At 69.2% G+C, this 57,195-nt stretch carries 45 protein-coding genes (1 of these 45 only partly in view); 18 read left to right on the forward strand and 27 right to left on the reverse strand.

Going from position 1 to position 57,195, the window contains the following annotated elements; all coding sequences use genetic code 11:
* On the reverse strand, window positions 1-303 hold the 5' portion of the coding sequence (locus tag AC3WRI_RS01275; protein WP_010814563.1) for a hypothetical protein. The gene continues 228 nt to the left of window position 1, outside the view; the window shows 303 of its 531 coding nt (coding positions 1-303); it begins with the start codon at window positions 301-303; its stop codon lies beyond the left edge, outside the window.
* Window positions 304-571: 268 nt separating this feature from the next.
* Between AC3WRI_RS01275 and ribA the strand changes: the two genes are divergently transcribed.
* The 3 genes from ribA (at window position 572) to AC3WRI_RS01290 (ending at window position 3,243) form a co-directional block, all read left to right on the forward strand.
* Window positions 572-1,168, forward strand: coding sequence for a GTP cyclohydrolase II (ribA, locus tag AC3WRI_RS01280; protein ID WP_010814562.1), 597 nt, complete (start codon window positions 572-574; stop codon window positions 1,166-1,168).
* Between the two features lie 178 nt (window positions 1,169-1,346).
* Window positions 1,347-1,826 (forward strand): MarR family winged helix-turn-helix transcriptional regulator, encoded by a 480-nt coding sequence (locus AC3WRI_RS01285; RefSeq protein WP_010814561.1) that lies wholly within the window; start codon window positions 1,347-1,349, stop codon window positions 1,824-1,826.
* Window positions 1,827-1,872: 46 nt separating this feature from the next.
* Window positions 1,873-3,243: a serine hydrolase domain-containing protein gene (locus AC3WRI_RS01290; RefSeq protein ID WP_011617316.1), complete on the forward strand. Its 1,371-nt coding sequence runs from the start codon at window positions 1,873-1,875 to the stop codon at window positions 3,241-3,243.
* A 51-nt stretch (window positions 3,244-3,294) separates the two neighbouring features.
* On the opposite strand, the gene AC3WRI_RS01295 is transcribed toward AC3WRI_RS01290, so the two are convergent.
* Together AC3WRI_RS01295 and AC3WRI_RS01300 are read right to left on the reverse strand one after the other, a co-directional pair.
* Entirely contained in the window at window positions 3,295-3,630 is a 336-nt protein-coding gene (locus AC3WRI_RS01295) for a HigA family addiction module antitoxin (protein WP_010814559.1), read from the reverse strand.
* 11 nt (window positions 3,631-3,641) lie between these two features.
* A complete protein-coding gene (locus AC3WRI_RS01300; protein ID WP_010814558.1) occupies window positions 3,642-3,920 on the reverse strand; it encodes a type II toxin-antitoxin system RelE/ParE family toxin in 279 nt (92 codons plus the stop codon).
* A gap of 225 nt (window positions 3,921-4,145) precedes the next feature.
* Between AC3WRI_RS01300 and uvrA the strand changes: the two genes are divergently transcribed.
* The 3 genes from uvrA to AC3WRI_RS01315 all read left to right on the forward strand — a co-directional run bounded on the left by uvrA (window position 4,146) and on the right by AC3WRI_RS01315 (window position 11,330).
* Window positions 4,146-10,007 (forward strand): excinuclease ABC subunit UvrA, encoded by a 5,862-nt coding sequence (gene uvrA / locus AC3WRI_RS01305; protein ID WP_011617314.1) that lies wholly within the window; start codon window positions 4,146-4,148, stop codon window positions 10,005-10,007.
* Window positions 10,008-10,094: 87 nt separating this feature from the next.
* Window positions 10,095-10,445, forward strand: a complete 351-nt coding sequence (locus tag AC3WRI_RS01310; RefSeq protein ID WP_010814556.1) for a hypothetical protein — start codon at window positions 10,095-10,097, stop codon at window positions 10,443-10,445.
* Between the two features lie 24 nt (window positions 10,446-10,469).
* Window positions 10,470-11,330, forward strand: a complete 861-nt coding sequence (locus AC3WRI_RS01315) for an endonuclease/exonuclease/phosphatase family protein (RefSeq protein ID WP_041688123.1) — start codon at window positions 10,470-10,472, stop codon at window positions 11,328-11,330.
* A 103-nt stretch (window positions 11,331-11,433) separates the two neighbouring features.
* Here AC3WRI_RS01315 and AC3WRI_RS01320 read toward each other — a convergent pair whose 3' ends face one another.
* From AC3WRI_RS01320 to AC3WRI_RS01330, 3 genes are read right to left on the reverse strand one after another with little or no spacing between them, the layout of a single operon-like run.
* Window positions 11,434-11,817, reverse strand: coding sequence for a hypothetical protein (locus AC3WRI_RS01320; RefSeq protein ID WP_010814554.1), 384 nt, complete (start codon window positions 11,815-11,817; stop codon window positions 11,434-11,436).
* 30 nt (window positions 11,818-11,847) lie between these two features.
* Window positions 11,848-12,078 (reverse strand): hypothetical protein, encoded by a 231-nt coding sequence (locus AC3WRI_RS01325; protein WP_010814553.1) that lies wholly within the window; start codon window positions 12,076-12,078, stop codon window positions 11,848-11,850.
* A 34-nt stretch (window positions 12,079-12,112) separates the two neighbouring features.
* Window positions 12,113-12,478 (reverse strand): BON domain-containing protein, encoded by a 366-nt coding sequence (locus tag AC3WRI_RS01330; RefSeq protein ID WP_010814552.1) that lies wholly within the window; start codon window positions 12,476-12,478, stop codon window positions 12,113-12,115.
* A gap of 418 nt (window positions 12,479-12,896) precedes the next feature.
* Between AC3WRI_RS01330 and AC3WRI_RS01335 the strand changes: the two genes are divergently transcribed.
* A complete protein-coding gene (locus tag AC3WRI_RS01335) occupies window positions 12,897-13,532 on the forward strand; it encodes a hypothetical protein (protein ID WP_010814551.1) in 636 nt (211 codons plus the stop codon).
* A gap of 32 nt (window positions 13,533-13,564) precedes the next feature.
* On the opposite strand, the gene treY is transcribed toward AC3WRI_RS01335, so the two are convergent.
* From treY to AC3WRI_RS01375, 8 genes are all read right to left on the reverse strand, one after another.
* Window positions 13,565-16,258, reverse strand: coding sequence for a malto-oligosyltrehalose synthase (gene treY / locus AC3WRI_RS01340; RefSeq protein ID WP_492292386.1), 2,694 nt, complete (start codon window positions 16,256-16,258; stop codon window positions 13,565-13,567).
* The gene (gene treZ / locus AC3WRI_RS01345) at window positions 16,258-18,264 is read right to left on the reverse strand and encodes a malto-oligosyltrehalose trehalohydrolase (protein WP_492292388.1); all 2,007 of its coding nucleotides are present in this window, start codon (window positions 18,262-18,264) and stop codon (window positions 16,258-16,260) included. The genes treY and treZ overlap by 1 nt, the downstream gene beginning before the upstream one ends.
* A 218-nt stretch (window positions 18,265-18,482) precedes the next feature.
* Window positions 18,483-21,026 (reverse strand): glycogen/starch/alpha-glucan phosphorylase, encoded by a 2,544-nt coding sequence (locus AC3WRI_RS01350; RefSeq protein ID WP_011617310.1) that lies wholly within the window; start codon window positions 21,024-21,026, stop codon window positions 18,483-18,485.
* Window positions 21,027-21,136: 110 nt separating this feature from the next.
* On the reverse strand, window positions 21,137-23,386 hold the full coding sequence (gene malQ / locus AC3WRI_RS01355) for a 4-alpha-glucanotransferase (RefSeq protein WP_492292390.1): 2,250 nt from the start codon (window positions 23,384-23,386) through the stop codon (window positions 21,137-21,139).
* Complete coding sequence (gene glgX / locus AC3WRI_RS01360; RefSeq protein ID WP_492292392.1) at window positions 23,383-25,617, reverse strand: glycogen debranching protein GlgX; 2,235 nt, start codon at window positions 25,615-25,617, stop codon at window positions 23,383-23,385. Before glgX ends, malQ begins: the two co-directional genes overlap by 4 nt.
* Window positions 25,614-27,884: a 1,4-alpha-glucan branching protein GlgB gene (glgB, locus tag AC3WRI_RS01365; RefSeq protein ID WP_492292394.1), complete on the reverse strand. Its 2,271-nt coding sequence runs from the start codon at window positions 27,882-27,884 to the stop codon at window positions 25,614-25,616. The genes glgX and glgB overlap by 4 nt, the downstream gene beginning before the upstream one ends.
* Entirely contained in the window at window positions 27,881-31,240 is a 3,360-nt protein-coding gene (gene treS / locus AC3WRI_RS01370) for a maltose alpha-D-glucosyltransferase (RefSeq protein ID WP_010814544.1), read from the reverse strand. Before treS ends, glgB begins: the two co-directional genes overlap by 4 nt.
* A 21-nt stretch (window positions 31,241-31,261) precedes the next feature.
* Window positions 31,262-34,678, reverse strand: a complete 3,417-nt coding sequence (locus AC3WRI_RS01375) for a maltotransferase domain-containing protein (RefSeq protein ID WP_492292395.1) — start codon at window positions 34,676-34,678, stop codon at window positions 31,262-31,264.
* Window positions 34,679-35,020: 342 nt separating this feature from the next.
* On the opposite strand from AC3WRI_RS01375, the gene AC3WRI_RS01380 reads away from it, so the two are divergent.
* From AC3WRI_RS01380 to AC3WRI_RS01400, 5 genes are all read left to right on the forward strand, one after another.
* The gene (locus tag AC3WRI_RS01380) at window positions 35,021-35,392 is read left to right on the forward strand and encodes a hypothetical protein (RefSeq protein WP_492292397.1); all 372 of its coding nucleotides are present in this window, start codon (window positions 35,021-35,023) and stop codon (window positions 35,390-35,392) included.
* A 37-nt stretch (window positions 35,393-35,429) separates the two neighbouring features.
* Window positions 35,430-35,873, forward strand: coding sequence for a PA2169 family four-helix-bundle protein (locus tag AC3WRI_RS01385; protein ID WP_492292399.1), 444 nt, complete (start codon window positions 35,430-35,432; stop codon window positions 35,871-35,873).
* A gap of 150 nt (window positions 35,874-36,023) precedes the next feature.
* Window positions 36,024-37,166, forward strand: a complete 1,143-nt coding sequence (locus tag AC3WRI_RS01390) for a flavodoxin family protein (RefSeq protein WP_439671886.1) — start codon at window positions 36,024-36,026, stop codon at window positions 37,164-37,166.
* Between the two features lie 44 nt (window positions 37,167-37,210).
* Complete coding sequence (locus AC3WRI_RS01395; protein WP_492292400.1) at window positions 37,211-37,777, forward strand: BON domain-containing protein; 567 nt, start codon at window positions 37,211-37,213, stop codon at window positions 37,775-37,777.
* Window positions 37,778-37,809: 32 nt separating this feature from the next.
* Window positions 37,810-38,082 (forward strand): BON domain-containing protein, encoded by a 273-nt coding sequence (locus tag AC3WRI_RS01400; protein ID WP_010814538.1) that lies wholly within the window; start codon window positions 37,810-37,812, stop codon window positions 38,080-38,082.
* Window positions 38,083-38,111: 29 nt separating this feature from the next.
* On the opposite strand, the gene AC3WRI_RS01405 is transcribed toward AC3WRI_RS01400, so the two are convergent.
* Window positions 38,112-39,431, reverse strand: a complete 1,320-nt coding sequence (locus AC3WRI_RS01405) for an erythromycin esterase family protein (RefSeq protein ID WP_305728164.1) — start codon at window positions 39,429-39,431, stop codon at window positions 38,112-38,114.
* Window positions 39,432-39,556: 125 nt separating this feature from the next.
* Window positions 39,557-39,778 (reverse strand): DUF2188 domain-containing protein, encoded by a 222-nt coding sequence (locus AC3WRI_RS01410; protein WP_010814536.1) that lies wholly within the window; start codon window positions 39,776-39,778, stop codon window positions 39,557-39,559.
* 173 nt (window positions 39,779-39,951) lie between these two features.
* Between AC3WRI_RS01410 and AC3WRI_RS01415 the strand changes: the two genes are divergently transcribed.
* The gene (locus AC3WRI_RS01415) at window positions 39,952-40,260 is read left to right on the forward strand and encodes a hypothetical protein (protein ID WP_010814535.1); all 309 of its coding nucleotides are present in this window, start codon (window positions 39,952-39,954) and stop codon (window positions 40,258-40,260) included.
* 55 nt (window positions 40,261-40,315) lie between these two features.
* Here the strand turns inward: AC3WRI_RS01415 and AC3WRI_RS01420 are convergent, their stop codons facing one another.
* From AC3WRI_RS01420 to AC3WRI_RS01435, 4 genes are all read right to left on the reverse strand, one after another.
* Window positions 40,316-41,674, reverse strand: coding sequence for an MFS transporter (locus AC3WRI_RS01420; RefSeq protein ID WP_010814534.1), 1,359 nt, complete (start codon window positions 41,672-41,674; stop codon window positions 40,316-40,318).
* Window positions 41,675-41,815: 141 nt separating this feature from the next.
* Window positions 41,816-42,040 carry a DUF2783 domain-containing protein gene (locus tag AC3WRI_RS01425; protein WP_010814533.1) on the reverse strand — a complete coding sequence of 75 codons (225 nt, stop codon included), beginning with the start codon at window positions 42,038-42,040 and terminating at the stop codon, window positions 41,816-41,818.
* Between the two features lie 31 nt (window positions 42,041-42,071).
* Entirely contained in the window at window positions 42,072-43,796 is a 1,725-nt protein-coding gene (locus AC3WRI_RS01430) for an FAD-dependent oxidoreductase (RefSeq protein WP_058696808.1), read from the reverse strand.
* A gap of 49 nt (window positions 43,797-43,845) precedes the next feature.
* Window positions 43,846-44,805, reverse strand: coding sequence for an MBL fold metallo-hydrolase (locus AC3WRI_RS01435; RefSeq protein ID WP_010814531.1), 960 nt, complete (start codon window positions 44,803-44,805; stop codon window positions 43,846-43,848).
* A 310-nt stretch (window positions 44,806-45,115) separates the two neighbouring features.
* Here AC3WRI_RS01435 and AC3WRI_RS01440 point away from each other — a divergent pair, with 310 nt between their 5' ends.
* Window positions 45,116-45,943, forward strand: a complete 828-nt coding sequence (locus tag AC3WRI_RS01440) for an IclR family transcriptional regulator (protein WP_010814530.1) — start codon at window positions 45,116-45,118, stop codon at window positions 45,941-45,943.
* Window positions 45,940-46,797, forward strand: a complete 858-nt coding sequence (locus tag AC3WRI_RS01445; RefSeq protein WP_492292402.1) for an IclR family transcriptional regulator — start codon at window positions 45,940-45,942, stop codon at window positions 46,795-46,797. Before AC3WRI_RS01440 ends, AC3WRI_RS01445 begins: the two co-directional genes overlap by 4 nt.
* On the opposite strand, the gene AC3WRI_RS01450 is transcribed toward AC3WRI_RS01445, so the two are convergent.
* Together AC3WRI_RS01450 and AC3WRI_RS01455 are read right to left on the reverse strand one after the other, a co-directional pair.
* Window positions 46,781-47,761, reverse strand: coding sequence for a Bug family tripartite tricarboxylate transporter substrate binding protein (locus tag AC3WRI_RS01450; RefSeq protein ID WP_010814528.1), 981 nt, complete (start codon window positions 47,759-47,761; stop codon window positions 46,781-46,783). The genes AC3WRI_RS01445 and AC3WRI_RS01450 overlap by 17 nt on opposite strands.
* A gap of 109 nt (window positions 47,762-47,870) precedes the next feature.
* Window positions 47,871-49,865 (reverse strand): PAS domain-containing hybrid sensor histidine kinase/response regulator, encoded by a 1,995-nt coding sequence (locus tag AC3WRI_RS01455; RefSeq protein ID WP_011617299.1) that lies wholly within the window; start codon window positions 49,863-49,865, stop codon window positions 47,871-47,873.
* A 242-nt stretch (window positions 49,866-50,107) separates the two neighbouring features.
* On the opposite strand from AC3WRI_RS01455, the gene AC3WRI_RS01460 reads away from it, so the two are divergent.
* The 3 genes from AC3WRI_RS01460 to AC3WRI_RS01470 are packed head-to-tail and all read left to right on the forward strand — an operon-like array spanning window position 50,108 to window position 52,174.
* Window positions 50,108-50,941, forward strand: a complete 834-nt coding sequence (locus AC3WRI_RS01460; RefSeq protein ID WP_136227868.1) for a helix-turn-helix domain-containing protein — start codon at window positions 50,108-50,110, stop codon at window positions 50,939-50,941.
* Window positions 50,938-51,309 (forward strand): flagellar transcriptional regulator FlhD, encoded by a 372-nt coding sequence (flhD, locus tag AC3WRI_RS01465; protein ID WP_492292404.1) that lies wholly within the window; start codon window positions 50,938-50,940, stop codon window positions 51,307-51,309. Before AC3WRI_RS01460 ends, flhD begins: the two co-directional genes overlap by 4 nt.
* Before the next feature lie 22 nt (window positions 51,310-51,331).
* Entirely contained in the window at window positions 51,332-52,174 is an 843-nt protein-coding gene (locus AC3WRI_RS01470; RefSeq protein ID WP_492292406.1) for a hypothetical protein, read from the forward strand.
* A 10-nt stretch (window positions 52,175-52,184) separates the two neighbouring features.
* On the opposite strand, the gene gabD is transcribed toward AC3WRI_RS01470, so the two are convergent.
* The 5 genes from gabD to AC3WRI_RS01495 all read right to left on the reverse strand — a co-directional run bounded on the left by gabD (window position 52,185) and on the right by AC3WRI_RS01495 (window position 57,180).
* The gene (gene gabD / locus AC3WRI_RS01475) at window positions 52,185-53,633 is read right to left on the reverse strand and encodes an NADP-dependent succinate-semialdehyde dehydrogenase (protein WP_011617296.1); all 1,449 of its coding nucleotides are present in this window, start codon (window positions 53,631-53,633) and stop codon (window positions 52,185-52,187) included.
* Window positions 53,634-53,705: 72 nt separating this feature from the next.
* Complete coding sequence (locus AC3WRI_RS01480; RefSeq protein ID WP_041688119.1) at window positions 53,706-53,909, reverse strand: DUF3079 domain-containing protein; 204 nt, start codon at window positions 53,907-53,909, stop codon at window positions 53,706-53,708.
* Between the two features lie 96 nt (window positions 53,910-54,005).
* On the reverse strand, window positions 54,006-54,221 hold the full coding sequence (locus tag AC3WRI_RS01485) for a hypothetical protein (protein WP_010814521.1): 216 nt from the start codon (window positions 54,219-54,221) through the stop codon (window positions 54,006-54,008).
* A 107-nt stretch (window positions 54,222-54,328) separates the two neighbouring features.
* The gene (locus tag AC3WRI_RS01490) at window positions 54,329-55,564 is read right to left on the reverse strand and encodes an AI-2E family transporter (RefSeq protein ID WP_010814520.1); all 1,236 of its coding nucleotides are present in this window, start codon (window positions 55,562-55,564) and stop codon (window positions 54,329-54,331) included.
* A gap of 194 nt (window positions 55,565-55,758) precedes the next feature.
* Entirely contained in the window at window positions 55,759-57,180 is a 1,422-nt protein-coding gene (locus tag AC3WRI_RS01495) for an aldehyde dehydrogenase family protein (protein WP_454750252.1), read from the reverse strand.
* Window positions 57,181-57,195: the final 15 nt, after the last annotated feature.

A 57,195-nucleotide genomic window follows, 5' to 3' on the forward strand; every position in this document is an offset into this window, starting at 1 on the left:
GCTGTCCATGACGGCCTCGACTCCCTGCCGGTGCAGGATGCCGACAATGGCCAGCCCGACCACCGCGCCCAGCGTACCCATCATCAGGTGCGAGCGCACCGCGGTGCGCGCGATGGCGTCGTTCTCGGGCTCCAGCTTGCGGCCGAAGTGCGCTTCGTATGGATGCACCAGCCGCACCTGCCCGCGCCGGAGATGGGCCTCATGGCAGACCCGTTCGGCGGCGTCGTTGGCTGCCGACCTGGTATCGAACAGTGCTGCGATCTTGGTACTGGCTTGCTCAGCGTTCAAGGGATTACCGGTCATGGCCTGCTCCTGCTGGGGCCGGGGGCCGCCGTCAGGTGATGCGCACTGCGCTTTTTGTCGCCTGGAACGGCTCCGGCGATGTCCTGTAAACCGAGTCTACCGACCCGCTTGAAGCGGCTGCATAAGGGGATTGCGCGTACTGCTGTAGGACTTCGCCGACGGCTGTCCCGCCCCGCCTCGGCGGGGAATCCGAGCGCGAAGGTGCAATTCCGCTCATAATGTCGGCGGTGCCGGGCCGCGCCCCCGCCTTTTGACCAAGAATTCCGGTATGAATGACACAGAAATTGAGCTGATCGACTCGGCGCGCCTGCCGACGCGATTCGGCGACTTTACGGCGCACGCCTTCAAGGGCGCCGATTCAGGCATCGAACACCTGGCCCTCAGCGTGGGCGATGTGACGGGCGATGGCGTCCTGATCCGCATGCATTCCGAATGCCTGACCGGCGACGTCTTCGGTTCCTGCCGGTGCGACTGCGGTCCGCAGCTCGAGCTCGCCATGGAAAAGATTGCCGCCGAAGGTCGCGGCATCCTGCTGTACCTGCGCGGGCATGAAGGCCGCGGCATTGGCCTGGCCGAGAAGATCCGCGCCTACCGCCTGCAAGACGGCGGGCTCGACACGGTCGACGCCAACCTGGCCCTGGGCCAGGCGATCGACGCACGCAACTACGCCTTCGCCGCCGACCTGCTGCACCAGTGGGGCGTCAAGTCCGTGCGCCTGATGAGCAACAATCCGCTCAAGGCCGCAGCGCTCGAGAAGGCCGGCATCACGGTTACCGAGCAGTTGCGCCACATCGTGCCGTCCAACGCCGAGAACGAGAAGTACCTGGCTACGAAGCGCACGCGCATGGGGCACCTGCTCGACTGATCGCGCTTGAGCGCTGCAGGCAGCCGCCGCGCTGCCTGGACCGGCCCGCTGCCAGGAATCCTGGGGCGGGCCTTTTCTTTTGCCCGGCGATCGCGCGAAGAACCGTACTTACCCTTGGTTAGTTGCTCATGGAAACTATTGCCCATAGAATCTATCGGCCGCCTGATCACCCGTTCCCATGTCCAACACTGCCAGCACCACCGATTCCATCCTGGAATTCATGTCGTTTCGCCTGAACCGCCTTTGCGAAATGACCAAGAGTTCCGCCTCCGGCTTTTACGAGCGCGAGTTCGGCATCGGCCTGCGGGAGTTGCGTGTGCTGCGTTTTGCCGGGCTGGAGCCGGGCCTGACGCTGACGCGCCTGATCGAACTGGTGTTGCTGGAGAAAACGGTGACTTCCAAGCTGGTCACCGCGCTGGCAAAGCGGGGCCTGCTGCGCCGTGAAGTCGGCGAGGCCGACGCCAGGCAGCTGAACCTTTACCTGACCGCGGCGGGCGAAGCACTGGTCGCACGGACGTACCAGCGCGGCGACATGCTGGAGAAGATGTTCCTCTCGGTGCTGACGGAAGCGGAAGTGCAGACGCTGGACCGCTGCATCGACAAGCTGACCGCGGCCTTGATCGAGCACCAGCAGGGCGCGGATGCGCAGGCTGGCTAGCCCCGCGCGCGGCAATCCCTCAAACAAAACAAAGCAAGGAGACAGCATGTCGTTGAAGACCTATCCGGAATCCTCGCGCCCCTGGCGCCGCCTGGCATGCATGGCGCTGTGCGCGGCCAGCCTGCCGGCCTGGAGCCAGAGCGCCGGCAGCGCTGCCGGGAGTGTGGCCGCCCCGGCAGCCGCGGCGCCGACCCTGGTCGCAGCGCTGGACAGCGACCCGAACCGCCTGGGCTGGATGCAGGGCTTCCCGCCGCCGCCGGACAAGCTGATCACGCATACGCCGGGCGCCGACAGGTTTCCGCGCAATCGCTGGCTGTTCTCGCATATCCGAGAACTGGTGCCGACCGCGTCCGTCTGGCGCGGCGCCGGCCCGGCCAGCGCGCTGCCGCGTGCGGAACGGGATGTCGGCTCGGTGCAGTTCACCGATGCGGACGGCACCCGCCGCACCTTCGACGAGATGCTGGCGCTGACCTACACCGACGGCATCCTGGTGATGCACAAGGGCAAGGTCATCTATGAGCGCTATTTCGGCGCGCTCGACGGGCACACGCCCCATATCGCCATGTCGGTCACGAAGTCATTTGTCGGCACGCTGGCCGCGATGCTCGCGGCCGACGGCAAGCTCGACCCGGCGGCATCGGTGACGCGCTACCTGCCCGAACTGGCTGGCACGGCCTACGGTGACGCCACGGTGCGGCAGGTCATGGACATGACCATCGGCGTGCGCTACTCCGAGGACTATGCCAATCCCAAGGCAGAGGTGTGGGACTACGCGCGTGCGGGCGGCATGCTGGCCCGCCCGGCGGGCTACAGCGGCCCGGGGACGTTCTACGACTTCCTGAAGACCCTGCAGAAGGAAGGCGACCACAATGCGGTGTTTGCCTACAAGACGGTCAATGCCGAGGTGCTGGCGTGGATCGTGCGCAGGGCCTCGGGTCAGTCGCTGGCCAAGCTGCTCTCGGAGCGGATCTGGCAACCGATGGGCGCGGAGCAGGATGCGTACTTCACCGTGGACAGCATCGGCACGGAGTCGGGCGGCGGCGGGCTGAACACCACGCTGCGCGACCTTGCGCGCTTTGGCGAGACCATCCGCGGCAACGGGCGCTTCAATGGCAAGCAGATCATTCCGGCCTCGGTCGTGGCGGATATCCGCAGCGGCGGCGACCGGGACCAGTTTGCCAGGTCGGCCAGCGCGCCGGTGCTGCCGGGCTGGAGCTATCGCGACATGTGGTGGGTCTCGCACGACAGCCACGGCATGTTCCAGGCCGCCGGCATCCATGGCCAGCGCATCTATATCGACCCCAAGGCCGAGCTGACCATCGTGCGATACGCGTCGCACCCCGTGGCCGGCAACGCGGCCAACAATCCGATCACGTTCCGTGCTTTCCGGGCGCTGGCGGAAACGCTGATGCGATAGGGAGATGGCCCCGGGGGGGCGGGGGCAGCGCCGCCCCGGCAATACCGTTTTCTACTTTTCAGCGGCCGGTTGACCGGCCGCCGCGGCATCGCGCGGCGCCACTTCCGCCATGATGCGCTCGCCGTGGTCGCGCTGCGCGACCTTCAGGTCATAGTCCAGCTGCAGGTTCAGCCACGACTGCGCATCGCCGCCAAAATAGCGCGCCAGGCGCAGGGCGGTGTCCGGCGTGATGCCACGTTGCTCGCGGACGATGTCGTTGATGCGCGCCGCGGTCACGCGCAGCGCGAGGGCCAGGGCGTTGGCGCTCATGTTGAGCGGTACCAGGAAATCCTCGCGCAGGATTTCGCCCGGGTGGATGGGACGCATGCCGTCCTTGAAGCGAACCATGTCTGTCTTCCTCAGTGGTAGTCGATGATCTCAACGACCGCGGGGCCGTCGTGGGTCCAGATGAAGCAGATTCGCCATTGCTCGTTGATGCGGATGCTGTAGCGGCCTTTGCGGTCGCCGGTCAGCAACTGCAGGCGATTGCCCGGCGGGGAGCGCAGGAACTCCAGCGTCGACGCTCTCTGCAGCAGCCGCAGCTTGCGTTCGGCCACGGCGCGGATATTGCCGAAGCGCGGTACACAGCGGCCCGCGAACAGTTCAGCGGTGTCGGAACATCTGAATGACTGAATCATATCGTATATCGGTAATCGATAAATAGCAATGCAGCGAAAGTCAGGCTTTGGCCTGGCGCGAACGGTCATGAAAGCCGCTCGCCTCTCGCACCGCACCGTCACTTGTCTGATTCCGTGCGACGTGATCGATACCAATTCTTTTCCAACCTGATAGACTGTATGGATGTACAGTGGTCGGACCGTCCCCGGTCTCCTCCTTAACGTCCTGATTCGAAAAGAGAAATCGTGTCGAGCAAGCAGCTAATCCGCATTCGCGGCGCCCGCCAGCACAACCTCAAGAATGTCGATCTCGACCTGCGCCCCGGCGAGATGACCGTGGTGACCGGGCCGTCCGGCTCGGGCAAGTCCAGCCTGGTGTTCGACACGCTCTATGCCGAAGGCCAGCGCCGCTACGTCGAGACCTTCAGCGCCTACGCCCGCCAGTTCCTGGACCGGATGGACCGGCCCCAGGTGGAGCGCGTGGACGGGGTGCCGCCCGCCATCGCCATCGACCAGACCAACCCGGTGCGCAGCTCGCGTTCGACGGTGGGCACGATGACGGAGCTGAATGACCACCTGAAGCTGCTCTATGCGCGCGCGGCGGAGCTGTTCGACAAGCAGACCGCGCTGCCGGTGCGCCATGACTCGCCCGAAACCATCTACGCCGAGCTGCTGGCGCGCACGGCCGAGGGCCAGCCGCATCACGACGCGCGCCTCGTGGTGACCTTCCCGGTCGAACTGCCCGAGTCCGCCACCGACGATGAGGTCCAGCAGTGGCTGTCGGTCAGCGGCTATACGCGCGTGCAGGCGCAGCGCGTGGTGCAGTCGCCCACCGGCGCACGCAAGCTGCTCGATGTGGTGGCGGACCGCTTCCGCATCGGCAATGCGGAGAAGGTGCGCGTGGTGGAGGCGATCGAAGCTTCGCTCAAGCGCGGCGGCGGCCGCGTCAACATCTATGTGCTGGCTGACGGCGACGAGGGCCCCGTATGGCGCTTTTCCACCGGCCTGCACAGCCCCGACAGCGACCTGCGCTATGCGGACCCGCAGCCGGCGCTGTTCTCGTTCAACTCCGCCTACGGCGCGTGCGAGACCTGCCGCGGCTTCGGCCGCGTGATCGGCGTCGATCTTGGCCTGGTGATCCCCGACGCGCGCAAGACGCTGCGCGGGGGCGCGATCAAGCCGATGCAGACCCCGGCCTGGAAGGAGTGCCAGGACGACCTGATGCGCTACGCGGGCAAGGCCGGCATTCCGCGCGACACCCCCTGGGCGGAGATGACCGAGGCCGAGCGCCACTGGGTCATCCATGGCTCGCCGGACTGGACCGGCCAGTGGAACAAGCACTGGTACGGCGTGATGCGGTTCTTCAACTACCTGGAGTCGAAGGCGTACAAGATGCACATCCGCGTGCTGCTGTCGAAGTACCGCAGCTACACGCCGTGCGAAACCTGCGGCGGCGCACGCCTGAAGACCGAGTCGCTGCTGTGGCGCCTGGGCTCGAAGGACAATGCCGACGCCGTGCTGGCGCCGCCACGCCGCTTCCTGCCGCGCGGGGTGGACTGGGACCGCACCCGGCTGGAGGCTTTGCCCGGCCTGACCGTGCATGACCTGATGCTGCTGCCGATCGAGCGCATCCGCCGTTTCTTCGACGAGCTGACCCTGCCCAGCGCGATGCTGGACGATGCCCTCAAGCTGCTGCTGGCCGAGGTGCGCACGCGCCTGAAATACCTGTGCGACGTGGGTTTGGGCTACCTGACGCTGGACCGCCAGAGCCGCACGCTGTCCGGCGGCGAGGTGCAGCGTATCAACCTGACCACGGCGCTGGGTACCTCGCTGGTCAACACCTTGTTCGTGCTGGACGAGCCCAGCATTGGCCTGCACCCGCGCGACCTGAACCGCATTGTCGAGGCCATGCACCGGCTGCGCGATGCGGGCAACACGCTGGTGGTGGTTGAGCACGATCCGTCCGTGATGCTGGCTGCCGACCGACTGATCGACATGGGCCCGGGCCCCGGCGAGCGCGGCGGCAATATCATCTTCGACGGCACGCCGGCGGACATCCGCAATGCCGGCACGCTGACCGGCGAGTACCTGGGCGGGCGCCGCCGCGTGGCCGATGCCTCGCACTGGCAGCGCCGACCGGTGGATGCCAAGCTGCCGCGCATCGTGCTGGAAGGCGCCACCGAGCACAATCTGCAGGACGTCACGGTCGAGATCCCGCTGCAGCGGCTGGTGTGCGTGACCGGCGTGTCGGGTTCGGGCAAGTCCACGCTGCTGCAGGACGTGCTGCATCCGGCCATGGCGCGGCACTTCGGCAAGGCCACCGAGTCGCCGGGCGCGTTCCGCCAGCTGACCGGCGCGGACCTGGTCGACGATGTGGTCTTTGTCGACCAGTCGCCGATCGGCAAGACCGCGCGTTCCAACCCGGCCAGCTACGTGGGCGCGTTCGACGAGATCCGCAAGATCTTCGCCAAGGCGCCGATGGCGCTGCAGCGCAGCTACACCGCGGGCACCTTCAGCTTCAACTCGGGCGACGGGCGTTGCCCGACCTGCGGCGGCTCGGGCTTCGAGCATGTCGAGATGCAGTTCCTGAGCGATGTCTACCTGCGCTGCCCGGATTGCGACGGCACCCGCTATCGCCCCGAAGTGCTGGAAGTGAAGATCGAGCGTGCCGCCCCCGGCCAGCCGCCGCGCTTGCTGAGCATTGCCGACGTGCTGGAGCTGACCGTCAGCGAAGCGGCCGCCTGCTTTGCCGCCGACCCCGCGGTGCTGCGCGTGCTGCAGCCCATCGTCGATGTCGGCCTGGAATACATGAAGCTGGGCCAGCCGGTGCCGACGCTGTCGGGCGGCGAGGCGCAGCGCCTGAAGCTGGCCGGCTTCCTCGCCGAAGCGGTGCAGGCCACGCCGTCGCGGACCCGGCCCAGCGCCATCCCGCGCCGGCTGTTCATGTTCGACGAGCCGACCACGGGCCTGCACTTCGACGATATCGCCAAGCTGATGCGCGCCTTCGGCAAGCTGCTGGACGGCGGCCATTCGCTGATCGTGATCGAGCACAACCTGGACGTGATCCGCGCCGCGGACTGGCTGATCGACCTTGGCCCCGAGGGCGGCGACGCCGGCGGGCGCGTGGTCTGCACCGGCACCCCGGAAGACGTGAAGCGCTGCGCCGAATCGCATACCGGCCAGGCGCTGATCCACTATGACGCGGCGCTCGGCGAAGCCGGCACGCTGGCCGCCGAGCGCGCCGAGATCGAAGGCGTGCCGCTGCAGGCCGCGCTGCAGGCACGGCGCGCGCGCCGCGAGGTCGAGGGCGAGGACGTGGTGCGCATCGTCAATGCGCATGAGCACAACCTGAAGGCGCTCAACGTCGATATTCCGCACGGCAAGTTCAACGTGGTCACCGGTGTGTCCGGATCGGGCAAGTCGACGCTGGCCTTCGACATCCTGTTCCACGAAGGCCAGCGCCGCTACCTGGAGTCGCTCAATGCCTATGCGCGTTCCATCGTGCAGCCGGCGGGCCGGCCCGAGGTGGATGCGGTCTACGGCATCCCGCCGACGGTGGCGATCGAGCAGCGCCTGTCGCGCGGCGGCCGCAAGAGCACGGTGGCGACCACCTCCGAGGTCTGGCACTTCCTGCGCCTGCTGTACGTCAAGCTGGGCATCCAGCATTGCGTGCATGACGGCGCGCCGGTGACCTCGCAGAGCCCGGAGTCGATTGCCGCCCAGCTGCTGCGCGACCATCGCGGCCAGCACGTGGGGCTGCTGGCGCCGCTGGTGGTCAACCGCAAGGGGGTCTATACCGACCTGGCCAAGTGGGCCAAGGCGCGCGGCAATACTCACCTGCGTGTCGATGGCGAATTCCTGCCGGTCGACCCGTGGCCGCGGCTGGACCGCTTCCGCGAGCACACCATCGAGCTGCCGGTGGGCGACCTGGTGGTCTCGCCTGAGAACGAGGCCGAGCTGCGCGCGCTGCTGGCGCAGACGCTTGAGGCCGGCAAGGGCGTGATGCACCTGCTGGCGCCGCTGGACGGCCTGCACCACGCCATGCACAACGGCGGCACCGCGCACGTGGGCGAGGTCAAGGTGTTCTCGACCAAGCGCGCCTGCCCGGTGTGCGGCACCAGCTACCCTGAGCTGGACCCGCGCATGTTCTCGTACAACAGCAAGCACGGCTGGTGCACCACCTGCGTGGGCACCGGGCTGGCACTGACGCGTGAGCAGCGCGCGGCGTTCGACGATACCGTGCTGGTGGAAGACAACCGCGGCCGCGAGCAGAGCCTGCCGTCGGAAGAGCAGGAGCCCGAAGGCGTGGTCGACACGCCGTGCCCGGATTGCCACGGCACGCGCCTGAACCTGGTCGCGCGCGCGGTGACCTTCGACGAGAATGCAATCGTCGACGTAGCGCAGTGGACCGTGTCCGATACCCGCCGCTGGGTCGATGGCCTGCGCCTCACGGGGCGCGATGCCGAGATCGCCCGCGATGTCATCAGCGAGATCGGCAGCCGCCTGCAGTTCCTGGAGGAAGTGGGGCTGGGCTACCTGAGCCTGGACCGTGCCGCGCCCAGCCTGTCTGGCGGCGAGGCCCAGCGCATCCGCCTGGCCGCGCAGCTGGGCAGCAACCTGCAGGGCGTCTGCTACGTGCTGGACGAGCCCACCATCGGCCTGCATCCGCGCGACAACCAGATCCTGCTGGACGCGCTGCGCAAGCTCGGCGACAAGGGCAATACGCTGGTGGTGGTCGAGCATGATGAAGACACCATCCGCCGTGCCGACCACATCATCGATATCGGCCCCGGTGCGGGCAAGCGCGGCGGCACGCTGGTGGCACAGGGCGGCGTGGCCGACCTGTCGGCGGCGCCGGACTCCACCACCGGGCAGTTCCTGGCGCACCCGATCATCCATCCGCTGCAGGCCAGGCGCAAGGTGAAGCCCGGCGCCGCCGGCAAGCCCGCCGATCCGCCGGAATGGCTGACCGTGCACGGCGCGTCGCTGCATAACCTGCGCAAGGTGACGGCGCGCATTCCGCTGTCGCGGCTGGTGGCCATTACCGGCGTGTCCGGTTCGGGCAAGTCCACGCTGGCGCGCGATGTGCTGATGACCAACCTGCTCGATGCGGTGGGCCGCTCGGTGCTGTCGTCGCCGGCGACCCGGCGCGCGCGCAACGCTGCGAAGGATGAGGCCAAGGCAGCCAAGTCGAGCGCCAGGAAGCCGCTCAATGTCGAGCACAACTGGCATGGCTGCGACGCCGTCACCGGCTGGGAATCGATCGACCGCGTGCTGGAGGTGGACCAGACCCCGATCGGCAAGACGCCGCGCTCATGCCCGGCCACCTATATCGGCGTGTGGGACACCATTCGCCGGCTCTTTGCCGATACGCTGGAAGCGCGCGCACGCGGCTACACGGCGTCGCGTTTCTCGTTCAACACCGGCGACGGGCGTTGCCCGGCATGCGAAGGGCAGGGCGTGCGCACCATCGGCATGAGCTTCCTGCCGGATGTGAAGGTGCCGTGCGATGTCTGCCACGGCCAGCGCTTCAACCCCGAGACCCTGGCGGTCACCTGGCGCGGCAAGAATATCGGCGACGTGCTGACGATGGAGATCGACGAGGCGGTGGAGTTCTTCTCGGCCATGTCGAACATCGCCCATCCGCTGCAGCTGATGAAGGACGTGGGCCTGGGCTACCTGACGCTGGGCCAGCCGTCGCCAACGCTGTCCGGCGGCGAGGCGCAGCGCATCAAGCTGGTGACTGAACTGAGCAAGGTGCGCGACGACATCACGCGACGTGGCCAGAAGGCGCCGCATACGCTGTACGTGCTGGACGAGCCCACCGTGGGCCTGCATATGGCCGACGTGGCGCGCCTGATCCGCGTGCTGCATCGGCTCACGGACGGCGGGCACAGCGTGGTGGTGATCGAGCATGACCTCGACGTGATTGCCGAGGCCGACTGGATCATCGACCTTGGCCCCGAAGGCGGTGCGGGCGGGGGCGCCATTGTCGGCGCGGCCGATCCGGAGGCCTTGTCGCGCAACGCGGCCAGCCATACCGGTGCAGCGCTGGTGCCGGTGCTGGCACGGGGCAATGCCGTGGCAGGCAAGGTGAGCATCGCCTGAGGGATTGGCGCAGCGAAGGGCGTACGGGCACGCCTTTCGCTTGACCATGGCTACTGGCGTGCACATCGCGCGCAACCGGAGGTAACCATGAAGCATATCCGTCCCAGCCGAATCCTTGCGGCCGTGGCCCTGGCCGCTGCCGCAATCCCCGCCCTGGCGCAGGCGCCGGGCACGCCGCGCGGCACCTATGACCCGTATTCGCAAGGCGCGCGCAGCACCGACAAGTTCGACCCGTACACCCAGGGCGCCAACGCCCCCACCCGAACCGACCTGGCACCCGCGCCAGAGGCCCAGCCTTCGACCGTGCCGGCGCAGCCTGGCGTGCCTGGCACGACCATGCAGCGCGCCCCGGATCCATACACGGAGGGCGCACGTTGGGAAAGCCCAGACCTCGGCCGCCGCATCGGCAAGCCGAACCCGTTCCTGGATGGCGCCTGAGCATAGCGGCCAGCGCTGCCGGCCATGCGAATGCAACCGGACTTACCGCCTCTTGTAAATCCTGCCCAGGCGCGTGACCCTGGCGACACGCCTGCGGTCGCCAGCGCGCGGGCAGGGCTGCACTGCGCGGCGGACGCGGCCGGCATCGCCAGCATGACGGTGGTCAGCTACAACATCCACCGCGCCGTGGGCACGGACCGCCGCTATCGGCCTGACCGCATCGCAACGGTGCTGGAGGAACTGGACGCCGATATCGTCGCGCTGCAGGAAGTGGAATCCGGCAGCAGCAACGACCATACCCTGGAATACCTGGCCGGCCATACCGGCATGCACGTGGTCTCTGGATTTACGCGCGTGCGCGGCAATGCCGACTATGGCAATGCGCTGCTGGCGCGCTTTGCGCCGCAGGCGGTGAACCAGATCGACCTGACGGTGAAGGGCTGCGAGCCGCGCGGTGCCATCGATGTCACGCTGGCGTGCACGGCCTCGGGCTGGGAGAGCGCGCTGCGCGTGATTGCCACCCACCTGGGCCTGCGCCCCGGTGAGCGCCGGCGCCAGGTGCAGCAGTTGCTCAACTACGTGGCCGCCGCACCGCCGTTGCCGACCATCCTGCTCGGTGACGTCAATGAATGGTTCCTGTGGGGCCGGCCATTGCGCTGGCTGCATGCGTATTTCGAGCATGCGCCGCACACCGCCACCTTCCCGTCGCGCTGGCCGGTGTTTGCCCTCGATCGCATCTGGGTGTCGCCGCGCGCGCACCTGGTGTCGGTGGCCAGCCACCGTTCGCCGCTGGCGCGCGTCGCCTCCGACCACCTGCCGCTGCTGGCTCGCTTTGAGGTGCCCGCAGCGCCGCAGTATGACGGTGGAGACCTCAGTGCGACATAGCGGTGGCTTGGATGAGCGTCCCGGCCGGATCAAGACGGGGATTCCGGGCGCACCGGGGCCCCCGTTCGTCTTGCCGCACGGATACGTCCTTGCCGGGCGCTAGCTAACGCGGTGCGCGGGGTGGGCGTTCCTCGCGCTCATCGGTGTGGTCGGCCTTGTCGACCGGCACTTCGGCCGGCAGGTCTTCGGCGGCATGCATCACTTCATCGGCGATCTCTTCCTCCGGGCTTTCCTCATCCTGCGCGGTGTGGGCCTCGTTCTCGCGCTGCTCGATTTCTTCGTCGATATCGTCGGTTTCCTGTTCGAGATCGGGGTCGAGCGTGCTCGGGATATGGCCCGCGTCGGCGCGCGCGGCACCGGACGCGGTGTTCTCGCGCGAACGGCGGCCGGCGGAAGCCTGCGCGCCTTCGCGCGGCGCGGGCGCGGTGCCGCCCACACGGTCACCGTGGCGTGGGCCGATACGGTGGGTACGTACGGTCTTGCTCATCGTGCCTCCTGTTCGGTTGGCTCGGCGGATTCAGTGGTTCTCCACTGGCGCTTCGCTGTCATCGGGCCTGTCGCCGCGGCGCCTGACTGAAGGCGGCTCGGTGTTCTCATCCGGGATGTCATGCTCGCGCTCGACATCGTGGCGGCGGTCACGCCCGGGCTTGCCCCGTTCATGTTCGGTGTCGGGGCCGCCCTTGTGCGGGTCGGGACGCTCGCTGCGGCGTCGCGTGGTGTCATGGTCGGGCTGGCGATGGGTGCTCATGGCGTCTCCACGGAGGTTGGCATGGCGCTGCCGGTCAGTCGGTGCCGGCGCGCAGCTCGTCGGATACGGCGCTCACGCCGCGCACCGAACGAGCCAGTTCCATTGCCATCGTACGCTGTTTATCGTCGCGCACGGTGCCTTCCAGCTTGACCACGCCGTCAGTGGTGGATACGCGGATCCTGGCGGGGTCCAGCGTGCGCGCGTTGGCCAGGCGGGCCTGGACTTCGGCAGTGATGGCGCGGTCGCTGGCGGCTGCGGTGTCGCGCGGCGCGGCCGTGCGGCCCGTTGATGACGGCGCCGCCGGCGCATCGGTCGGGGCGGCCGCAACGGCCTGGGAGGCGGCCATCGCCAGCACCGCCAGAGGCAGCGCCAGGCGGGCGATGCGGAAGCGTGGTGTCATGACGATCCTCCTGTACTTGGCAGCGGGCAGGGCGATTCCTGCTCCGCATCTGCCTTTGACCTGCAAGCTCCGTTCCCGGCGCCGGCGCCGGCGCAGCCGGTGCGGAGCTGGGTCCTGTGCGGCTTGCGACGCTGCCGGTTCGGCGCACACGGCGTAGTTTTTACAGCCGCGGCAGAAACTGCATGTGCAGCCTGCCAGCGCCCGCGCGGCATGACCGGCGCGATGCTTGCGCCGTCGTGTGATTGCGTGCCGTCGTGTCTATAGTGGAGGAAATGCTGGCAAAAACTGGCGAGCGGCAAGTGCCGGCGAGCACAGCCCGCAACGCCGGCCCCATGCCGCGGCGGCCCCCTGTGCGCCGCGTGCCGCCGGGCCCGACAGCGCAGCCGGGGGGGAGCGGCTCATCCGTTGCGAGGTAGTCATGAACCTAGCCAGCATCCTGTCCACCGTCGTCCTGGCCTCGTCCGTCTCGGTGTCTTCGGCGCCGGTGGAGCGCCAGCTGCTTGCGATGACGCCCACGGACTTCGCCCAGCGCTTCAATGCCGTGGCCCACGACACCGGCTCCGGCCTGGCCCTGCCCAGCTTCAAGGTCAAGCCGGGCTGGCACCGCGCCGCGCCCAGCTCGGGGGTGTCGGTGCTGGTGCGCGCCAGCCGCTCGGGCTACGCCATCGATGAGGTGGTGGTGGTGTGCCGCGAGGTCGAGCGCTGCTTCCTGACCATCTGCACGGCCGCGCTTGCGATTGACGACAGCGTCAACCCGCTGCTGCTGCAGCGCTTTATCGTGGCGCGCATCGCGACCGAGCTCGGTGAGGTCGGCCTGGTGATGTCGGGCCTGGCGTATATCGTTGTCACGCCCAAGGAGGACGATTACGTTGCCGTCGTGATCCGGCCCTACCTGCCGCAGGAACGCGGCGCTTCGCCCGGCCAGGCGAGGCGCGGGCCGCACGACGGCGCGCAGCCGCCGCAGCACGGCCAGGCGGCGCCGCATGGCACGCCACGCCATCACCATGGCCCGCTGACGCCGATCGTGTTGCACACGGCGGTGCAGAAGTCCTGAGGCCGCGAGCGTTCGCGCTGCCCCTGGGCCGCTTACGGCTGGCGCAGCAGCAGCGCCACCGGCAAGCCGCCCAGCACCTCGCGCAGGCGCAGCCGGCCCATGGGTGCGTCCAGCACGTGGCCGGTCAGCGCATCGGTCCAGCGGCTCGGCTGCGGCGCGCCCACGTTCAGGGCGGTGTCGCCCCAGCCCGCGGGCGGGATGCGCGGCATGGTCGGGTCGACCTGCGTGGCCACCAGCCGCGTCACCACGGTGATGGCCTGGTGCGCATCCGCGGTGCGGGCAAAGGCCAGCACCTGCGGCACCAGCGCGCCTTGCGCCGCCAGCATGCTGTATTGCCCGTCGGCAAAGAGCCGGGGATGGGCGTGGCGTACTGCCAGCACCTGGCGTATCAGCTGCTGCTTGATGCGCCCGTCGCGCCAGTGCGCCAGCCAGTGGGCCCAGCCAGCGCTGCAGCCCAGGCGCGCGCGCAGTTGCGCAAAATCGGGCGGGCGCCGGTTGTCGGGGTCTACCAGGCTCAGGTCCCAGCCTTCGCATCCCTGGTAGCGGTCGGGGATGCCTGGTGCGGTCAGCTGGACCAGCACCTGTGCCAGGCTGTTGACGGCGCCTGCCACGGCAATGTGCTGCGCAAACTGGCCGATATGCGCCAGCACACCCGATGGCCAGTCCGCCGCGATGGCGCGCAGGAAGCCCTCGCACGCGGCTTCGTAGGCTGCGTCGGGGCAGGTCCAGTTGCCGTGGCGCTTGGCTTCGCGGATGGCCTTGAGCTGCCACGCGGACACGCGCTCCAGGAAGGCCTCGACGGTGTTGCTGCCTGCAGGCTTGCCGATGTCCTCCATCGGCCACGCGCCGACCAGGGTCTGGTACAGCATCAGGCGGTCGCCGGGGTCCGGGGCCTGCGGCAGCGTCGACAGCAGCGGTGCGCAGGCGCGTTCCCATGCCGCCACGGCCTCGGCCCAGGCAGCGGGCATCTCGCTCAGCACGGCCAGGCGCATGCGTGTGTCCTCGCCGCGCTTGTGGTCGTGGGTCGCAGTGGCCAGCATGGCATGAGGACAGGCCATGCGCCGCGCCGCCATGCGCGCGTGGAACTGCGCCGGCGGCAGCGCCAGCGTGCCGGGGTCGCTGCCTACCTCGTTGCGCGACAGCAGCCGCCCGTAGCGGTAGAACGCGGTGTCTTCGCCGGCCTTGGCTGCCAGGGCGGGCATCAGTTGCTGCAGGCGGCGGCGCAGTACGCCGGTTTCGCTGTCGGGCGGGGCTGGCGTGCGCAGGCAGCCGCCGATAAAGGCCAGTGCCACGGCCTCGTCCGGGGCGAGGTCGGCACGCGCCGCCTGCATGGCCTGGTCCAGCATGGCATGGTCGGCCTGTGCGGCAGTGGCGTCGCGTGCGCCGGGTTGCGCGTCAAAGTAGCTGCGGTAGACGGGCACCGCCGCCATCAGCGCGGCCAGCGCGCGCCGCAGCGCCGCGCGTGTCAGGTCACGCGTGCCGGGCTCCTGCTTCGCGCAGTCGTGCAGGCAGGCGGCGGCGCCTTCGTACTCGGTTACCAGGTGCCGCTCCAGCACCTGGCGCCGTGCCGCCGCGACATGGGCGGCATACGGGCGCGCATCGCCGCTGGCCGAAGTCCACAGCGCGCCCAGCGGCGCCTCGCCGTTGCCGTCGTGCAGCACGGCGGCAACCTCGTCCATGAAGTCGTAGCCCGTGGTGCCATCCACCTGCCAGTCCGGCGCCAGCCGTTCGCGCGGGCCCAGGATCTTCTCGACCACCAGCCACGGGTGCGCCAGCCGCAGCAACGGCGGGCGCGCGGCTGCGTGCCGGTCCAGTTCGGCGCGCAGCCGGCGGCAGTAGCCGGCAGGATCGGCCAGGCCGTCGACATGATCGACACGCACGCCGTCGATCCAGCCTTCGCGCAGCAGGCGGAAGACCAGCGCGTGGACGGCGTCGAATACCTGCGGGTCTTCCTCGCGCACGCCGACGAGATCGCTGATCTCGAAAAAGCGCCGCCAGTTCAGTGCCGCGGCGGCGGTGCGCCACCAGGTTAGCCGGTAGTGCTGGCGCTCCAGCAGTGCGTGCAGCCGGGTGCGGCCTTCGGCCTGCGTGGGGTCGTACCAGCCGGGCTGGGTTGCGGCGGCGGCATCCACGCTGCCCGGCGCCAGCGGCAGCGAGTGCTCGAAGTAGCGCAGGTGGGCGACATCGTCTGCGCTTGCAGGCACCCATTGCAGCTCGCCCGCCACCAGCGTGTCCCAGTAGGACTGGCCCAGTATCGGCAGCAGCACCTTGCCATGCAGGGCGGGGTCGCGCGGGGTCCAGTCGATGTCGAAGCTGGCGGCGCAGCGGCTGGCGCGTCCGTGGGTCAGCACGTCGCGCCACCAGTGGTTGTGGGTGGGGTCGGCCGCCATGTGGTTGGGCACGATGTCCAGCACCAGGCCGAGGCCGGCGGCGCGGGCGCGCCCGGCCAGCGCTTTCAGGCCGGGCTCGCCGCCCAGCTCGTCGCGCACGCGGGTGAAGTCGGTGACATCGTAGCCATGGGTGGAGGCGGGCCGCGCGCTGCACACAGGCGACAGGTACAGGTGGCTGACGCCGAGCGCGGCGTAGTAGTCGACCACGGCAGCAGCATCGGCAAAGGTAAAGCCCGGGTGCAGCTGCAGCCGTGCGGTGGCGCGGGGCAGGTCATGGTCGCCGCCATCGCCATCGCCATGGCTGCCTGGCAGGGATTCCGGCAAGCCGGCGGGCATTATCTGGCGCGCGCCGCTGCGGGCTCGCACATGGTGGCGACGCAGGCCAGCGGCGGCAGCATGCCCGCGGACAGCTCGGCCGCGGCGCCGGGCAGGCTTTCATGCAGCGCCGCGCTCATGTCGTGGCATGGCCGCATGCATGGCACGGCTTCGCTGCCCAGGTTCAGCCACAGGCTCAGCTCCATGCCGTCCATCAGCCGCCAGCGTGCGCACAGCGCGGCCGGCCCCAGGATATCAACGCCGGCCGACTGGCAGCCGGCCAGCCGGTCCAGCAGTTCACGGCGGCGCACCGCGAGCAGCTCGTGGTAGTACGGAGTCCAGTCGCCGTCGTCTTCCAGCTCGGGGCGCGACGCCTCGAAGGTGGCCGGGTCGTTGGGATCGGGGATGGCCGCGGCGCGCGTATCGTCGCGGAATGCCGTGGAAGCCGCAAACTCGCGGCGCCGGCCGTCGCGCACGGCCTGCGCCAGTTCGGGCGGGTGGCTGGTGAAGTAGAGGAAGGGCCGCTGCGTGCCGGTTTCCTCGCCCATGAACACCAGCGGCACCTGCGGGCACAGCAGCTGCAGCGCCACCGCCGCGCGCAGCGCATTGCGGTCCGCCAGGCCGGCCAGCCGGTCGCCCAGTGCGCGGTTGCCGGTCTGGTCGTGGTTCTGCAGGAAGCAGACGAAGGCCGTGGGCGGCAGGTGCGCGCTGGGCTGGCCGCGGCGCACGCTGTCCGCGCTTGACGGCACGCCCGGCGCGGCGGCGGAGCGGTGCGCCGACAACTCGCCCTGGTAGGCAAAGCCTTCGCCCAGCACGCGCGCAAGGTGGCGCAGCGCGGGCTCGCCGCGCCCCGCGGGCGCATCCTCGCCCTCATCGGCGCAGCGGGTGTAGTCGCAGTAATAGCCGTCGCCCTCGCCGGTCAGCAGCACGTGCAGGGCATGGTGGGCGTCATCGTTCCACTGTGCGTCGTAGCCCTTGGCCAGCAGTTCGGCATCGTTGTTGTCGTTTTCCAGCACCAGGTGGAGATGGCGGCTGGCGCCGTCGCCTTCGGCCAGCATGGTGCGCAGCTCGCCGGGCAGCGCCGCCAGCCAGCCTTCGTCCTCGATCGCGTGCACGGCGTCCAGGCGCAGGCCGTCGAAGCGGAACTGCTCCAGCCAGTAGCGCGCGTTCTCGGTGAAAAAGCGCCGCACCTGCGGCCGGCGGAAATCGATGGCTGGCCCCCACGGGGTCTGCCGGTCCGCGCGGAAGAACGCGCTGGCGTAGCGGTGCAGGTAGTTGCCCTCCGGCCCGAAGTGGTTGTAGACCACGTCCAGCAGCACCATCATGCCGAGCTGGTGGGCGCGGTCCACCAGCGCGCGCAGTTCGTCCGGGGTGCCGTAGGCGGACTCCGGCGCGAACGGCAGCACGCCGTCATAGCCCCAGTTGCGCGTGCCGGGGAACTCCGCCACCGGCATCAGCTCGACCGCGGTGAAGCCCAGCGCCGCCAGCCGCGGCAGCTGCAGCGCCGCGCCGGCAAAGCCGCCGCACAGGCCCACGTGCAACTCATAGACGATGGCTTCATGCCAGGGGCGCCCGCGCCAGTCCGGACACGCCCACGCAAAGGCGCCGGCGGCGTCGGGCGCGGGCACGATGCTGGGCCCGTGCACATCGTCGGCCTGGCAGCGCGAGGCCGGGTCGGGCACGGTGGTGCCGTCGTCAAGCCGGAACCAGTAGCGTGCCCCATTGCAGCACGGAACGATGGCCTCGAACCAGCCGTTGGCGCCGGCCGCCATGCGCACCGGACCGAGCCCGGCGATCTCCAGCCGTACCGCCTGGCCTTGCTCGGCTGCGTCCGGGGCCCACAGGCGGAACCGCACGCGGCCGTCCGGCAACCAGGCCGGCCCGAACAGGTAGTCGTGCGCATTGTCGTCGTTGCCGGGCAGGCCCAGCGGCCCGGCGGCAGTGGGCGCTGCAAAGCAGTCGTGCGGGGCCAGGCTGGGCATGGCGGAGCGGGCGCCGGGGGCGAGCAGAAACGGGTTGGCGTGCAAATTCGGCTCCTGGCTTTGGGACGGCCGTGGGGAATGCCAAGGGAGAGCCGGCCGGATGGCCGGTCTTGGCACAATGCGAACTCCATGCCCGCAGGACAACGCTTGGCGAGGCCGCGGGCTGGCGGGGGCAAGCGCCAGCGCGGGCTTTGTTACATGGGCCATTGTAGAAACTACCTGCGCGATGCGGACGTGCGCTAGCCCACGCCCGCAGTGCCGCCTTAGGCGGCGCGCGGGGCGTGCGCCGGAGATTCAACCTGCCAGGGCGCACCGCTGGCGCGGTGCAGCAGCCGCACCGGCACCGGCTCGATGTGCCAGATGCGCTCGCAATACTCGCGGATCGCCCGGTCCGATGAAAAGCGCCCGGAGCGCGCGCACGACAGCACCGACATGCGTTGCCAGCGCGCCGGTTCGGCAAAGGCCTGGGAGACTTTCTCCTGGCACTCGATGTAGGAGGCGAAGTCGGCCATCAGCAGGTAGGGGTCGTGCCTCTGCTGCGGGTCAAACAGAGGACGGAACAGCCCCGGGTCCCCGCGCGAGAAGAAGCCCTGCTGGACCAGGTCGATCACTGCGCGCAGCTGCGGGTTGCTGTGGTAGTAGGCGGCAGGGTCGTAGCCGCTTGCACGCAGCCCATAGACCTCCGGCGCGGTCAGTCCGAACGGGAAGAAGTTGTCGTTGCCCACGGCTTCGCGCAGCTCGATATTGGCGCCGTCCATGGTGCCGATATTGAGCGCGCCATTCATCGCGAACTTCATGTTGCCGGTGCCGGACGCTTCCTTGCCCGCCAGCGAGATCTGCTCGGCCAGGTCGGCCGCCGGGTAGATGCGCTGCCCGTAGGTGACATTGAAGTTGGGCAGGAACACAACCTTGAGCCGGTCGCGCACCTGCGGGTCGCGGTTGACCACGTCGGCCACCGAGGTGATGAAGCGGATCATCAGCTTGGCATAGGCGTAGCCCGGCGCCGCCTTGCCGCCGAACAGGAAGGTGCGCGGCTGGATCTCGGTGCCGGGGTCGGACTTGATGCGGTGGTACAGCGCGATCACATGCAGCACCGCCAGGTGCTGGCGCTTGTATTCGTGGATGCGCTTGACCATCACATCGAACATGGAGGACGGGTCCACCACCACGCCGGTGGTTTCGCGGACCAGCTCGGCCAGCGCCACCTTGTTCTGGTGCCGCGCGGCCTGCCATTGTTCGCGAAAGCCCGCGTCCTCGGCATACGGCTCGAGCGCGCGGAGCTGCGCCAGGTCGGAGATCCAGCCGTCGCCGATCGCCTCCGACACCAGCCGCGTCAGGCGCGGGTTGGACAGCGCCAGCCAGCGCCGCGGCGTCACGCCATTGGTGATGCTGGTGAACTTCTCCGGCCACATCTCGTAGAAATCCTTGAGCACGTCCTCGCGCATCAGCCGTGAGTGCAGCTCGGCCACACCGTTGATGGCGTGGCTGCCCACACACGCCAGGTTGGCCATGCGCACCTGCTTTTCGCCGTACTCACTGATCAGCGACAGCCGTGCCAGGCGCGATTCGTCGCCGTAGAAGCGGATCCGCACCTCGTCCAGCAAGCGCGCGTTGATTTCCAGGATGATCTCGAGATGGCGCGGCAGCACCCGGGCAAACAGCGGCAGCGGCCACTGCTCCAGCGCCTCGGGCAGCAGCGTGTGGTTGGTGTAGGCAAAGGCATTCTGCGTGATGTGCCAGGCCTCGTTCCAGGGCAGGTCATGGTCGTCGACCAGCAGCCGCATCAGCTCGGCAATGCCCACGGCCGGGTGGGTGTCGTTCAGCTGCACCGCGAACTTCTCGTGGAAGCGCGTCACCGGGATGCCGTCGACGGCGAGCAGCCGCAGCATGTCTTGCAGCGAACAGGCGACGAAGAAGTATTGCTGCTCCAGCCGCAGCTCCTTGCCCTGGCTGGTCTCGTCGTTGGGGTAGAGGACCTTGGTCAGGTTCTCGGAAGTGACCTTCTTGCTGACCGCGCCCAGGTAGTCGCCGCGGTTGAAGGTATGGAAGTCGAACGCCTCGGTGGCGTCCGCGCGCCACAGCCGCAGGGTGTTCACGGTATTGACGCGGTAGCCCAGGATCGGCGAGTCAAACGGCACACCCACCACGGTCTTGGCCGGCACCCAGCGTACGCGGTAGTGGCCGCGGTCGTCGGTGTAGTGCTCGGTGTGCCCGCCCAGGCGCACCTGCACGGCCCACTCTGAGCGCTGGATCTCCCAGGGGTTGCCGTTGCGCAGCCAGGTATCGGTGGATTCCACCTGCATGCCGTCGATGATGGTCTGCTGGAAGATGCCGTACTCGTAGCGGATGCCATAGCCGAGCGCGGGGATTTCCAGCGTCGCCAGCGAATCCATGAAGCAGGCCGCGAGCCGGCCCAGGCCGCCATTTCCCAGCCCCGGCTCGACCTCTTGCTCCAGGATGCGGTCTAGATCCAGCCCGGCAGCGGCCATGGCCTCGCGCACCTCGTCGAAGATGCCCAGGTTGATCAGGTTGTTGCCCAGGTGCGGGCCCATCAGGAATTCCGCCGACAGGTAGGCGACGGTGCGCGAGGGCTGGCCCAGGTAGGCCTCGGCGGTGCTGATCCAGCGCTGCACCAGGCGGTCGCGCACGGTATGCGCCGCTGCCTGGTAGAGATCGTTCTGGCTGGCGTGGCCGGGCAGCTTGCCCTGGGTATGGAAGACGTGGTCGAGGAAGGCCCGGCGCAGGCTGGCGCCGGACAGGGCGGTACGGGTGTCATCGGCATGCTCGGGCCGGACAGATTCCTTCATGGCGAGGCTCCTGCGCATGTACGTGGGTCAAGCTTAGTGGATGGAGCAATCCCTGCAGGGAGATCGCGGAGCTGGTCTTGCAAGCGGCACTTTTTGCGGGCGAGCCGTGGCTACGCGCGTGGCGGCGGATGGCGTGCGCCGTGGCGGCCGCCGCGCAGGGCGTTGGCGCGCGCCCGCACCATCGGGGTATCGAACAGCGCACGTACATCGGCGTCGAGCCGGCGCTGCCAGTTGGGGTGGACGCTGGTGGTGCCGGGCAGGTTGGGTTGCTCGGCCTCGCCCAGCAGGTCTTCCAGCGGCACCAGGCGCATGGCGGTGCGCGCGGTGCCCAGCCACGCCAGCACGGCATCGAGCGGGGCATCGGCGGGGTCCGGCACGGCGCCGCTGCACAGCCCCGCTGCGCACAGCGCCTGCCAGAGCGCGCCGCGCTCGCGCGCACGGCCGGCCTGCATCGCCGCGAGGGTTTCGCCCGGCGCCAGCAGGTGCAGCCGGTCGCGCCACGCAAGGTCGCGGCCGGCCCACCAGCCGGTGACTGTGGGGAGGTCGTGGGTCGAGGTGGTGGCGATGGCATCGGGCGGCCAGGCTGCGGGAGGCAGGAAGGCCGGCACGGTGTCGGGCGCCGGGGCGGGCACCCGCTGAGCTGCCTCGGCCGCATCCACTGGCGCGCTCTCTTCGCGCTGGAACCACAGCACATCGATGCCCAGCACGCCACGGGCCGACAGCGCCGCATTCAGCTCCGGCGGCACCGTGCCCAGGTTTTCGCCGATGATGATGGCGCGGTGCCGCCATGATTCCAGCGCCACCAGCCGCAACATGTCCTGCAGCGGATAGCGCAGGTAGGCGCCTTCACTGGCCGGGGCACCGGCAGGCACCAGCCACATGCGTGCCAGGCCCAGCACATGGTCGATGCGCAGCCCGCCGGCATGGGCCAGGTTGGCGCGCAGCATCTCCAGGAAGGCCGCGTAGCCGCTGCGGCGCAGCCCGCGCGGCGAGAACACCGCCACGCCCCAGTCCTGCCCGAGCGGGTTGTACAGGTCCGGCGGTGCGCCGGCATGGAAGCCCGCCAGGATTTCCTGTTGCCGCGTCCAGGCCTGACTGCCGCCAGGGTCGGCCCCCACCGCCAGGTCGGAGACGATGCCGACCGCCATGCCCGCGCCGCGCGCCGCACGCTGCGCGCGTGCCATGCCGTCGGCCGTAATCCATTGCAGGAAAGCGTGGTAGGCGACCTCATTGGCATGGGCCTGTGCAAAGGCCGCCACGGCGGCATCGCCGGGCGCGCGCAGCGTGACCGGCCAGCAGCGCCAGTCAGGCGCGGGGTTGTGGTTCATGCCGTTGGCGCTGTCGGCCAGGCGCCGGGCCTGGATCGCCTCGTAGCATGCGTGCGCGTGCAGCGCGGTGCCGCCGCGCGCGCGAAAGGCGGCGCAGTCATCGAGCGCCGCGCGCGGCAGCAGCGCATCGCTGCGCTCCCATAGCCACCGCAGGATGGCGTAGCGCAGCGGCGTCAGCTTGACCCAGTCGATCTCGCTGCGGGCTTCCAGCGCTTGCAGCGACTCGCCCGCGCCGAGCGCGGCGACGGCCCAGTCTACCGCGGCCTGCCCGAATTGCACGGCGGGGTCGGCATAGAGCGGATTCAGGAACAGGCGGCTGGACGGCGCATACGGGCTATAGCGCTCGGGCAGGGCGGCAAAGCCGGCGTGCAGCGGGTTGATGGCGACGGCGTCGGCGCTGGCGCCGGCTGCGCTGATGCAGCACTGGGTCAGCGCGCTCAGGTCGCCCAGGCCGCAGGGCGCGCCGCGGCGCAGGCCGTAGAGCTGCACTGCCAGGCCCCAGGGCCGGGTCAGTTCGCCCGCGCGGCCGGCGTGCCGCAGCGCATCGGCAACGCCGTAGCAGCGCGGCGGCGCGATTGCCAGCACGGTGTGCGCATCGCCGAGTTCCAGGCGGTGGTAGCCGCATACGTCGATGGCGGGCAGCAGCATGGTGCCGTCGCTGTCGCGCGCGCTGCCATCGTTGCCACGCTCCGCGGTGCCGGTGACGATGGCGCCGTCTTCCAGCGTCAGCCGGTAGGACCGCTGCGGCAGGGTATGTGGCCACGGCACCGCCACCGGCTTGCCGCGCTCGGCGGTGACCAGCGGCGGCAGTGCATGCGCGGCGTCATCGGAGGCAAGCCATGCGCGCGACGCTTCGCACTGGCCAGTGGTGGCGCAAGGCAGGCCCAGGCCGTCCAGGACGCGCCGCAGTGCGGCGTCGGACACGGTCTGGGGCTGGTTCCAGGCATCCGTCCACCGGGGCAGCAGGCCCGCGCGCAGTGCCAGCGCATGCAGCGCCGTGGGCGTGTCGTGGCGGGTGGCGCGCCGGCTCATGCCTGTGCCTCCTGCGGCGCGCCCAGCGGCGGGCTTTCCTGGGGCGCGCTCTGGCGGCTGCGGGCCTGGGCCGCCAGCAGCACCAGCGAGTGGCCCGCCACCGCCTGGCTGTCGGCGACCGCCTCGCCCGCGAGTTCGGCCTCGGTGGCGTCGGGCCGGCTGCTGTCGAACAGCAGTTTCCAGGCCAGCGTGGGCCCGGGCAGCAGGAAGGAGGCCTCGGCATCGCCGGCGTTGAGCAGCAGCAAGGTTACCTGCACGGCGCCGGCATCGTTCTCTTCGTCCTGCGCCAGCGAGCCCAGCTGCGCGCGCTCCGGTTGGGGCGGCGCGGCCGCGCGGCGCAGCGCGAGCGTGCGGATCTCCGGGTCGGCCCATTCCTCGGGGGTGGGCGGTTTGCCGTCGGTATCGAACCAGGCAATATCGGCAATGCCCTGCGCCGGTTCCTCGCGCCCGTGCGCGAAGCGGTCGCCGGCCAGGGAGTGCAGCCGCCGGCGCAGGTCCAGCAGGCGGCGCACCATGTGCTGCAGCGGCTGGGCGCCGGGCGTCTGGGCCTGCTTCCAGTCCAGCCACGAGATCTCGTCGTCCTGGCAGTAGGCGTTGTTGTTGCCTTGCTGGCTGCGGCCCCATTCATCGCCGGCGGTCAGCATCGGCGTGCCCTGCGACAGCAGCAGCGTGGCCATCAGTGCCTGTGCCACGCGCGCGCGGCAGGCCAGGATGGCGGGGTCGTCGGTGGGGCCTTCGATGCTGCCGTCGGGGCTCCAGTTGGCGCTGGCGTTGTCGTCGGTGCCGTCGCGGTTGTCTTCGCCGTTGGCCTCGTTGTGCTTGCTGCTGTAGCTGACCAGGTCGGCCAGCGTGAAGCCGTCGTGTGCGGTGATGAAGTTGATGCTGGCCCACGGGCGCCGGTGGCGGCGGTCGAAGAGGTCGGCCGAGGCCGCCAGCCGCGCCGCCAGTTCGCCGCGGTGGCCGGCGTCGCCGCGCCAGAAGCGGCGCGCCACGTCGCGGAACTTGTCGTTCCACTCGGCAAAGCCGGGCGGGTGGTTGCCAAGCTGGTAGCCGCCCGGGCCCAGGTCCCACGGCTCGGAGATCAGCTTGACGCGGCTCAGCACCGGATCCTGCATCAGTGCATCGAAAAAGCCCGAGCCCGCATCGAAGCCGTTGCCCTCGCGCCCGAGGGTGGTGCCCAGGTCGAAGCGGAAGCCATCGACGTGGTAGCAGTGCACCCAGTAGCGCAACGAGTCCATCACCATCTGCAGCACGCGCGGATGCGACAGGTTGAGCGTATTGCCGCAGCCGGTGTCGTTGATGTAGTGGCGCTCGTCGCCCGGCACCAGCCGGTAGTAGCTGGCGTTGTCCAGCCCGCGCCACGACACCGTCGGCCCCAGCTCGTTGCCCTCGCAGGTATGGTTGTAGACCACGTCCAGGATCACTTCGATGCCGGCCGCGTGCAGGCGCCGCATCGCCACCTTGAACTCCTGCAGTTGCCCGGTGCCCAGGTAGGCGGGCTCCGGCGCGAAGTACGCCATGGTGTTGTAGCCCCAGTAGTTGCGCAGTCCGCGCTCCAGCAGGAAGCGGTCCTGCAGGATGGCGTGGACCGGCAGCAGCTCGACGGTGGTGATGCCGAGCTGCACCAGGTGGTCGATAAAGCGCGGGTCGCACAGCGCGGCGAAGGAGCCGCGCAGGTTGGGCAGCAGATCGCCGCGCAGCATCGACAGGCCCCGCAGGTGGGCTTCATAGATGACGGTGGACGGCCACGGCACCGCGGGCGGGCGGTCGTCGCCCCAGTGGAAGCTCTCGTCGACCACCACCGCCTTGGGCACGGTGGGGGCGCTGTCGCGGCGGTCCGGTGTCAGGTCGCCGCGCGCGCTTTGCAGGCGGTAGCCGAACAGCGCATCGGACCAGCGCACCGGGCCGCTCAACTGGCGCGCATACGGGTCGAGCAGCAGCTTGTGCGGGTTGAAGCGGTGGCCGTGCGCGGGATCGTAGGGGCCGTGCGCGCGGTAGCCGTACAGCGTGCCGAGCGCCGCATCGGGCAGGTAGCCGTGCCAGATCTCGTCGGTGCGTTCCGGCAACTGCAGGCGCGCCAGCTCCTTGCGCCCGTTGTCGGAGAACAGGCACAGGTCGATGCGCGAGGCATGGGCCGAGAACACCGCGAAATTGACACCCAGGCCGTCCCAGTGGGCCCCGAGGGGATACGGCTTGCCCGGCAGCAGCCGGTCCGCGAACTGTCGGCTCATGTCGATGCGCCCTGGATGCCGCCACCAGGATCGAAGCGCAGCACCAGCGTGGCCAGCGGCGGCAGCGTCAGTGCGAGCGAAGCCGGCTGCCCGTGCGAAGGCACGTCCACTGCCGCTACCGCGCCGCTGTTGCCGACATTGGTGCCGCCATACACGGCGGCATCGGTATTCAGGCATTCCTGCCAGGCGCCGGCATACGGCACCCCGAGCCGGTAGCCATAGCGCGGCACCGGGGTCATGTTGACCACCACCAGCACCACTTCGCGGCTGTATGGGCCCGCGCGGCGCAGCCACGCAAACACGCTGTTATGGTTGTCGTCGCCCACCACCCACTGGAAGCCTTCCGGGCGGTGGTCCAGCGCATGCAGCGCGGGCAGCTCCCGGTAGAGGCGGTTCAGATCCCGCACCAGCGTGTGCATGCCGCGGTGCATGGGGTGGTCCAGCAAGGCCCAGTCAAGCTCGGCATCGTGGTTCCATTCCTGCCACTGCGCCAGTTCGCTGCCCATGAACAGCAGCTTCTTGCCCGGGTGCGCCCACATGAAGCCGTAGTAGGCGCGCAGGCCGGCAAAGCGCTGCCACTCGTCGCCGGGCACCTTGCCGATCATCGAGGCCTTGCCGTGCACCACCTCGTCATGCGACAGCGGCAGCACGAAGGCTTCGGACCACGCATAGACCAGCCCGAAGGTCATGTCCTGGTGGTGCCAGGCGCGATGGACGGGCTCGTGCCCGAGATAATGCAGCGTGTCGTGCATCCAGCCCATGTTCCACTTGAAGTCGAAGCCAAGCCCGCCGCTGGCGACGCTGGCGGTCACGCCGGGCCAGGCGGTGGATTCTTCGGCGATGGTCAGCGCACCGGGGCAGCGTTCGTGGACCACGGCGTTCAGTTCGCGCAGGAAGTCGATGGCTTCCAGGTTTTCCCGGCCGCCGAAGCGGTTCGGCACCCACTGGCCGGGCTCGCGGCTGTAGTCGCGGTAGAGCATGGATGCCACCGCGTCCACGCGCAGGCCGTCGGCGTGGAAGTGCTCCAGCCAGTGCAGCGCGCCGGCCAGCAGGAAGCCGCGCACCTCGTTGCGGCCGAGGTTGTAGATCAGGGTGTTCCAGTCCTGGTGGAAGCCTTCGCGCGGGTCCTCGTGCTCATACAGGGCGGTGCCGTCGAAGCGCGCCAGCCCGTGCGGATCGGTCGGGAAGTGCGCGGGCACCCAGTCCAGGAGCACGCCGATGCCGGCCTGGTGGCAGCGGTCGATAAAGGCGGCGAAGGCCTGCGGCGGCCCCAGCCGCGCGGTGGGCGCATACAGCGACAGCGGCTGGTAGCCCCACGAGCCGCCGAACGGATGCTCGGTGATCGGCAGCAGTTCGATATGCGTAAAGCCCAGTTCCTGCACGTATGGCACCAGCCGCTCGGCCAGGATCTCCCAGCCGCGCTGCGTGTCGTTGGCCGCGCGCAGCCACGACAGAGCGTGGACCTCGTAGACCGACATCGGCGCTGCGTAGGGATCGGCGCCGCCGCGGCGCGCCATCCAGTCGGCGTCATGCCAGGCGAAGGGGGGCGCGCCCTGGCCCGGTCCGGCCACCACCGAGGCGGTGGCGGGGGGCGCCTCGGTGGCCAGCGCGAGCGGGTCGGCCTTGTCCGGCAGCTCGGTGCCGTGCGGGTCGAGCAGGTCGTACTTGTAGCGGCTGCCGGGCTGCGCGCCCAGTGCGGCGGGGATGAACAGCTCCCAGATGCCGCTGGGGTGGCGCAGCCGCATCGGGTGCCGCGCCGGATGCCAGCCGTTGAAGTCAGCGATCACAGAGACCCGCCGCGCGTTCGGCGCCCATACGGCAAAGCGCACGCCGTCGATGCCGTCCACGCGCTGCCACTGCGCGCCCAGGCAGGCGCCGAGCTCGAAGTGGCGGCCCTCGGCGATCAGGTGCAGGTCCAGCTCACCCAGCAGCAGGCCAAAGGCGTAAGGGTCGGCGCCGCACTGCCCGCTGCCGTCGGACCATTGCACGCGCAGCCGGTAATCGGGCGCACCGCCCTTGTATTCGCGCGGCAGCCGCGCGGCGAAGACGCCGCCGCCATGCAGCCGTGCCATCTCCGCCAGTGGCGTGCCGCCCGCATCGGTCAGCTGCACCGACGCCGCCCCTGGCAGGCAGGCGCGCACCAGCGTGCCGTCGCCGTCAGGGTGCGGGCCCAGCACGGCAAACGGATCATGGTGGCGCGCACCAAGCAAGGCCTCGAACTCGTGGCCCGGCAGCATGCCGGGCTGCGTGCCATGGGCGGGGGTCATGGCTGGTCTCCCGGCGCCAGCAGCTTGCGCACCAGGCGCGCCAGGCCGCTGACCGGCAGGTCGATCCAAGCCACGCGGTTGGCGGCTTCGTAGTCGACCTCATAGGCTGCCCGTTCCAGCAGGAACAGGTCCAGCAATGGCTGCAGCTGGCCGGGCGCGGCCCAGGGTGTGCCCGAGTCCTGCATGTGCAGGTGGTAGCAGTTCAGGAGGGCTTCGCTGGCGGTGCTGCGGAAGCGCTCCAGCAGCACCGCGCGGCGTTCGGCCAGCTGCGGCGGCAGTTCGCTGTGGGTGCGCTCCTGGCGGTCGGTGCCGACCGTGGCCGCGGCGTAGTCAAGCGAGCGCAGCAGCCCGGCCACATCGCGCAGCGGCGAGGTCTTGCGCCGGCGCCAGTCCAGCGGCAGGCCGGGCTCGCCTTCGAAGTCGACCAGGTAGGTGTCGTTCTGCGCAATCAGCACCTGGCCCAGGTGGAAGTCGCCGTGGATGCGTGTCTGCAGGCTGCCCGGCGCGGCAGCGGCGAGCTGTTCGACCAGCGCGGGCAGCGCGTCGCGCGCGGCCAGCAGGGTCTGCACGTCGGCCTCGAAGCCCTGGCGCACCGGTCCCGGCACGGTGGCGGGCGCGGACTCCAGCCGCGTCAGGGCGCGCTGCAGCGCACGCAAGGCTTGCTCGGCCCACGCGCGCGCATCGCCTTCGGTGGCCGGCAACGGCGCGAACGCGTCGTCGCCGCTGGGCCGTGCCAGCACCGCATGGAGTTCGGCGAGCCGGCGGCCGAGCGTGCCAGCCAGCGCGGCATAGCCGTTCATGGCCTCGGCAAACTCGTCCTCGCTCTCCTGCGAGGGCAGCGCGTCATCGATGGCGCGGCCCAGGTAGTCCAGGGTCCAGTCCCAGCCATTGCCCTGGTTCAGGACATAGCCCTGCAGCAGCATCAGCGTATGCGGCACGCCATCCGGTCCGGTGCGCACCACCTCGCCCAGCAGCGGCGCCGCGTGCGCATAGCCCTGCACGGTCAGGTAGCGCGTCATCTCGGCCTCGGGGTGGATGCCGCCAGAGACCCGGCGCACCATCTTGAGCACGGCGGTGTTGTTATAGGACAGCGAGCTGTTGGACTGCTCTGCCGACATGTATTCGATCGGGTCGCGCTCCAGTTCCAGCGCGGCCAGGCCGGCTTCGGCGCGGAAGTGGATGATGTCGTTGCCGGCGTGCACCTGCACGTCATTGCGCAGCGCGCGCACCACCTCGCGCGCAAAGGGCTCGACCACGAAACCGTCGGTGGCCAGCCCCACGCGGCTGCCCTGGCGCACGCGCGCCATCGACAGTCCATGTGCCAGCTGCGACACGCTGTCGGCGCTCTCGCGGTCCCACAGGATGCCCAGCGGCAGCTGGTAGCGTTCGGTGCGGCCAGGCAGGGTCACCTCCACCTCGCCCAGGTAGACATCTTCGCCGCTGCTGCCGCGCGCAAATGGCAGCAGGTACGCCAGGTCGATGCGCTCGATGCGCTCGTGCTTGGCGCCGAACCAGCGGCGCCGGCTGATGTAGTGCGGCAGCACGTCGCTGGCCATGATGCGGCGCGAGGCGTCGGTCAGCTCCGGCCGGCTCGTGTTCTGCATCACCAGGGTGATCTGGTCCGGCATCTGCTCGGGTGCTTCCACGTGCCATGACGGGGGCTGCGCCTCGTCACTGAGTACGAACCAGTAGAAGCCGTAAGGCGGCAGCGTGAGCAGGTAGGTCAGCGTGCCGATGGCCGGGAACGGCGTGGCGCCCATCATCTCCACCGGCACGCGGCCGTTGAAGGCGGACAGGTCCAGTTCGACGGCCTGCGGCGCGCGCGACAGGTTGGCCACGCACATGATGTGCTCGTCCTCGTATTCGCGCAGGTAGGCCAGGATCTTGCGGTTGCCCGGAAACAGGAAGCGCAGCGTGCCGCGGCCGAAGGCGCGGTGCTTGCGCCGCAGCGCCAGCATGCGCCGCATCCAGTTCAGCAGCGAATGCGGGTCGCGCGCCTGCGCCTCGACGTTGACGGCTTCGTAGCCATACAGCGGGCCTTGCAGCGGCGGCAGCACCAGGCGCTCGGGGTCGGCGTGCGAGAAGCCGCCGTTGCGGTCGGGTGACCACTGCATCGGCGTGCGCACGCCGTCGCGGTCGCCCAGGTGGATGTTGTCGCCCATGCCGATCTCGTCGCCGTAGTAGATCACCGGCGTGCCCGGCATCGAGAACAGCAGGCTGTTCATCAGCTCGATGCGGCGGCGGTCGCGCTCCATCAGGGGTGCCAGCCGGCGGCGGATGCCCAGGTTGATGCGGGCGCGCCGGTCGGTGGCGTAGACCTCCCACAGGTAGTCGCGCTCGCTGCTGGTCACCATCTCCAGCGTCAGTTCGTCATGGTTGCGCAGGAAGATGGCCCACTGGCAGTTGGGCGGCACCTCCGGCGTCTGGCGCATGATGTCGGTGATCGGGAAGCGGTCTTCGCGCGCGATCGCCATGTACATGCGCGGCATCAGCGGGAAGTGGAAGGCCATGTGGCATTCGTCGCCTTCCGGCTCCGGCCCGGTCAGGCCAAAGTACTGCTGCGCGTCCTCCGGCCACATATTGGCTTCTGCCAGCAGCATGCGGCCGGGGAAGCGCGCGTCCAGGTGGGCACGGATATGGCGGATGACGGCATGGGTCTCGGGCAGGTTCTCGTTGCTGGTGCCTTCGCGCTCGACCAGGTAGGGCACCGCGTCCAGGCGCAGCCCGTCGACGCCCATGTCGAGCCAGTAGCGCATCACCGACAGCACCTCGTTGAGCACCTGCGGGTTGTCGAAGTTCAGGTCCGGCTGGTGCGAGTAGAAGCGGTGCCAGAAGTAGGCGCCCGCCACCGGGTCCCAGCTCCAGTTGGACTTCTCGGTGTCGCAGAAGATGATGCGGGTGCCGGCGTAGGCCTGGTCATGGTCCGACCACACGTAGTAGCGCCGTGCCGCCGAGCCGGGCTTGGCGGCGCGCGCGCGCTGGAACCACGGATGCTGGTCGGAGGTGTGGTTGATCACCAGCTCGGTGATCACGCGCAGTCCGCGCGCGTGCGCCGCGGCGATAAAGCGGCGCGCCTCGGCCAGCGTGCCGTAGTCGGGGTGGACGTTGCGGTAGTCGGCGATGTCGTAGCCGTCGTCGCGGCGCGGCGACGGATAGAACGGCAGCAGCCAGACCGTGTCCACACCCAGGTTGACCAGGTAGTCGAGCTTGGCCAGCAACCCGGCAAAATCGCCCACGCCGTCGCCGTTGGCGTCGTAGAAGGACTTGATGTGGAGCTGGTAGATGATCGCGTCCTTGTACCAGAGCGGATCGGCGTTGAGCAGGGCGGCACTGCCGGTTTCGGTAAGGCGTTTCATCCGTGTCTCCACGTATGCCTGTCAGGCGCCGTGCGGGTCGGTCGAGGCCGGCGCCGAGGGTGGGCGGGGAGCGGGGCGCTCCAGCGGGCGCACATGCCAGACCGTGAACGGCAGTTGCGCCGGATCGAGCCGGATGCGCTGGTGCTTGCCGCGCAGCTCGAAGCGCCGGCCGTGCATCAGGTCGTGCACCGCCAGGCCGGCCTGGTCGGGCAGCCCCCATTCCCACAACGGGATTTCGATGTCGGTCTCGTGCGCCGTGCGCGGATCCAGGTTGATCGCGGCCAGCAGCACGTCGTCGCCGAACAGGTAGTCGGTGCCCGGCATGAAGCGCGCGAACCACAGCACGGCGTCGCTGCCGGCATGGTAGAAGCGCAGCCCCAGGTGGTTCTGCAGCGCCGGGTGCCCGGCGCGGATCTCGTTGAGCCGTGAGATCTCCGCGACGATATTGCCGGGCTGCTGCCAGTCGCGCACGCGCAGCTGGTATTTCTCGGAATCGAGATATTCCTCGCGCACCTTGCCGTTCAGCACAAAGGGCGCGCTCTCGCACAACTCGAAGCCGCTGTACATGCCCCACAGCCCCGACAGCAGCGTGGCCAGCGCCGCGCGGATCAGGAACGCGGGGCGCCCGCCCTGGTGCAGGAAGTAGGGGTTGATGTCAGGGGTGTTGACGAAGAAGTGAGGCCGGAAGAAGTCGCGCAGCGGGCTTTGCGTCAGCTCGGTCAGGTATTCGGTCAGCTCCCACTTGGCATTGCGCCAGGTGAAGTACGTGTATGACTGGCTGAAGCCCAGCTTGGCCAGCCGCGCCATCATCTTGGGCCGGGTGAAGGCCTCGGCCAGGAAGATGGTGTCGGGGTGGCGCGCGCGCACGTCGGCGATCATCCACTCCCAGAACGGCAGCGGCTTGGTGTGCGGGTTGTCGACGCGGAAGATGCGCACGCCCTGGTCGGCCCAGAACATCACCACGTCGCGCAGGGCCTGCCATAGCGCGGCGCCCGCGGGCGCTGCGGCGTAGAAATCGACGTTGACGATGTCCTCGTACTTCTTGGGCGGGTTCTCGGCATAGCGCAGCGAACCGTCCGGGCGGTGTGCGAACCATTCCGGGTGGTCGCGCAGCCACGGATGGTCGGGCGAGCACTGGATGGCGAAGTCCAGTGCCAGCTCCAGGCCATGTCTGGCCGCCGCGTCGCGCAGGCGGCGGAAGTCTTCAAAGGTGCCGAGCTCGGGATGCAGCGCATCGTGGCCGCCTTCCTTGCCGCCGATGGCGTAGGGGCTGCCGTGATCGCCCGGCTCGGCGCGCAGGCTGTTGTTGCGGCCCTTGCGGTGGGTGCGGCCGATCGGGTGGATCGGCGTGAAGTAGAGCACGTCGAAGCCCATCGCGCGAATCGCGGGCAGCCTGGCGATGACATCGTCGAAGGTGCCGTGGCGGGTCTCGTCGTTGCTTTGCGAGCGCGGGAACAGCTCGTACCAGCTGGCGTAGCGCGCGGCCAGGCGATCGGCCTCGACCGGCATGGCCACCGGATGACGCGAGGCAAACGGGCGACCCGCCGGGGTTGCCATCACTGCCTGCATCGCGGCCTCGGTGCGTGGCGACAGCAGGATCTCCTGCCGGCGAGCGTCATCGCCGGCAGCGGTGATCAGTTCGTCGACGATGGCGGAGAGCTCGGTGTCCGCGGTTGCCGTCCGGGTGTTCTTCCCGCCATTGCCCTGCTTCCCGTTCCTGGCAGGCTGCAGCAGCGCATCGGCCACCAGCCGCGCGCCTTCCTCGATCTCCAGCGCCACGTTGAGGCCGGCCGCGCGCTTCTTGCCGATCTCGTCGAGCCAGCTGGCGAAGGTGTCGCGCCAGGCCTCGACCGTGAATTCATGCCGGCCCAGCGCCACCAGCGGGAAACTGCCTTCCCAGCGGTCGTTGATCACGGGCTGCATCGGCGCCTGGTGCCAGCCAGTCTCGCCCGGCGCACGCCACAACACCGTGGCGGCAAGCTTGTCGTGGCCATCCATCCAGATATCGGCACTGACGGTCACGCGCTCGCCCACCACGCGCCGCACCGCGAAGCGGCCTTCGTTGCAGGCGGGCTCGACGTGCTCGATGGCGATCCGCGGGGCCTCCATTGCCGCCACCACGCTGCCCAGGCCGGTGGCGGCCAGCGTTTCATGGCCGTGCGGCGCGCGCGCGTCGGCTGCCGGCATGCCGGGCCGCGTCAGGGGCACCGGGGGCACTTCGTAGAGGCGGATATCGGCCGGTGCCAGCGTGATGCTGGCCAGCGCATCGAGCCGGTGGTTGGCATCGACCGTCCCGCCCGGGCCGCCCAGTGACGATTCCAGGTGCGCGCTGGCGTGCGGCAGCGCGCTCAGCACGCGGTCGGCGCCCAGCGTGCCGGGCGCCGCGGGGTCTGGATTGAGCACCACTGCCAGGGCGGGGGCACCGTCCGGTACCTCAGGGTCGCTACGGGTGCCGGCGGCGTCGGGAGCGGGGCAGGCGCCGTCCGGCACAGGCAGCCGTGCCAGCACCGTCAGCGGCGCGTCGGGTCCGCTCAGCAGGCGCACGGCCAGTGCCGGCGCCGGATCGCGCGCAGCCAGCCAGGTATTGGTTTCCAGCAGCTCGTGGGTGATGTCGTACGGCGCGCCCTGATGCGGGGCACCATCCGTGGCCAGCGGGTCGCGTGCCAGCGCGCCGCCGGTCTCGAAGCCGGCCGGCACCAGGATGCCGTCGCCGATCGCCGCGGCGGTCCACAGCGCACGCCGCGCGCTGAGTGCGTCATGGCTTGCCGGCGTCAGCGCTGGGGCGGCCAGCACCCGGCCGAAGGGGCGCAGCCGCGCGATTTCCTCGGTCAGCCAGGGGCTGCGAAAATCCCACCACGGCAGCGAGCAGAATGCGCCGTCGAAGCCGGCGGGCGCGAGATCGTCCAGTTGCGCCGGCGTCAGCCCGGGCGTCCATGCCAGGAAGCATGGCGCACCGCGCGCCTGTGCCGGCACAGCATCGCTGCGCAGCGTGCCGGTCACCGCGGCCCAATGCCTGCCGTGCACGCGTGCCGGCGCACGGCAGCAGAAGCCCGCCGCGCCTGCCGCCCAGGCCTGGCGCAGCCGGGCCGCCCACCACTGCACCAGCGCCTCGGCCGCTTGCTGGTCATGCCAGCGCAGGCGCGCGCCGGGGATGTGGCTGTCGGTCTCGTGTGGGGCGAAGGCTGGGAGCGCACTGTCGATCCAGCCAGGGTCGGGTGCTGGCCCGGTGCCGTCGGCGGGGTCGACCGCATAGCGGTCCAGTGAGATGTCGAGCAGCGGGGCCAGCCCGTGCCGGGCGCAAGCCGCGAAAGCGTCTTCGCCGGGCAGGTGCGGCCAGCCGCCGATCAGTACGTGGTCGAAGCCCAGTGCCGCCACGCGCTGGAGCGCGTGTTCATCGGCATCGGGCGTTCCGGTCAGGTCGATCTGGCAGATCCGCACAAAATCCTCCCGGTGTTTCGCTCCGACGGAGCAACAAAATCCCGCTCCGGCGCCTTGCGGCCAGCCGGCGGGATGGCACAGCCATGCGAAGTGCGTGCCAGCGCGCCCGGCCAGTCTCCAATTGCGCGCCCAGCCAAGGCACCTCAAGGGCAAGCGCCGCGGCATCTCATGTGCGCGATGCCTTACTGCTTGTAAAAACTACCGGCGCGCGCCGTGCCGATGGAAAGAACGCGCAGGGCAATGGGGCCGATGCGGGCGCGGTGTCCAGCCGGTACGCTTCTTGCCGCTGTCTGGCAGCGCGTGTTGTTCCCGGCACGGTGGGAAGGCCGCGGAAGGAGACGCATGGACTGGTGGCTGGAGGCAGCGCAATGGCCGGCGATGGTGGTGACGGTGGTGGCCACCTGGCTGGTCGGCTCACGCCGGAGCGCGCGCCGGCGCGCCGGCTTCTGGGTCTTTCTTGCCAGCAACGTGCTGTGGATTGCCTGGGGCTGGCACGGCGGCGCCAATGCGCTGGTGGCCCTGCAGCTGGCGCTGATCGCGATGAACCTGCGCGGCATGCGCGAGGCCCGCAAGGCGTGGCCGCCCGCCTCGCAGCGCGCGCTTGCGGCCACTGGCGGCGCGCGGGACGAGCCGCTATCCTTGCACGAGCCCGGCGTGCGGCGCACGTCCGGCGCGAGCGAGCAACCGCCGGCGGCAGCCGGCCCCGATCGGTGACTTCACGGGTCCGCGCGCGGACCAGGGCAGGTGTGTCATGGCGAAGAAGAAGATCCTGTTGCTCAATGCGCTGATTGCGGCATCGCGCGAAGGCGAGCTTGGCTGCCGCGTCGCAGCGCTGGCCGCGGCCAATCCCCACCTGAAATCGCTGCTCACCAGCCGCGCCAATGCGTTTGCGCAAGCGGCGCGGGAGCTGCAGGCGTGCCTGCTTGACCTGGGGCAGCTGCCCGACATGACGGCAGCCCCGGCTGCGTCGGCCGGAAGCGCGATCGGCAAGCACGGCTCGGACCGGTCCATCCTGCAGGCGGTCAGCAAGCGTGAACACGCCGTGCAGCGACGCTATGCGCGGGCGCTGCGCACGCAGGTGCTGGGCCCGCGCCTGCGCGCCCTGGTGCGCCGCCAGTACCGTGGGGTGCAGGTCAGCCACGAGTTGTTTCGCGTGCTGCAGCAGCAGTACCGGACGCCGCAGGCAAGCCCGTAGCCGCCGGCCGAGACCGCATTTCTTACAAGGCAACGAACGAATTGCACGCGCGGCCGGCCGCCACGCAGGGCGCGGCGCGCAATGCATGCCCGCAGGGGATGGCGCTCATCTTGCATGTCTGCGGGACATGCATCCCGTACGGAGACCGTCATGCCCGAGCACCCGCCCAAGCCAGCCCGGCCATCGCAGGATGCGCCGCGTGCGCCGCGCCATCCCGGCAACCCGGAAGATGTGCGCAAGGGGCAGGTGACCACTCCCCTGGCGCGCGACGCTTTCCGCCAGCGCTTTCTTGCGCGCTTCGCGGATCCCGCATACCGGCAGGAGGATGAGGCGCTGGACCGCCTCGAACACATTGCCTGGGATGCCTATCAGGAAGGCCGCAAGGCACCCCGCACGCATAAGGCCGGGCCAGGCTATGCCGATCCGGACTACGAGCTCTCCGACGAGTGGCGCGCCGCCAGCGAGGCCGTGCGCAGCGCACAGCAGCGCCAGGCAGATCCCGCCACGCCGTCGCGCGTGTTGCTGGTGTGCGCCGCGGCGCGCAACGACTACACCTGCCCGGGCGAGGTGTCGAAATCCTGGCGCCTGGCCGGGCGCGCACGGGAACGGCTGGAGGCGGACGGCATCGAGGTCGACCTGCTCGACCTGAGCCACCTCGCTTCAGATGCCGACCTGCGCATCCATCCGTGCAAGGCGTGCGTGTCGACCGCAATGCCGTTGTGCCACTGGCCGTGCAGCTGCTATCCCAACCATGCGCTGGGCCAGGTCAACGACTGGATGAACGAAATCTATCCGCGCTGGGCGGCCTGCCACGGCGTGTTGATCGTGACGCCGGTGTACTGGTACCAGGCCGCCAGCCCGCTGAAGCTGATGATGGACCGGCTGGTCTGTGCCGACGGCGGCAATCCCGACCCCACCACCACGCATGGCAAGGACGTGGTGCGCGCCAAGGCGATGGAGCTGTCCGGCTGGGACTATCCCAAGCATCTGTCCGGGCGCGCCTACGGGCTGGTGGTGCACGGCGACGTGGCCGGCACCGAGGGCGTGCGCCGCGCGCTGGCCGACTGGCTCGACTGGATGGGCCTGATCGACGCGGGCCCGCAGGCGCGGCTGGACCGGTATATCGGCTACTACGAGCCCTATGCCACCAGCCACGTGGCACTGGACCAAGACACTGGCGTGCAGGGCGAAGTGGACAACGTGGCGCGCGCGCTGGCGTGCGCGGTGCGGCAGTTGCGCAAGGGCGAACTGCGCGCGCCGGACCGCGGGCTGGTGCCGCCGCGGCAGAAGTAGCGGCACGCTGACTGACTGACGAATCGGGGCAAGCGGAGACGACGATGGATCGCAGAGACAACTGGCGCGGCCAGCCATGGCACGAGAGCGCGGTGCCTGAAGCCGATATGCGCAGTCACTACGTGGGCGCCTACGGGGTCTACGACTATGACGAGCCGGTGGACCCGGACGAGTCTGGCGGGCGCCGCGGGGCGTGGGAATGGCGGCCGGAGCGCTTGCCGCCGGACGCGCCGGCGCCGCGCGCCCGGGGCCAGACCGATCCTTACCGCCAGTTCACCGGCTACAACGAGCGCATGGATCTCTACCGGGGCGGGCCGCAGCGGGCGCGTCCGGTGGGGCCGCGCAATTACCAGCGCACGGACGAGCGCATTCTCGAAGACCTGTGCGAGCAGCTCTCGCGCAACGCGCGGCTGGACCTCAACGATGTCGAAGTCCGGGTCGAGCAGGGCGTGGTGACGCTGGAGGGCAGTGTGCCGGACCGGCTGCAGAAGTACCGGATCGAGGATATTGCCGACGAGGTTTTCGGCGTGAAGGATCTGGTCAACCACTTGCACGTGGCGCGCACTGGCGCAGCGCAAGCGCATCCGGGCCACGGCATGCGTACCTACTGAGGCGTTGTTCCCACGGACGGGAGAGTGCGCGCATGACCGGTTCCCCGAACCCAGCCAATCACCGTGGCAATGCCGCGACGGCAGCGGATATGGCGCTGCAGGCGGCCCTGTGCTCGCGCCTGTGGGACGCCGGCCTCGACGTGAGCGAGGTTGCCGTGGACGTGGCGCAAGGCCGCGTGACGCTGCGCGGCGCGATCGGCGCGCAGGCCGACTGCGATGCAGTCGAAGCCTGCGTCCGCGGCTGTGACGGTGTGCGCGAGATCGTCAATCGCATCCAGGTTGCGCCGGACCGCACCGGCGGATGAGCGTCCGTGCAAGCGACAAGGCGGCCACTTCAGAGCCCGTAAGGCCAGGTCTCCGGCGCGCCCGGCGCGGGCTCCGCCGGCAGCGCCGGAACCGCGCGCGTACGGTCGAACCACAACAGCAGATCGAATTGCCGCGGCAGCGTGGCGCGCGCATAGTGGCTCTGCAGTTCGGTCTCGGGGCGGTAGATCACCCCGATAAAGCGCTCTTGCCGTGCCGGCATCAGCAGCTGACGCACTTCGGCCTGCACGCCGCCGTTGGCGCCGCCGGACGGACCCCGCAGGTCGATCCAGGCTTGCGCATGGCCGGCCGCATGGAACAGATGCTCGTAGCTGTCGGCACGGGCAGGGCGCACTTGCTTGATTTCCATCGGGCCGTCCCACGATGTCGCCGCGGCGACGGTGCCGTCGTAAGTGCTCAAGCCAACCAGCGCGGCGTCGTCGCCGAAGGACTCGCGGCACAGCTGGCCGATACTCAGCTGCCCCTGGCTGGCGCCCATCTCGGTCTGCGAAGCATCCCCGATATGCGAGTTGTGCGCCCATACCACCGCGCGCGCTTGCGGGCCATGCGCCTGCAGCAGATGCGCCAGGGTTTCAAACATATGTGTGTCGCGCAGGTTCCAGCTGTCGTCGCTGCCGTGATACATCACGCGGTAGTAGCGCTCGGCTGAAGCGACCAGGCGCGCGTTCTGCGCGGCATCGAGAAAGTCCTCGTGACCCGCCCGGGCATAGGCCAGCCGTTTGTCCAGCAGCGCCTGCAGCTGTGCGACGACGGCATCCTCGCAGTCGGCATGCGTGCCGTGCAGCACGGCACGCCCATAGCGCGCCGGATCCCGGCCCCACGGTTCCAGGCAGCCATAGCGCTCGCGCGCCGCTCGGGCGGCCTGTGGATCTACGCCCTCCAGGTAGGCCAGCACTGCAGCCATGGAAGCGCGCAGGCTGTAGATATCGAGGCCGAAGAATCCAGTGCGCTGCGCAGGCGCCAGGGTTTCATTGTGCGTGTGCAGCCAGCGGATAAAGCGCGCCACCTCCAGGTTGCGCCACATCCAGACCGGGAAGCGTGTAAAGGCTGCGCCGGGCGATTCGGCCGGCTGTGGCGGGCGGCCGCGCACGTGGCGGTCGACTGCCGCGGCATCTGGCCAGTCTGCCTCGACCGCGATGATGCGGAAGCCGTGCCGGGCCACCAGGTGCGCTGTCAGGGCAGCGCGGGCATGATAGAACTCGGCGGTGCCGTGCGTACTTTCGCCCAGGAGCACCACGCGGTGTCGGGCCAGCAAATCGGCCAGCACGCCGGTGGCATTGGCAAACGGACCGCGGAACGGGCTTGCCGCCGGGTCGTCGATGGGCGGCAATGGAACCGCCGCGGCCGCAATCGCGGCGGCGGCGCGGGGGGCAGCCCGGTGGTGTGGCATCTCGCATCGGTATCCGGGATTAGCAGCGCCGGAGTCTTCAGCGGGGCCTGACGAGTGGCCGGCGATCAGCCCGGAATGGTGCGCGGGTCGTGGCCGAAGCTGCTGCGCGAGCGGATCTGCCCGTCGCGGCCGTGGATCAGCAACTCGACGTGCTCGCTTTGCGCCTTCGTGGTGCCGGCCGCAACCGCTTCTTCCTGGGTGGCGTGGTGCGATTCCGCATAGCGCGCACCCTCGTGGATCACATCCCAGCCTTCGTCGTGCGGTACGACGTGTATGTTGCTGCCCATGTCGGGTCTCCTCGATGATCGGTGCTTTCATTGTGGCGCATCTGCGCGCGCTGTCTATCCGGCGCCGTCTGACAGCCGCAAAGGGCACCGGGTTCCACTTTTCGATGGAAATCCCTGGTTATTTGTCGGGCCTCTTGTAAGCTGGACTTGGATCGCAAAAAGAGGAGCGGACCATGCGTGCAAGATTTGCCAGGGGGCTGACGCAGTCGCCGGTGACCGTGGTGGCCCGGGCGTTCGACGGAGAAGCGGTGCGCACTCCCCAGGTGGGCGACCTGGTGACGGTGTATAGCCAGGATCAGGACACCGAATTCAATATCCGCCTGTGCGAGGCCGTCGAGCCCGGCCGCTGGCGCGGCGTGGTCTACGCGATCGGCCGCGGACAGGACGTGCTGGTCACCGCCGAAGGGCTGGAGATCGACGACGTGGTCGAGGTGATGCGCGAGGAAATCGCCTCCGTCATCCCCTGCGGCCGATCCCACTGAACGCTGCACCCCGTGGGTGCGGACATTCCGGTTTTGAAGACGCCTGCGGCCCGGTTCAGGCCGGCCGCGCGGGCTGCCTTGGCACACCCAGCCACATGGCCAGGCCGCTGGCCAGCAGCAGCGCCGCCAGCAGGTAGAGGGCATGGTCCAGGCTGCCGGTCCGGGTCTTGATCTGTCCAATCACCCACGGGCTGACGATGCCGCTGGTGATGCCGATGCTGCTGATGAAGGCGATGCCGGCGGCCGTGCCCGCGCCCGGCAGGTAGCTGGGCGGCAGCGACCAGAACACCGGCAGCGCGGCAAAGATCAGCACCGCGGCCACCGACAGGATGGCCAGCATCAGCGCCAGGCTGGGCAGGTGCAGGGTCAGCGCCGCCAGGGCCAGCGCGCCGCCTGCCGTGCACAGCAGGAAGTGGCGGTGGCGCTCGCCGGTGCGGTCGGAGTGGCGCGCGATCAGGAGCAGGCCGACCGCGCCCACGGCATTGGGTACCACCGAATACAGGCTGACCGACATCACGTCGGTGATGCCGAAGTCGCGGATCATCAGCGGCATCCAGAAGCTCAGCGCCAGCGAACCACAGGTCAGCGAAAAATAGATAAACGCGAACAGGTACACGCGCGGGTTGCGCAGAACCTGCCGCAACGCGTGCAGCGAATGGCCGCCGGCATGTGCTTGCGCGGCCGTGTCGCGCGCCAGGTGGGCACGTTCGCCGTCGGTCAGCCAGCTGGCCTGCTGCGGGCCATCAACCAGGCAGCGCGCGGCCAGCAGGCCCAGCAGCACCGCGGGCGCGCCCTCGATCGCAAACATCCACTTCCAGCCCTGCAGCCCGAGCACGCCGGCCATGTCGCGCATGATCCAGCCGGACACCAGCCCGCCCAGCACACCCGCCACCGCCACGCCGGCAAAGAAGATCGCCATCACCGCGGCGCGGCGGCGCGCCGGGAACCAGTAGGTCAGGTAGAGCACGATGCCGGGGAAGAAACCGGCTTCGAACACGCCCAGCAGGAAGCGCAGCGTATAGAACTGCGCCGGGGTGGAGACGCCCATCATCGCCACCGAGGCCAGGCCCCACAGCACCATGATGCGCGTGAACGTGCGCCGTGCGCCAAAGCGCGCCAGCAGCATGTTGCTGGGCACTTCGCACAGCACGTAGCCGACGTAGAAGACCGCGGCGCCCAGGCCGTACATGGCGTCGCTGAAGCCCAGGTCCTGCTTCATCTGCAACTGGGCGAAGCCGATGTTGATGCGGTCCAGGAACGACACCACGTAGCAGACGAACAGGAACGGGATGATGCGCAGCCAGACCTTGCGGTAGAGCGCATCCTCATCGTGCGCAGCCAGTGCTGCGGGAGGCAGGGTGGGGGACGTCAGGCTGGATAGGGACGAAAGATCCCCTGAGACCGGATGGCTCATGAACGTTGTCTCCGTACGGTGGTGGCTGCGGCGGCGGGCAGCCGGAGGGTTCCGCCAGTGGGCAGCGTCTTGCGCGCGTTGGCCCGCGATGGTGCCGGGAAAAGAACAGGACAGGCGCGGCGGTACCGCGCCTGTGTCAGGTCAGGCTGGCGTGGTGGCCGGCATTTCGGTCACGCCTTCGCGCGCGGCGGCCATGGCGGCCAGGAGCACATCGTGGTCGCCGATATGGTTGGCCAGCAGCAGGATCAGCTGCGCATTGGCGGCCTGGCTTTTTGCCTCGTCGAGGTCGCGGTGCATCTCGATCAGCGCTTCGTAGAAGTCGTCGGGCCGCGCCAGGTTGGGTTGGGTGTTGAGCGTATTGGGCATGGGAGTCTCCGCGGTGCAGGTCTGGCCGGTCTCAGGCGGCCATGCGGCCGGGCTGCGGGGCGCGCAGGTCGGCACCGGTGGCACGCGCCAGCGCGGCGCGGATCGCGGCCGGGTCGGGGTGGTGCCAGCGGGCGCAGACATGCTGGTCCGGGCGGACCAGGTAGCAGGTGCCGGGCGTGGCACCGTAGCGCGCGGCGGCCAGGCCCTCGTCGTCGCGCAGCACGGTGGCATTGGTGCAGGTCACCGCCGGCTGCGCGGCGTCGGTCACGTAGACCAGCCGCAGCGGCACGCCGCTGTCTTTCAGCGCGGCGAGGCCGGCGAGCGTGGCTGCATCGATGGTGTCAGGGCTGCCGAACACCAGCACCGTGAAGTCCCCGCCCAGGTGCGACAGCAGCCAGCCCGCGCCCTGCGCGCCGGATACCGGCGCGTCGCAGCAGACCGCGCCAGGCACCAGCTTGCAGGCATAGTCCTGGGCATCGTCAGCGGTGTTCAGCGGCGAATCCTGCAGCACCGCGGGCACCGACAGCCGCCCGCTGTTGACCAGGGTGCGCGCAAACGCATGGCGCCTGGACAGGGTCAGCACCGCATCGCGGAACACGCGGCTGACCGCGCTCTTGGGCGTGATGAAGTCGGTGGAACGTGTGGAGTTGCGCAGGTTCTCGTCGGCGGCGTATTCGCGCTCGCTGGCGTAGGTGTCCAGCAGCTTGTCGCAGGCATGGCCCTGCAGCACATAGGCCAGCTTCCAGGCCAGGTTCTCGGCGTCCTGGATGCCGCTGTTGGCGCCACGCGCGCCGAACGGCGACACGCCATGCGCGGCATCGCCGGCGAACAGGATATTGCCGTGGCGGAAACTGTCCATGCGAAGGCAGGAGAACGTATAGACGCTGACCCATTCCAGCTCGAACTTCACGTCCTTGCCCAGCAGCGCCTGCACCCGCGGGATCACGCGCTCCGGCGTTTTCTCCAACTCCGGGTCGGCGTCCCAGCCGAGCTGGAAGTCGATGCGCCAGACGTTGTCCGGCTGGCGGTGCAGCAGCACCGACTGGTTCGGGTGGAAGGGCGGGTCGAACCAGAACCAGCGCTCGCTCGGGAAATCCGCTTCCATCTTCACGTCGGCAATCAGGAAGCGGTCGCGGAAGGTGCGGCCCTTGCTGTCCAGGCCCAGCAGCTTGCGCATCGGGCTGCGCGAACCGTCGGCGGCCACCACGTAGCGCGCCGCCAGCGGGTAGCTGCCGTCAGGCGTCTCGATGGTCAGTATCACGCCGTCCTCGGAGGTGCCGCGCTGTTCCAGCCCGACCACCTTGTTGCGCCAGCGGATCTCGATATTGGGCAGCGCCTGCGCGCGCTCCAGCAGGTAGCCTTCGAGGTAGTACTGCTGCAGGTTGATGAAGGCAGGGCGGCGGTGGCCGCTCTCGGGCAGCAGGTCGAAGCTGTAGACCTGCTGGTCGCGCAGGAACACCTTGCCGACGTGCCAGCGCACGCCCTTGTCGACCATGCGCTCGCCGCAGCCAAGCCGGTCGAAGATATCCAGCGTGCGCTTGGAAAAACAGATTGCTCGCGATCCGGTGGACAGCGTGCAGTCGTCATCCACCAGCACCACGGCCACGCCGCGCTGCGCCAGGTCGATGGCGGTGGCCAGGCCGACCGGCCCGGCGCCGACCACGACGACCGGGTGGACGGCCGGATCGGCCCCTTTCTGTTGCTCGGCGCAGGGCTGGTACTCGAACGACAGCCGCTGGTAATCGATGCTGCTCATGCCTGTGTCTCCATCCATAGCTTGTTGCCCGACTTATTCTTTTTGGAGGTCAGTCCTGCAGTGCGGCCCACATTTCCTTGTCGCGCTGGGCCGTCCAGATGCGCGGGTGGCGGACGCCGCTGGCCTCGTCATAGGCGCGCGAGACGTCGAAGGGCAGGCAGTGCTCGTAGATAAAGACCTGGCCAAACTTGGGGTCCATCGCGCGCCGGGTGTGCGCCATCGCGGCCTTCAGGTCGAGCTTCTCGGCCACGGCTTCCTTGCCGGCCTGGAACAGCGTGGTGACGAAGTCCTTGGTGTAGGCGATACCCTTGTCCACTTCCTCCGGCGTGGTCAGCGCGGGGCCGCGGCCGGGCACCAGCTTTTCCGGCTTGAGTGCCTGCAGCGCGTCCAGCGTGGCCGGCCAGTCTTCCAGCTGGGCGTCGCCGCAGTAGCAGGCGGCGTCGTACTCGACCAGGTCGCCGGAGAACAGCACCTTCTGCTGCGGCAGCCAGACCACGGTGTCGCCCTTGGTATGGCCCGAGCCCAGGTGGGCGATGCGCACTTCCAGCTTGCCCAGGAACAGCGTGATTTCCTTCTCGAACACCAGCGTCGGCCAGGTCAGGCCGGGCACGGTCTCGACGCCGGCGAACAGGCGCGGGAAGCGCTCGATCTCGGACTTCATGTCGGCCTCGCCGCGCTCGACGATCATCTCGTAGGTGCCGCGGCTGGCGATGACCTGCTGCGCGCCTTCGGCGAAGTAGGCCGACGCGCCCAGCACGCGCACCGCGTGGTAGTGCGACAGCACCACGTACTTGATGGGCTTGTCGGTGATGGTGCGGATGCGGGCGATCAGGTCCTGCGCCATGGCCGGCGTGGCGGTGGTGTCGACGATCAGTACGCCATCGTCGCCGATGACCACGCCTGAATTGGGATCGCCTTCGGCGGTGTAGGCCCAGGCGTTCTCTGACAGTTGGGTGAAGGTGACCTGCTTGGCTTCCAGGTCGGCCTGCGATGCGAATGCCTTGGACATGACGTCTTTCCTTTGTGTGGGGAGGCGAGACGGCACCGGCACGATGGCTGCGTTGCGCTGGCCGCGGGCTGTCTCGCCCCGTTTCTATGGATGTCTGACGGCGTGAGTCGCCGTGTTCGGACGGGGTAGTGCAATCTTAGGAAACGTTAAAAAATTAATCAATAGCGAAATGATTAGTCTATGACAAATAATTGAGACATGCCGCGAACGCCATCGGAGGCAGGTGGAGTTTGTTCGGGTAAACCCCCGTGCGCACGGCAACGGGAGGCGTTCGATTAATATCCGGGTTTTCCGATCACACAGGATGGCAATGGCCAGGCGCAAGGCTGGGGAAGCAGGAACGCAGGCGGACGAGCCCGCTGCGCGTGCCGACAAGGCGCAGCGCGGCATCCAGAGCGTGGAGGTGGGCGGGCGCCTGCTGGTGGCGCTGGCGGTCGCGCGCGCGCCAATGCCGCTGGCCGCGCTGGCCGAGGCGGCGCAGCTGGCGCCGGCCCAGGCGCATGCCTACCTGGTCAGCCTGACGCGGCTGGGCCTGATCAAGCGCGACCACCTCTCCGGCCGCTACGAGCCCGGGCCGCTGTCGCTGCAGCTGGGCATGCTGCACCTGGAGCAGGACGCCGCCTGGCGCGCCGCGCAGCCCCGGGTGGATGCGCTGGCGCAGGCGTCCGGATTCAGCGTGGCAATCAGCATTGCCGGGCCGCAGGGCCCGACCATCGTGCGCTATGTGCCGGCCAGCGCGCCGCTGCATGTCAACCTGCACGTGGGCACGGTGATGGCACTGGCCGCCACGGCCACCGGGCGCGTGTTCTGTGCCTTCCAGCCGCCGGCACTGTGGCAGCCGCTGTGGCGCGCACAGCAGCCGGGCGCGGCCGAGTCCGACCTGGCCGCCTTCAGCGCCAGCCTGGGAGAAATCCGAGCGCGCGGCATCGAGCGCAGCATCGACACGCCCAGCCCGGCTGTCAGCAGCCTCAGCGTGCCGGTGCTGGACGCCGCTGGCGTGCTGCGGCTGGTGCTGACGCTGGTGGGATCGACCGGTGCCATCGAGGTGGACTGGCGCGGCGCTGCGGCGCAGGCCCTGCTGGCCGCGGCGGCGGACATCGGCGCCGCGCTGCGCGATGAAGAGGGGCGCCTGGCATGAGCAGCGCGACCGAAGCCCAGCAAGACCTGGAAGGCGGCAAGCCGCAGCGCGGCATCCAGTCGCTGGACAGCACCGGCCAGCTGCTGGTGGCGCTGGTGGCTGCCGGCCGGCCGCTGGCGCTGCGCGACCTGGCGCTGGCCGCGGGCATGCCGCCGGCCAAGGCGTTCCCGCATCTGGTCAGCCTGCAGAAGACCGGCCTGCTGGCGCGCGATGCCGCGGGCAACTACCTGTGCGGACCGCTGGGACTGGAACTGGGGCTGATCGCGCTGCAGCGGCTGTCGCCGACGCGTGAGGCGGAACCGGAGGTGATCGAGCTGGCCGGCGCCACCGGCCTGAGCGTGGCCATGGCAGTGCTGGGGCCGCTGGGGCCCACGGTGGTCCGGCTGGAGGAATCGGCGCGGCCCCAGCACGTAAGCCTGCGCGTGGGCACGGTGCTGTCGCTGGTCCATACCGCGATTGGCCGCACCGCCGCTGCGTACCTGCCAGCCAACGTGCTGGCGGGCTTGCTGGAAAAGGACGATTTGCGCATGGCCGGCGCTGCCGCGGCCGAAGTGCTTGAACCCGGCGGCAAGCTGGCGCCGGCCTACGCCGGGCGCCTGGCGCAGGTGCGCGCGGCCCGGCTCGACAATGCGCTGAGCCACCCGGTGCCGGGCATCGACACGCTGGCGGCGCCGGTATTCGACCACACCGGCAGCCTGGTGCTGGTGATCGCCGTGATGGGCTCGAGCGGCAGCTTTGACAGCAGCACCGCGGGCGCCACTGCCGCGCTGGTGCGGCAGGCGGCGCGCCGGCTGTCGTGGCGCTTCGGCGCGCCGGACACGGCCTGGGCTCAGGCTATCAGTTGTCCAGCTTGATGTTGGCCGACTTGATCAGGCTGTCCCACTTCTCGAACTGCGCGCGGATATAGCTGCCGAACTGCGCCGGCGTGGCGGGGAAGGGCACGGTGCCCTGGCTGGCCAGCCTGGCGGCCAGGTCAGGCTGCTTCAGCGCCGCCACGATCTCGCCGTTGAGGCGGTCGATCACTGCCTTGGGCGTGCCGGCCGGCGCGGCCACGCCAAACCACGCGGTCAGCTCGTAGCCGGGCACGCCGGCGGCGGCCAGCGTGGGCACGCCTGGGAGCTGGTCAGAGGGTTTCTGCGTCGTCACCGCCAGCGCGCGCACGCGGTTGTCGCGGATATACGGCAGCGCGGTCGAGACGCTGTCGAACATCATGGTGATGCGCCCGCCGATCAGGTCGGTCATCGACGCGGCGCTGCCCTTGTACGGAATGTGCGTGATATTGACAGCCGCCAGGTGGGTGAAGAGCTCGCCCGCCAGGTGCGACGACGAGCCGTTGCCGAACGAGCCATAGGTCAGCTTGCCCGGCTCCTTGCGCGCCAGCGCCAGCAGCTCCTGCACGGTGCGCGCCGGCACGCTGGGATGCACCACCAGCACGTTGGGCAGGTAGGCGACCGAAGCCACCGGCGCGAAGTCCTTCAGCGGATCGTAGCCAGGCTTGTCATAGAGGCTTTTGTTGACCGCCAGCGAGCCGAAGGTGCCGAACAGCAGCGTATAGCCGTCGGCCGGGGCCCGCGCCACCGCGATGGCCGCCAGGTTGCCGCCGGCGCCGGGCCGGTTGTCGATCACCACCGGCTGGTGCAGCCGCGCCGACAGTGCGTTGCCGATCTCGCGCGCCAGCAGGTCGGTGGCGCCGCCGGGCGGAAAGGGCACCACCAGCCGCACCGGCTTGTCGGGATAGTCCGCCAGCGCGGTACCGGCGGCCGTGGCCGCGAACGCAAATACCAGCCCCGCGGCTGCACGCCTGATCCAACCCTGCATCGCTGTCTCCTTTCTGTGATCTGTTGCGATGGAATGGCCGTCAGTGTGTCGCAGCGCCGGCAGGCGCGTGTTTGGAATTGGCGAAGGTCGGGTTCGGTGCCGGAACGGGTCATTCCGGCGGGCGCAGCCGGGCGATGGTGCCGAACAGCGTTTCCAGCTCCACCGGCTTGACCAGGTGTGCGTCGAAGCCGGCGGCCTCGGTACGCTGCCGGTCCGCCGGCTGGGCGAAGCCGGTCAGCGCCACGAAGCGCGTCAGCTCGGTGCCGGCCACGAGGCGCATGGCGCGCACCACTTCGAAGCCGTCCATGCCGGGCATGGCCAGGTCGATCAGCGCGATATGCGGGCGGCAGCGGGGCGCCACATGCAGGGCCTCGGCGCCGTCGTAGGCAATGGTCACCTCGTGGCCGCATATCTCGAGCAGCATGGCCAGGCTGTCGGCGGCGTCGCGGTTGTCGTCGACCAGCAGGATGCGCTGCGCTTGCAACTCGGGTGCGACCGGACCCTGGGCCGGCAGTGCGGCTCCTGGCCGGGGGTCCTCCTTGTGCGAGGCCGTCAGCGGCAGCCGCAGCGTGAAGGTGCTGCCTTGTCCCGCCCCGGCACTGGCGGCAGAGATGGTGCCGCCATGCAGCTCAACCAGTGACCGGCACAGCGACAGGCCGATGCCCAGCCCGCCATGCAAGTCGGTGCCCGGACGGCTTTCCTGCATGAACAGGTTGAAGATCTCGTCGATGGCCTGGGGCCCGATGCCACAGCCCTGGTCCATTACCTGGACCTGCAGTGTGCGGTTCTGGATGGTGGTGGCGATCGTCACCGACGAGCCGGGCGGCGAGAATTTCGATGCATTGAGCACCAGGTTCTGCATGACCTGCACCAGCCGCGTCTTGTCGGCACGCATTGGGATCGAGCCGGCATGGGTCCGCACTTCGACGCACTGCGACTTGGCATCCAGCGCCGGCTGCGCTGCCTCGACGCCGAGCGCGATGATCTCGTTGAACTCGACCGGCTCCATGCGCAGCTCGATCCGGCCGGAGGTGATGCGCCCGATGTCGAGCAGGTCGTCCACCAACCGGCTCAGGTGGGTCACCTGGCGCTCGATCATGGCCAGGCTCCGGTTTGCCAGCACCGCATCCTCCGGCGCCAGCCGCATCGCCGCGAGCGCGCTGTGCACCGGCGCCAGCGGATTGCGCAGTTCATGCGAAAGGGTGGCCAGGAACTCATTCATGCGCTGGCTGGAGCGTTCCAGCTCTTCGCGGCGGCGGCGCTCGCTCATGTCCCGCGTCACCTTGGCAAAGCCGCGCAGCGTGCGTGACTCGTCGTATACCGCTGTCAGGGTGACATTGGCCCAGAACAGCGACCCATCCTTGCGCACGCGCCAGCCTTCGTCTTCCACGCGCCCGACGCGCTGCGCCAGTGCCAGGTGCCGTGACGGCTTGCCAGCGGCAACATCCTCCTGCGGATAGAACACCGAGAAATGACGGCCGATGATCTCGTCGCGGCGGTAGCCCTTGATATAAGAGGCACCGGAATTCCAGCTGACGATATGGCCGCCGGGATCGAGCATGAAGATCGCGTAATCCTTGACCCCCTCCACCAGCAGCCGCAGGGTTTCTTCGCTCTGGTGCAGGGCCTCGGCGGCGCGGCGCCGCTCGGTCATGTCCCGCGTGACCTTGGCGAAGCCGATCAGCCGGCCCTCGGCGTCCTTCAGGGCGGTGATGACGACATTGGCCCAGAAGCGGCTGCCGTCCTTGCGCACGCGCCACCCCTCGTCCTCGAACCGGCCCTGTTCGGCCGCGGCCTTCAGTTCGGCTTGCGGCCAACTCCGGGCGATCGCATCCGGCGTGTAGAACTGCGAGAAATGCTTGCCCAGGATCTCCTCGCGGGCATAGCCCTTGATGCGCGCCGCGCCCTTGTTCCAGCTGGAGACATGGCCGCCGACGTCGAGCGTGAAGATGGCGTAGTCCTGCACGGAGTCCACCAGGGTCTGGTAAGGCACATCGGGCAGGTCGGCCCGGATCTCTTGCGAACGCCCGCCCGATGGCTCGCCAGCGTCGGGGCGAGGTACGCTTCCGGCGGGTTGCTGCGGGTCCTCGGGGGGTCTTGTCATGGCATGTCCTGAACGGCGTCCTGCCGGCGTGGCCCGCCAGCGCATCCGGTGCTGGTCTTGTAGCAAGGATACCCCGCAAGCAGCCTGGCAGGGCCAATGGCCGGGGATGCCGGTGGCCCCGGCAGCGCAGGTCCGGATCAGAAGCTTCTGTACTGCAAATCAGAATGTGCGGATTGTCTGGGGAAACTGGCTCCATAGAATGGTTGCACAAGGGCTTTCAGCTCTTCCATCCAGAGGCGCCAATGACACAGTTAGACGAATGCCACCTGCCGTGCGACGGCATGCCGTGCAGCGCAGATTGCCAACTGGCCCGCTTCTGCCTGGGAGGCGCACGGGGCTTGCCGGGCGGCGCCCGTGGCTTCCACCGCACGGTGCGCCTGCGCAAGGGCCAGTGCCTGTACCTGCTGGGCGACCCCGTGACCTCGCTCTACGCAATCCGCGTCGGCACAGTCAAGACCCACGTGACCACGGAAGACGGCCGCACGCAAGTGGTCGGCTTCCACTTCCCCGGTGACCTGGTCGGGCTGGACAGCCTCGCGCATCCGCACTATGCGTCCTACGCCACCGCGCTGGAAGACACCAAGCTGTGCATGCTCGGCATGGACGCGCTGCGCGGCGCCGCCGCCGGCATGCCGGAGCTTGCCAACCAGCTGTTCCTGGCGCTCGGCGGACAGGCGCAGCGCGCACGCGCGCTGCAGACCATGCTGGCGCTGATGACCGCCGAAGAGCGGCTGGTGACCTTCCTGCTGTGGATGGCTGAAGGCTTTGCGGCGCGCGGCTTCTCGTCCTCGGAGTTCGTGCTGCGCATGAGCCGGGAGGAAATCGGCAGCTATATCGGCCTGACGCTGGAAACAGTCAGCCGGCAGTTCTCGCGGCTGGCGGACTGCGGGCTGATCCGGGTGAGGCACCGCACCATCTCGCTGCTCGACAAGCCCGCCTTGCGGGCCATCGCCGAGCGCCCGATGATCTCCGCGCACGCGCCTGCGTGCGATCGGCAGGTGCCCCGGCGCGGCCCGCACGATGCCCGCCGGCTTGCACCGCGCACGGCCGGTGGCCAGGCTGTGGCAGCCGAATGACCAAGCCCGGCCAGCACGAACATGCAACACCGGCCGGCACCGCGGCTGAAGAGACGGCCAGCGACCTGGTCGGCGAGAGCCTGCGGGAAATCACGGACCTGAACCTCTCCTACCTGCTGCTGGTGCAGCGGCTGATGCGCGAGAACGAGCCCGAGGCCCTGTTCCGGCTTGGCATCGAGCGCGAAGTGGGCCGTGTGCTGGCCGCGCTCACGCCGCAGCAGATGGTGGCACTGGCGCGCTCCAACCTGGTGCTGTGCCGTTTCAGGCTGGAAGACAGCATGCTGGTGGCCGCGCTGACCGGCGCCGAGCCGCTGCATGCCCTGCAGAACATGCACGCGGCCATCGTGATGGCCGCGCAGCGCGGGTAGTGGAACCAAAATCGGAGGCTGTATGACGGGCAAAGCGATGACGCAAGTCGAATGGAAGCGGATGGCGCTCGACCGCGGCCGCAGGGGGGACCACCCGCCCGGGCCAACCCGCATGGAACTCTCTGGCACGCTGCAGATGCAGGATATTGTCCAGGCACTGGGGGCGGAGCCCGATGAGCAGCGCTGTGTCGAGGCAGGCCTCGAGGTGCTTGCGATGGCCGGGCACCCGCCTGCGCGCGCCGTGGTGTCGATGGACCACGGGCGGCCGCCGGCGCTGGAATTCTATGTCGATGCCGCTGTGCCGACCTGCTGCGAACTGGACTGCACCGTGCAGCACGCGATCGCCAGCCGTTTCACCAGCGTGCTGCCGCCGGGCCTGGCAGTCACGGTGCTGCCGCTGGCCGCTTATGCACAGGAAGCCACCGACGAAGTCAAGGCGTTTGACGCGGATACCTTGCGCACCTGTGCCCGCGAACTGCTGGGCCGCGGCGGGGAGATGAACCAGCGCCTGGCGGTGGTGTGCGCCTACCTGTCGGCGCTGCATGGCGCGCAGGCCGTTGCCGAGCAGCTTGGCTACCTTGAGCAGAGCCTGCTTGCGCGGGGCCAGGAGGCCTTGTCCTGGCGCCTGCGCCGGCACCGCAGCGTGGAAGGGCGGGAGCTGGCGCAGGCATTGGAAGGACTATCCCGCGCCGCGGCTGGCGCCCTGTATGAGTTCGGCGCCAGTTACAGCGCTGCGCGCGCCAGCTATCAGCTGGAGCAGATGCAGCGTGTCCATGACCGGATCGCGCGCTTTCGCGACACCTGCCGGCACGGCGGGCGCTGCCCCGAGCCCCGGCACGCCGTGTGCGCGGACACGGCGTACTGAGTCGCGGCAATCAGATGCCGGCCATGCAGGTGTACTTGATGACCAGGTAATCCTCGATGCCGTAGTGCGAGCCCTCGCGGCCCACGCCAGACTGCTTGACGCCGCCGAACGGCGCCACCTCGTTGGAGATCAGGCCGGTATTGACGCCCACCATGCCGTATTCCAGGCGTTCGGAGACGCGCCAGACCCGGCCCAGGTCGCGGGCATAGAAGTAGCTGGCGAGGCCAAACTCGGTGTCGTTGGCCATGGCGACGACGTCATCCTCGGTTTCGAAGCGGAACAGCGGTGCCAGCGGGCCGAAGGTTTCCTCGCGCGCGACCAGCATGCCGGCGCCGACGTCGGCCAGTACGGTCGGCTGGAAGAAAGAATGCCCCAGCGCATGGCGCTGGCCGCCCTGCAGCAGGCGCGCGCCCTTGCCGAGCGCGTCGGCGATATGCTCTTCCACCTTGGCCACGGCCTTGTCGTCGATCAGCGGGCCGATGCGCACGCCATCTTCCATGCCGTTGCCGACCTTCAGGGCCGCTACTGCCGCCACCAGCTTCTGCGCAAACGCCTCGTACACGCCCGTCTGCACGTAGATGCGGTTGGCGCAGACGCAGGTCTGCCCGGCATTGCGGTACTTGGACACGATCGCGCCTTCAACCGCCGCGTCCAGGTCGGCATCGTCGAACACGATAAAGGGCGCATTGCCGCCCAGCTCCATCGACACCTTCTTGATCGTCGACGCGGTCTGGGCCATCAGCACGCGGCCAACCTCGGTCGATCCGGTGAAGGTGAGCTTGCGCACCAGCGGGTTGCTGCTCATCTCGCCGCCGATGGCGCCGGCCGAGCCGGTCACCACCGACAACACCCCGGCCGGAATGCCCGCGCGCTCGGCCAGGGCCACCAGCGCCAGCGCTGTCAGCGGGGTTTGCGATGCCGGCTTGAGCACCATGGTGCAACCTACCGCCAGGGCCGGGCCGGCCTTGCGCGTGATCATGGCGGCGGGGAAGTTCCACGGCGTGATGGCTGCGCATACCCCCACCGGCTCCTTGGTCACGACTATGCGCTGGTTGCTGACCGGCGCCGGGATGGTGTCGCCATAGACGCGCTTGCCTTCCTCGGCAAACCATTCGATAAACGAGGCCGCGTAGGCGATTTCGCCGCGCGCTTCGGCGATCGGCTTGCCCTGTTCGGCGGTCATGATGCGCGCCAGATCTTCCTGGTTGGCCATGATCAGTTCGAACCATTTGCGCAGCAGCGCCGAGCGCTCCTTGGCGGTGCGGGCGCGCCATGCCGGCAGCGCGCGGTTGGCGGCTTCGATGGCCTGGCGGGTTTCATCGGCGCCCAGTTGCGGGACCTGTCCCACGCGCTCGCCGGTGGCCGGGTTGGTGACGTCGATGCGGCGCTCGCCGTCGACCCAGCGGCCGTCGATATAGCACTGCTGCCGCAGCAGCGAGGAGTCCTGGAGGTTCAGCATGGTTGTCTCGGTGGATGCCGGCGGTGCCGGACGTCTTGTGGAAGCCTGAGACAACGATTGTAATCCGGCGGTCTAGGTTGAGGTCTCTGGCGGACCGGCAGGTGCTTCGATACCCCAGTCGCCGTACTCCAGCCAGTCGTCGCCGAGCAGTTCAATCGGGTGCTGCGTGCGGCTGGAGCCGTTGCCGCAGCCCATGTCGTCTACGGAGCAGTACTTGTCGCAGCCCCAGCAGATGCGCTCGGGGTGGCGGGGATGAAGGGGAAATTTCTTGGCCATGGCTTGCGGTTGGGAACTGCTGAGACGATTATGCCCACACCCGCAAGCCGTCGATTTGCGCAACCGCAAGCACAAGTCAGCCGGGAGCCATCCCGCTCAGTCCCATCCGTCGGCATCCAGCCGGGTCCAGCGGTCGGGCGCCTCGCCATCGGGCGAGGCCAGCAGCAGTGTCTGGCCGCAGTGCGCGCAACGGTACACAAACGCATTCTGGCCGCTGGCGGTGCGCAAGGTCGCCGACATCACCAGCCTGGGATGCGGCGGCACGTGGCCCGGCCGGTCCAGCTGCGACTCGCACAGGTCGCATATAGACATCATTGTTTTCCTCCGCACGATCCCGGCGTAGCAAGAATGCTGTGGTGCAGCATTCGCTTTTCCAGTATAGCGGCGGATCGATAGTGCCGTTGGGCGATGGCGGGCGGCTATTCGCCAAGGAACTCTGCCACCACTTCGAGCCCTTCAATGTGATCGGCAACCACCTTGGCGATGGTGATCAGCGGGATGGCGAGCAACATGCCCCATACGCCCCAGAGCCAGGTGAACAGGAGCAGTGCAACAAATACGGCCACCGCGTTCATGCGCGCCATGCGGCCGGTCATCCAGGTGGTGACGACCGACCCGATCAGCGTGGCGATCAGCAGCGATCCGACCGTTGCCGCGGCTGCCATGCCGAGCGTGCCGAACTGCATGAAGGTCACCACCCCCAGGCAGACCGCGATTGCCAGGGCGCCGAAGTAGGGCACCAGGTGCAGCGCCGCGGCCGCGATTGCCCAGCTGCCGGCGTTGTGCACGCCCAGCCACTTGAGCAGCAGCCAGGTACAGGCGCCCAGGGCCGTATTGGTCACCAGCAGCATGCCCATGTAACGGCGGATGGAGCGGTTGACCTCGTCCAGCATGTGCACGCTGATCTTCTTCTCGGAAATGGTATGCCCGACCATCTTGATGAACTTGCGCTTGAAGGTATCGCCGGCCAGCAGCAGGAAGTACAGCAGGAAGACCACTACCACTGCCTGTCCGGCCATGGTGAAGATGCTGACCGAGCCGGCCAGCAGCATGTTGTGGATCTGGGCGGGCGCTTGCTCCACCACCACCTGCGTGCCGCGTGCGGGCGGGGGCTGGCCTGTGCCGCTGAGGACGGTGGCGGCGCGACGTACCTTCTGCCACATGGAATCGTCGCCGCTCATCAGCGCGCCGACCGAGCGCGACAGCTTGCTGGCCGTCTCGGGCAGGCTGTTGACGATCGATTCCACCTGCCCCTGCAGCAGGTAGGCGCCGCTGAGCAGGGCGCTCAGCACGGCCAGCAACACCACGGTGCCCGCCAGCGCGCGCGGCAGGCCCAGCCGCTGCAACGCGCAGACCAGCGGGTCCAGCAGGTAGGCCAGGACGATCGCGAGCACCACCGGAATGAGGAATTCGCGTGCGATATGCACGGCGTACAGCGAAAAGAGCGTCGCCAGCACCACCAGTGCCACGCTGGCACGGTGCAGCGAGGCGGTGACGGCATCGGCCGGCACGACTGAGTCAGCCATCTCCGCCATCGTGCGGGACCCGGCGGCGCCCTCGGTGTCGGCGCCGGCATGCGGGCTGCCGTCGGCGGGCAACGGAACGGGCGAAGCAGGGGGCAGCGAAGAAGGCGCGGAATCGGGAATGGTCGACATAGTCGGGCGCCCTGGCAAAAGGCCTGGCGCTGCTATGAAGATAGCTGGCCGGCAGGCTGCGGCTGTCGGACGCCGCCGCCTGCGCATGTCAGACAAGCTCGGCAGCGAGGCGCCTTACAAGCGACACCGCCCGGCCGGCAGCATGGCGCTGCACGACCGGGCGGTACGGTGACTGCGGGCGGGAGCGCGCAGGCTCAACCTGTCACCGTCTTGGTTTCAAGGAACTCGGCAATGCCTTCGGGGCCGTATTCACGCCCGTTGCCGGACGTCTTGTAGCCGCCGAACGGTGCGGTGAGGTCCATTGTCGCGCCGTTGATGCGCACGCTGCCGGCGCGCAGGCGAGCGGCCAGCTTGCGTGCCCGCGCCGCGTCGGCCGACGCGATGTAGGCGGCCAGGCCGAACTCGGTGTCATTGGCGATTGCCACCGCCTCTTCTTCTGAGTCGTACGGCAGCAGGCATATCACCGGCCCGAAGATCTCTTCGCGCGCGATGGTCATGTCATTGCGCACGTCGGCAAAGATGGTCGGGCGCGCATAGAAGCCGCGCTGCAGCCCGTCGGGGCGGCCGGGGCCGCCTGCGGCCACGCGCGCGCCTTCCTCGATGCCCACCCCGATGAGGCGCTGCACCTTGTCGTACTGGCCGCGGTTGGAGATCGGGCCCATCTTGGTTTCGGGGTCGGACGGGTCGCCCACCTTGACCGCGTTGGCGACGGCGGCGGCAATCTGCACGGCCTGCTCATAGCGCGAGCGCGGCACCAGCATGCGCGTCGGCGCGATGCAGGTCTGTCCGGTGTTGACCGTGCACTGCGCCACGCCGCTGGTCACCGCCGCCTGCAGGTCGGCATCGTCCAGGATGATCATCGGCGACTTGCCGCCCAGCTCCTGCGCCACGCGCTTGACCGTGGGCGCGGCGCTGATGGCCACTTCCACGCCGGCGCGGGTCGAGCCGGTGATCGACACCATGTCGACGTCGCGATGCGACGACAGCGCGGCCCCCACCGCGCGGCCCTCGCCATAGATCATGTTGAAGACACCCGGCGGCGTACCCGCGGCATCCATGATCTCGGCGAAGATCCGGGCGTCCAGCGGCGCGATCTCGGATGGCTTGAGCACCACGGTGCAACCCGCCGCCAGCGCCGGCGCCACCTTGGCCGCGATCTGGTTCAGCGGCCAGTTCCACGGCGTGATCAGCGCCGCCACGCCGATGGCCTCGCGCAGGATGCAGCTGTTGCCGCGGGTGGTTTCGAACTCGAAGTCGCGCAGCGCCTGCAGCGTTGCCTGCAGCTGTGCCAGGCCGATCGCGGCCTGCAGATTGGTGGCCAGCGTAATCGGTGCGCCGATCTCCTGGCGCACCGCCTGCGCCAGGTCGCCCATGCGCGCCTGGTAGGCGGCGATGATGCGCTCAAGCAGGGCGATGCGTGTTTCACGCGTGGACACCGACCAGGCCGGGAAGGCTGCGCGCGCCGCGCCCACGGCCTGGTCCACGTCCGCCGCGGTGCCCATGGCGAGCGTGCCCGCGACCGCTTCGGTGGCAGGATCGATGATGTCGGCCTGGGTCGCGCCCGCTGCGGGCTGCACCCACTTGCCATTGATATAGAACTTGTCGACGATGTTCATGCCGGTTGCCTCGGA

This window comes from Cupriavidus sp. FW305-27 (assembly GCF_058787995.1).

Bases quoted from the DNA above. Each gene is read 5' to 3' on its own strand.
- AC3WRI_RS01395 (WP_492292400.1), top strand. From the start codon at position 37,211: ATGGATCGCAGAGACAACTGGCGCGGCCAGCCATGGCACGAGAGCGCG.
- AC3WRI_RS01285 (WP_010814561.1), top strand. From the start codon at position 1,347: ATGTCCAACACTGCCAGCACCACCGATTCCATCCTGGAATTCATGTCG.
- AC3WRI_RS01350 (WP_011617310.1), bottom strand. From the start codon at position 21,026: ATGAAGGAATCTGTCCGGCCCGAGCATGCCGATGACACCCGTACCGCC.
- AC3WRI_RS01335 (WP_010814551.1), top strand. From the start codon at position 12,897: ATGAACCTAGCCAGCATCCTGTCCACCGTCGTCCTGGCCTCGTCCGTC.
- AC3WRI_RS01390 (WP_439671886.1), top strand. From the start codon at position 36,024: ATGCCCGAGCACCCGCCCAAGCCAGCCCGGCCATCGCAGGATGCGCCG.
- glgX (WP_492292392.1), bottom strand. From the start codon at position 25,617: ATGAGCCGACAGTTCGCGGACCGGCTGCTGCCGGGCAAGCCGTATCCC.
- AC3WRI_RS01385 (WP_492292399.1), top strand. From the start codon at position 35,430: ATGGCGAAGAAGAAGATCCTGTTGCTCAATGCGCTGATTGCGGCATCG.
- AC3WRI_RS01425 (WP_010814533.1), bottom strand. From the start codon at position 42,040: ATGCCCAATACGCTCAACACCCAACCCAACCTGGCGCGGCCCGACGAC.
- AC3WRI_RS01420 (WP_010814534.1), bottom strand. From the start codon at position 41,674: ATGAGCCATCCGGTCTCAGGGGATCTTTCGTCCCTATCCAGCCTGACG.
- AC3WRI_RS01455 (WP_011617299.1), bottom strand. From the start codon at position 49,865: ATGACAAGACCCCCCGAGGACCCGCAGCAACCCGCCGGAAGCGTACCT.
- AC3WRI_RS01450 (WP_010814528.1), bottom strand. From the start codon at position 47,761: ATGCAGGGTTGGATCAGGCGTGCAGCCGCGGGGCTGGTATTTGCGTTC.
- AC3WRI_RS01330 (WP_010814552.1), bottom strand. From the start codon at position 12,478: ATGACACCACGCTTCCGCATCGCCCGCCTGGCGCTGCCTCTGGCGGTG.
- AC3WRI_RS01325 (WP_010814553.1), bottom strand. From the start codon at position 12,078: ATGAGCACCCATCGCCAGCCCGACCATGACACCACGCGACGCCGCAGC.
- ribA (WP_010814562.1), top strand. From the start codon at position 572: ATGAATGACACAGAAATTGAGCTGATCGACTCGGCGCGCCTGCCGACG.
- AC3WRI_RS01315 (WP_041688123.1), top strand. From the start codon at position 10,470: ATGCGAATGCAACCGGACTTACCGCCTCTTGTAAATCCTGCCCAGGCG.
- AC3WRI_RS01300 (WP_010814558.1), bottom strand. From the start codon at position 3,920: ATGATTCAGTCATTCAGATGTTCCGACACCGCTGAACTGTTCGCGGGC.
- AC3WRI_RS01480 (WP_041688119.1), bottom strand. From the start codon at position 53,909: ATGGCCAAGAAATTTCCCCTTCATCCCCGCCACCCCGAGCGCATCTGC.
- AC3WRI_RS01430 (WP_058696808.1), bottom strand. From the start codon at position 43,796: ATGAGCAGCATCGATTACCAGCGGCTGTCGTTCGAGTACCAGCCCTGC.
- treY (WP_492292386.1), bottom strand. From the start codon at position 16,258: ATGCCCGCCGGCTTGCCGGAATCCCTGCCAGGCAGCCATGGCGATGGC.
- flhD (WP_492292404.1), top strand. From the start codon at position 50,938: ATGACCAAGCCCGGCCAGCACGAACATGCAACACCGGCCGGCACCGCG.
- AC3WRI_RS01440 (WP_010814530.1), top strand. From the start codon at position 45,116: ATGGCCAGGCGCAAGGCTGGGGAAGCAGGAACGCAGGCGGACGAGCCC.
- AC3WRI_RS01460 (WP_136227868.1), top strand. From the start codon at position 50,108: ATGACACAGTTAGACGAATGCCACCTGCCGTGCGACGGCATGCCGTGC.
- AC3WRI_RS01295 (WP_010814559.1), bottom strand. From the start codon at position 3,630: ATGGTTCGCTTCAAGGACGGCATGCGTCCCATCCACCCGGGCGAAATC.
- treS (WP_010814544.1), bottom strand. From the start codon at position 31,240: ATGAAACGCCTTACCGAAACCGGCAGTGCCGCCCTGCTCAACGCCGAT.
- AC3WRI_RS01470 (WP_492292406.1), top strand. From the start codon at position 51,332: ATGACGGGCAAAGCGATGACGCAAGTCGAATGGAAGCGGATGGCGCTC.
- AC3WRI_RS01490 (WP_010814520.1), bottom strand. From the start codon at position 55,564: ATGTCGACCATTCCCGATTCCGCGCCTTCTTCGCTGCCCCCTGCTTCG.
- AC3WRI_RS01400 (WP_010814538.1), top strand. From the start codon at position 37,810: ATGACCGGTTCCCCGAACCCAGCCAATCACCGTGGCAATGCCGCGACG.
- AC3WRI_RS01320 (WP_010814554.1), bottom strand. From the start codon at position 11,817: ATGAGCAAGACCGTACGTACCCACCGTATCGGCCCACGCCACGGTGAC.
- AC3WRI_RS01380 (WP_492292397.1), top strand. From the start codon at position 35,021: ATGGACTGGTGGCTGGAGGCAGCGCAATGGCCGGCGATGGTGGTGACG.
- AC3WRI_RS01495 (WP_454750252.1), bottom strand. From the start codon at position 57,180: ATGAACATCGTCGACAAGTTCTATATCAATGGCAAGTGGGTGCAGCCC.
- gabD (WP_011617296.1), bottom strand. From the start codon at position 53,633: ATGCTGAACCTCCAGGACTCCTCGCTGCTGCGGCAGCAGTGCTATATC.
- glgB (WP_492292394.1), bottom strand. From the start codon at position 27,884: ATGACCCCCGCCCATGGCACGCAGCCCGGCATGCTGCCGGGCCACGAG.
- AC3WRI_RS01410 (WP_010814536.1), bottom strand. From the start codon at position 39,778: ATGGGCAGCAACATACACGTCGTACCGCACGACGAAGGCTGGGATGTG.
- malQ (WP_492292390.1), bottom strand. From the start codon at position 23,386: ATGAGCCGGCGCGCCACCCGCCACGACACGCCCACGGCGCTGCATGCG.
- AC3WRI_RS01445 (WP_492292402.1), top strand. From the start codon at position 45,940: ATGAGCAGCGCGACCGAAGCCCAGCAAGACCTGGAAGGCGGCAAGCCG.
- AC3WRI_RS01310 (WP_010814556.1), top strand. From the start codon at position 10,095: ATGAAGCATATCCGTCCCAGCCGAATCCTTGCGGCCGTGGCCCTGGCC.
- AC3WRI_RS01435 (WP_010814531.1), bottom strand. From the start codon at position 44,805: ATGTCCAAGGCATTCGCATCGCAGGCCGACCTGGAAGCCAAGCAGGTC.
- AC3WRI_RS01485 (WP_010814521.1), bottom strand. From the start codon at position 54,221: ATGTCTATATGCGACCTGTGCGAGTCGCAGCTGGACCGGCCGGGCCAC.
- AC3WRI_RS01415 (WP_010814535.1), top strand. From the start codon at position 39,952: ATGCGTGCAAGATTTGCCAGGGGGCTGACGCAGTCGCCGGTGACCGTG.
- AC3WRI_RS01290 (WP_011617316.1), top strand. From the start codon at position 1,873: ATGTCGTTGAAGACCTATCCGGAATCCTCGCGCCCCTGGCGCCGCCTG.